Raw genomic sequence first — 57671 nt, forward strand, 5'->3', positions numbered from 1 at the left:
CATATACTATAGTAAAGGAAAAATAACATCTGTAGTAGTTGACAATAAAAATATAACTATAAGTGCTAGTACAAAAGGATATTTAATAGATATAAAAGGTTCTAAAGTTATATTAAATGATCTAAAATCAATCAAACCTTTACTTATGAAGTTTAGCACAAGTCAAGTTGATAAAAGCAAAAGTTTTAAGATATCAGAGAATTTAGTTGAGTTATTTGCTGAAAATGAAAAGACATTTGCTGTTGAGTATTTAAATGGAAATGTAATATCTATTATAATGGATAAACCAAGTGTAAAGATAGAAAAAACTGCAACTGGATATTTTTTAGAGATAAATTATAAAGAAATAGCAGTAGATAGCTTAACAGATGTTAAAAGGTTTTTATCTAAAATGAATATAATAAATGAAAATCAAAAAGAATCTAACAAAAATCAAGAAGAAGATCTATATAAACAATTAAAGCTAGATATATAAAATAAATTTTTGATATATACAAAAATCATATTTCATATATCTTTAATATGAATATAATATTTTTGGAAGTGGATATGACTAAAAATACACACGTATTCATGAGGAGAAGGGAAATTTTATAAAAATGTTTTCCTGGGAAATTTTTAATACTTAAATTTTATATAGTTTATAAACTATGTAAGAAAGGATATAATTATGGATGATTATAGAAAATCAATATCTAGAGAAAATATTATAATGCTTTTAATGGCAGGTGGAATTATAGTTTTTAATTTTATAGGGTTTATAATATCATACTTTGTATGGAAAGATTATAGTAAAGACTCAGACTTTATAGCTAGAAATGGTAGAAGACTTTTGAATTTTCACATATCATTTTTTATATATGAAATAATATCTGGATTATTAGTATTTTTGCTAGTTGGAATGGTATTATTACCACTAGTATCAATAGCCTATTTAGTACTTAATATAATAGCTATGATAAGATATGGATCATATAGAGATTATGATTTCCCATTTACACTTAACATTATAAAATAAAATAAAAAGAACTACATTTAATATATTATGTAGTTCTTTTTTTATGCACTAATTAAATTATATATAAAATAAAATTATTTGAAAATTATGAATAAAAGAAATGTTAATGTATTTACAAAATATGTCTAGTATATTAATGTTAATAGTGAGTTATATCAAAAAAAAGGGGGAAAAAGATGAAAAAAACATATATTTCACAAATAGGATTACTAATAGTTGCTATGATTTGGGGAAGTGGATTTGTAGGAACACAATTGGCGCTAGATGGGGGACTTACGCCACTGCAAATAATAACACTTAGATTTTTTATAGGAGCGCTTTTGATAAATTTAATCTTTTTTAAACAGATAAAAGAAAATGTGAGCAAAGATGCAATAAAGTATGGTTGTATATTAGGATTTTTTCTATTTACAGCCTTTGTTGTTCAAACTATAGGGTTAGTTTATACAACACCATCAAAAAATGCATTTATAACTGCTACTAATGTAATTATAGTTCCGTTTATAGGATTTTTAATGTATAAACAAAAACTTGATAAAATGGGTATAATAAGTAGTATATTAACAGTTATAGGAATAGGTATACTATCGCTTGAATCAGATTTTTCTATTAATTTTGGAGACTTTTTAACTTTAGTATGTGCTTTTGGATTTGCATTTCATATATTCTTTACAAGTAAATATGCTGTAAGGTATAATCCAATAGTACTTACAGCTATACAATTTAGTGTGGCATTTATACTTTCATTATTTACACAAATACTTATGGGAGAGGGAAGTATAAATGCTGGTATAGATGGATATCTAGGTGTATTATATCTAGGAGTATTTAGTACTACTGTTTGTTTTTTGGTGCAAACTATATGTCAAAAAAGTGTTGAAGGAAATAAGGCTGCTATAATACTTTCAACAGAAGCAGTATTTGGAACAATTTTCTCTGTAATTATATTAAAAGAACTAGTAACATTAAGAATGATTTTAGGAAGTTTTATAATATTTGTAGCCATCATAATGGCTGAAACTAAACTATCTTTTTTAAAGAAAAAAGACATATACATAGAAGAAGCATGTATAGAATCTAACGAAGATACAAGTAAATCTTAATATACATTATATAAAATTAATAATTTAATATAAAAATGGGAAAATAAGGTTGTAATTATGACTGTATAGATGGTAAACTTATATTTGTAAAAAATTTAAATTTATTGTTTAGGGGATGCTACACCGGGTATATATAAAATATGATCGATAAGATATTAAATATCTTATTTATAAATAATAAGAATTTATTATTTAGTTAATGTATTTTAGGGTATATAGTATAGTAGTTAAATAATGAATTTAAATTAAATTAATATATAAATTGGAGGAGTATAATCATGAAAAAATTTGTTTGTACAGTATGTGGATACATACATGAAGGAGAAACTGCACCAGAAAAATGTCCAGTATGTGGAGTTGGAGCTGATAAGTTCGAAGAAATGAAGGGTGAAATGGTTTGGGCTGACGAACACAGAATAGGTGTTGCTAAAGGTGTAGACGAAGAAATATTAGAAGGTTTAAGAGCTAACTTTACTGGAGAATGTACAGAAGTTGGAATGTACTTAGCAATGAGTCGTCAAGCTGATAGAGAAGGATACCCAGAAGTTGCAGAAGCTTACAAGAGAATAGCATTTGAAGAAGCAGAACATGCTGCAAAATTTGCTGAATTATTAGGGGAAGTTGTTGTAGCTGATACTAAAGCTAACTTAACTGCAAGAGTAGAAGCTGAATATGGAGCAACTGAAGGAAAATTAAAAATAGCTAAGAGAGCTAAAGAATTAGGATTAGATGCTATACATGATACAGTTCATGAAATGTGTAAAGATGAAGCTAGACATGGTAAAGCATTCTTAGGATTATTAGAAAGACATTTTGGAAAGCAAAACTAATTATAGTTTAAATAAAGGGGTCATCTCATATGAGATGGCCTTTTTTAATTTTTATAATAATATGTGATATACTAATTAAGTAGATAAATAAAACTATAATAAGAGTGAATATGGTGAAGAGATGATAAAAAGCAGTTATATAGATAATATAAATATATTTAAAAATTTAAAAGATGAAACAAAAGAAGAACTTAAGAAATATAGCAACACAATAAAATTAGAAAAAAATGAAGTTTTATTTGAGGAAAAAGAAAAAATAAATAATATATACTTTGTTATAGATGGAAAAGTATCTATATTTAAAATAAATGAAAATGGCGATAGAAAAGTAATATTTATATTAAATGAAGGCGAAATGATTAATGAAATAACTACAGATAAAAAAAGAGAATCATCAGTATTTTGTGAAGTCTTTGAGAACGCCACTATACTAAAATATAATATAGATGATTTTATAAAGGTTATGGAGAAAGATTTTTACTTAACTAAAAATATAATAAATTACATGGAAAGAAGAAATAGAAGATTATATAGACAACTAAAAAATTCAATTTCTATAAAAATGGATAAAAAGTTAGCAGCTAAATTATATAGAATAAGCAAAGAATTTGGAACAAATAAAGGAGTATGGACATTAATAGATGTAAATATAAGCATAACTTATTTATCAGATATGCTAGGATGTAAAAGAGAAACTTTATCAAGGGCAATGAAAACACTTCAAAATGAAGGATTAGTTAAATTAGAAAATAAAAAAATATTTGTTAAAGAAAAAGGATTATCAGAGTACTTTAAGAAATAGTAAAACATTAAAGTTTTGCTATTTCTTTTTATTTTTATAAAAACGTGATATTAATCACGGAAAATAATTATAATAAATGTTAAAATTTTATCAATAGAAAAGGGAAAAGGTGATTGTTGTGAAGATAAAATTAAGCAAAGAAAATTTTAATGAAAAATTGAAAACACTTAGTAATGAATATAAAATATTAGCACCAGTATCATTAGAATATATGGGAACTTTCTCAGATACAGACGTTGTAAGATATAAAGAAGTAAGTTCTTTAGATGAAATGGAACTAAATAGAAAATCAAACTTTTCTGCCAAGGAAATAGTATTTCCTATAACACAAATATTATTTTATTTTACAGAAAATGAATTTAAGGAAAGCGATATTGATGATAAAAAACTATTAATCTTTTTAAGAGCATGTGATATAAATGCAATGAAAAGACTAGATGAGATATATTTAAAAAATGGAATTGATGAAGATTATTATTACAAAAAATTAAGAGAGAAAGTAAAATTTGTTCTTGTTGGATGTAGAGAAAGTTTTAGAAATTGTTTCTGTGTAAGTATGGATTCAAATAAAACGGATAATTATTCTATGGGAATTAAAATAGACGATAATGAAGTTTTCCTAGAAATAAAAGATAAGGATTTAAAAATATTTAATGGAGAAAAATGTGAATTTGAAATAGATTTTGTAAAGGAAAACTTATTTAATATAGAAGTGCCACAAATAGATAAAATAAACTCTAAAGAAATATCTAAACATGAAATGTGGCAAGAGTATAACTCAAGATGTATAGCTTGTGGAAGATGCAACTTTGTATGTCCAACATGTTCTTGTTTTACTATGCAAGATGTTTTTTACAAAGAAAATGAAAAAGTAGGTGAAAGAAGAAGAATATGGGCAGGATGTCAAGTTGACGGCTTTACAAGTATGGCTGGAGGGCATGAATTTAGAAAAACTAAGGGTGAAAGAATGAGATTTAAAACAATGCATAAAATATATGATTTCAATAAGAGATTTGGCTACAACATGTGTGTAGGGTGTGGAAGATGTGATGATGCTTGCCCTCAATATATATCATTTTCAAAATGTATAGAAAAAGTAAATGAAATAAGTAAGGAGAGAAAGTAATATGAATTCGTATATTCCAGTAGGAGCTAAGATAATAGATATAGTTAAACATACAGATATAGAGTGGACTTTTAGAGTAGAATGTAGTACTAAAGATGTACTTCCAGGAAAATTTTATGAGATATCAATACCTAAATATGGAGAAAGTCCAATATCTGTAAGTGGATATGGTGATAATTATATAGATTTTACAATAAGAAGTGTAGGAAAAGTAACTAATGAAATATTTAATTATAAAATAGGAGATAAATTCTTCATAAGAGGACCATATGGAAATGGTTTTGATATAAGTATATATGAAAATAGAGAAATAATAGTAGTTGCAGGAGGAAGTGGAATTGCACCAGTTAGAGGAATTGTAGAATATTTTTATAATAATCCTCAAAAATTCAAAAGCTTTAAATTAATAGCTGGATTTAGATCACCACAAGATATATTATTTAAAGATGATTTAAAAAGATGGGGTGAAAAATTAGATGTAATAGTTACTGTGGATAAAGGTGAAAACGATTATAAAGGTAATGTTGGTTTAGTTACAAAATATATACCAGATTTAGAAATAAAAGATGTAAATAATACATCAGCAATAGTAGTAGGTCCTCCTATGATGATGCATTTTACAGTAGGCGAATTTTTAAAAAGAGATTTGGCAGAAAATAATATATGGGTTTCTTATGAAAGAAAAATGTGTTGTGGAGTAGGTAAGTGTGGTCATTGTAAAATGGATGATACTTATATTTGCATAGATGGGCCTGTATTTGATTATTCTTATGCTAAAAATCTTATAGATTAGGAGGGAATGTTATGATAAGAGATTTAAATACTAAAAAGACAATGAAAAATGCTTATAGAATAACTAAAAATAGATACGAAACAGCATTAAGAGTTAGAATTCCTGGAGGATGTGTTGACTCTGAAAGTTTAATGATAGTATCAAAGATAGCAAATGAGTATGGAAATGGTCAAATACATATGACTACTAGACAAGGGTTTGAAATACTTGGTATAAAAATGGAAGATATGGAAAAGGTCAATAAGCTTGTCCAACCAATTATAGAAAAAATGGAAATAAATCAAGAAGAAAAGGATAAAGGATATTCTGCTGCAGGAACTAGAAATATAGCATCATGTATAGGAAATAAAGTATGCCCAAAAGCGCAATACAATACAACTGAGTTTGCAAAGAAAATAGAAAAAGCAGTATTTCCAAATGATTTACATGTAAAAATAGCTTTGACAGGATGTCCAAATGACTGTATAAAAGCAAGAACTCATGATTTTGGAATAATAGGAATGACTTTACCGCACTACGAAAGAGATAGATGTGTATCTTGTGGGGCTTGTGTTAAAAAGTGTAAGCAGTTATCAACAGGTGCATTACATGCAGAAAACTATAGGGTAATAAGAGACCACAGTAAATGTATAGGATGTGGAGAATGTGTACTTAATTGTCCTACAAATGCATGGAGTAGAGATCCTAAGAAATATTATAGATTAGCTATAATGGGAAGAAGCGGTAAGAAGAATCCAAGGTTAGCAGAAGATTTTTTAATATGGGCAGATGAAGAAAATATAATTAAGATAATACTAAATACTTATAAGTATGTAGAAAAATATATAGATAAAAGTTTACCAAAAGAACATATTGGATATATTGTTGACAGAACAGGATTTATGGAGTTTAAAAAATGGGCACTTGAGGGTGTAGAATTTGATGATATTACTATTATAAAGGATAATGTATACTGGAGTGGAATAAAATATTAAATAAATATAATGACAAAACAAAGTCATTACAATATTGTTAATATAGTATAAAATATATCCAATATTTGTTAGAATATAATAAACTAACAATATAATTGGAGGGGAAGGCATATGATTTCAAGAGCTGAATTAAAAAATAGTGCTAAAATGCAATTAAAGGGTCATTGGGGATTAGCAATATTAACATGTTTAATATATACTATAATAGTAGAAGGAACAGGTGTTGAATCAGGGACAGCTACATCTTGGTTAAATGAAAATATAGTTATTACTTTGAACATAATAGGATTAATATTTGCAGGTCCAATACAATTAGGATTTAGTAGATTTATATTAAATTTAGCAATAGATAATGAAAAAGCTAAATTTACAGATTTATTCTCTGGATTTAATGTTTTTATAAAATCTTTTGTAATAAATTTAATAATAACTATAGCTTCAGTAATAGGAACATTTTTATTTGTAATACCAGGTATTATAGTGATGTTAATGTTCTCACAATCATATTATATATTAGCAGAAAATCCAGAGTTATCAATAATGGATTGTTTAAAGAAAAGTGCAAATATGATGAAAGGCTTTAAGTGGGAATTGTTTATATTAGAACTAAGTTTTCTAGGTTGGGCTATATTATGTGTATTTACTTTAGGAATAGGGTTCTTATGGTATACACCATATTATTATACTACATTAGGGAATTTTTATTTAAATTTAAAATCTATTTCTAACGAAGATATCTTGTAAAAATAATACAATATTTATATATAAATAAAAAAATGTATACTTGTCAGAACTGGCAAGTATACATTTTTTTATTAAAAATATTATTATATTAATCTAATATATATTAATAAAAACTATCACCATTTATCCTAAAAATAAATACTATATAATTAGAAAGGGGGATTAGTAAAATGAATTTAAAAAGAATTGACGAAAATAAAGATTTACAAAGTTTAAGAGATAAATGTAAAAGATTTTTAAATTACCACGTTGTATTAATGATGGAAGATGGACAAGTATTTGATGGAATTATTGAGAGTGTAGATGAAGATGGTGTTACTGTATTAGTTGGGGAAGATGTAATTGTAGATGAAGATAATAATCAACTAAGACGTGGCAGACAATTTGGAAGACCTAGAAGATTTAGACGTTTTAGACGTAGAAGATTCCCACTTAATCTTTTACTTGCCCTATCATTATTACAATTTCCTTTTTAAAAATTAATCTTTAACTTAAAATAGGAGCTATCTCCAAGTAGAAATTTGCTCCTATTACTTATTCTTAAAATAAATTTACAATATATATAAATATAATTTTTTAACCTTTTTGGTCACTACTAACTTGAGGAGCAGATGCAAATACTCTAGAAGCAAGTCTACTAAATGGTAAGCTTTGAATCCAAACATATCCAGGACCTGTAAGAGTTGCAAAAAATAACCCTTCACCGCCAAATAAGCTATTTTTTATACCACCTATAAATTCTATATCATATTTTATATCTTTTGTCATAGCTACTAAGCATCCAGTATCAACTTTTAATTTTTCACCAGGCATTAATTCTTTTTTTATAATAGTACCGCCAGCATGAATAAAGCAAAGACCATCTCCTTCTAATTTTTGAAGGATAAATCCCTCACCTCCAAAAAATCCAACACCAAGTTTTTTTCTAAAATCTATTCCAATACTTACTCCCTTAGCAGCGCATAAAAATGAATCTTTTTGACATATTAGCTTACCGTTCATTTCAGATAAGTCAATTGGTATTATTTTACCAGGATATGGTGATGCAAAAGATACTTTTTTTCTATTGTTAGAAGTATTAGTAAATGACGTCATAAAAAGACTTTCACCAGTTAAAACTCTTTTAGCAGCACCAAATAGCTTAGAACCACCTTTTTTACTGCCATCTCCAAATATAGTTTCCATAGAAATGTGTTCATCCATCATCATCATAGAACCAGCTTCAGCTACTACACTTTCACCTTTATCTAACTCAATTTCAACAAATTGCATGTCATGTCCATGTAGTTTATAATCTATTTCATGAGAATTCATAAAATATCCCTCCTTATGTATTTAATTATAATCTAATTATATATAAAGTATTATAAAAATTTAAAAGATATAGTTATTTTATAGAAAACTTTTTATACATTATATAAAAATAATAGCTAAAAATAGGCATAAATATGAGAATTTCAAGAAAGATTTTTTCATTGTGATATAATTATGTAAAGATATAGGATAACAATTTTATCAAGGGGGAAACAAATGGGGAATGTATCAATTAGGGAATGTAATGATTATGGATATGAAAGTGTAAAACATGCAATAAGTAAAAATTTAGAAGATTTAGGTGGGTTAGAAAAGTATATAAAACCAAATAGCAAAGTACTAATAAAGCCAAATTTGCTAATGAAAAAAAGTCCTAAAGAAGCAACAACTACTCATCCAATGGTAGTTAAAGTTGTGTGTGAAATGTTACTTAAGTTAAATTGTAAAATAATAATAGGAGATAGCCCAGGTGGTCCGTATACAGTACCTTCATTAAAAAGTATATATAAGTCAACTGGTATGAAAGATATAGCGGATGAACTAGGTGTAGAACTAAATTATGATATAAGTGAAATTAAGGTAGAAAATAAAAATGCTAAAGCTTTAAAATACATGAATATTATAACTCCAATAACTAAAGTAGATCATATAATAAATATATGTAAATTAAAAACTCATGGAATGGCAACATTTACAGGTGGAGTTAAAAATTTATATGGCTCTATAGCAGGACTTCAAAAAGCAGAAATACATTATAGATTTCCAAATGAAGAAAGATTTTGTGAAGATGTATTATTAGATATATGTTCTTATGTAAACCCAAGTTTGACTATTATGGATGGAATTGTAGGCATGGAAGGAGAAGGGCCTTCAGCTGGAACACCAAGAAAAATTGGCATAACATTAGCATCGCCTAGTCCTTATATGATAGATATAGTAGCATGTAAAGTTATAAATCTAGATATAAATAAAGTACCTACTATAAGAGGGAGTATAAAAAGAGAATATATAAAAAAAGACTTAAGTGATATATCTATAGTGGGTGATAACATAGAAAGATTTATAATAAAAGATTTTAAGATACCTAAAACTAGTAAAGATTTTAGGCTGTTATCATCAACTATGCCTAAATTTATACACGAGCCACTTACAAGGATGATAACTCCAAAGCCTTTTGTATCACATAAAGATTGTATAAAATGTAAAAAATGTATAGAAGTATGTCCGGCCAAGGTTATTACTTTAAATAATAAAATAGAAATAGACCTAAATAAATGTATAAGATGTTTTTGTTGCCATGAATTATGTCCTAAAAAAGCTATAGATATAAAGAGAAGTATAATATTTAAATTAATAAAGTAGATTATATAAATATTCGTATAATAATTATTATTTAATATCTAATTTAAAATTTTCTACTATAATATATGAGTTTTTTTAGAAAAAATATATTTAAAGGTGAACTATAAAAAAAAAATTTAGTATAAAATTCGTAAAACTATTTAAAATATACACAACTTAATGTATAATATAGTAAATTTAGTTATACATTAATCAGCTAAAGGGGAGATAAATATGATACTTATAAGAAATGGAAGACTAATAGACCCAAAAACAAAAAGAGATGAAGTAGTAGATATACTTATAAAAGATAATAAAATAGAAAAAATAGGGAATATAGATGAAAATGATGTTGATAGAATAATAGATGCTAAAGGATGTATAGTATCACCTGGGCTTATAGATGTACACGTTCATTTTAGAGATCCAGGATTTACTCATAAAGAAGATATATTAACAGGTTCAGCTTCAGCAGCTAAGGGAGGATTTACAACAGTTGTATGTATGGCAAATACTAATCCTATAGTTGATAATGAAGAAACTTTAGATTATATAAATGAAAAAGCTAAACTATCATCAATAAATGTATTACAAGCAAGTGCAATAACTAAAGGATTTAAAGGTAAAGAAATAGTTGATATGGATAAAATGATTAAAGCTGGTGCTGTAGGCTTTACTGATGATGGACTACCTATAATGGATAGTGATATTATACTTAAGGCTATGAACATGGCGAAGGAGAGAAACGTTCCTCTTAGTTTTCATGAAGAGGATCCATCGCTTATAACTTGTGCTGGTATAAATGATGGCAAAATATCTAAACAAATGGGAATATTGGGTGCGCCAAATGTTGCTGAAGATGTTATGGTTAGTCGTGATTGTATGTTAGCTTTAAAAAGTGGGGCAAAAGTTAATATACAACATATAAGTTCTAAAAATTCAGTAGAAATGGTAAGATTTATAAAAAAGTTAGGTGCTAATGTATACGCAGAAGCAACACCACATCATTTTACACTAACTGAAGATGATGTATTAACTTATGGTACTAATGCTAAAATGAATCCACCACTTAGAACATTAGAAGATAAGATGGCAATAATTGAAGGTTTAAAGGACGATACAATTGAAATAATAGCAACAGATCATGCACCTCATACATATGAAGAGAAAAATGTAGAATTTACGAAAGCACCAAGTGGTATAATAGGTCTTGAAACTGCACTTTCTCTTGGTATAACTAGCTTAGTTAAAAACAATCATTTAAATATGATGAAGTTAATAGAGAAAATGACTATAAATCCAGCTAGATTATACAATCTAGAAAGTGGGAGCATAGAAGAAGGGAAAGTTGCTGATATAGTTATATTTGATGAAAACGAAGAGTTTGTAGTAGATAAATTTGTATCAAAATGTGAAAATACTCCATTTAAAGGACATAAATTATTTGGTAAAGTAAAATATACTATATGTGGCGGTAAGGCCGTATTTGAAGAGAAAAAATAAAATTATAAAGGACTATATTAAAAATATAGTCCTTTATAATTTTATTAATATATTTAGTAAACCTTAAATTTTAATATAACTTTAAATAAATCTCCATCTATATCAAGCTTAAGACTACCACCTTGAAGATCCACTAAATTGCTACAAATAGATAATCCTAATCCACTTCCAGAAGTATTTCTAGAAACATCACCACGGACAAATCGCTCTAATAGTTCATCGGAAGAAATATTTAATCTATGATTAGATATATTTTTCATAGTAATAAATATATAGTCATCTTTAACATTAATATCTATATATACACGAGTATTAGCTAAAGAATATTTAGTAATATTAGTTATAAGATTTTCAAAAACCCTAAACATTCTTTTACCATCTATATTGGTAAATACAGGATAATCAGGCGTATCTATTATAAAATCTAGCTTAGAAGACTCTATTTTATCTTCTAGTTCAACGATACTTTGAATTAGAAGTTCCTTTATATCAGTTTTTTTTAGATTAATTTCTATATCACCACTACTTATTTTAGATGCTTCAAATATGTCCTCAACTAAATCTTTAAGTCTAGTAGCTTTTTTATCTAGGATATTTATATAATCTTTAGTAGTTTTAGAATCTAATTCGTTATTTTTAAGTATATCTATATAGCTAACTATAGAAGTAAGTGGTGTTTTTAAGTCATGACTTACATTAGTTATAAGCTCTGTTTTCATTTTTTCACTTTTTAGTTGCTCATTAAGAGACTTTTCAAGTCCTAAGCTTATATTATTTATACTGCTTGCAATAGATGATATTTCATCATTACCAATTACCTTTAATTTATGGCTTAAGTCACCATTTTCTATAGTTTTTATATTTTTAGATATATATTCAATATATTTTGTTTTTTTAGTTAATAATTTGTATATATAAGAGTAAGGTATAATACTAAATAGAGAAAATAGCATAGCATAAATCATTGCAAAAATAGAAAAATAGCTTATAACTGATAAAAATATAAACATAATTATAAACTGTATTATTATAGATATTACTAATATACTAGCTATTTTATTGTTTATCGTTTTTTTATTTTGTTTATCTAAAAAATCCTTAATCATAGAAAGTACTATTAATCTAGATAATAAATTATTAGATGATAATTTAAAACTTTTATAAGCTATATAAGTAGTTGTAAGGATTAAAAAATCACATACTATAAGTGAATTATCAAAAAAATCTGGTGCAGATGACCAAGTATGAAATCTTATAAAGAATATAAAACCTATTATAAATAAAAATACTTCAATAGAAACATTTGAAGTTAGATTTATAAAAGAGTCAAATATTTTTATATTAGATTTTTTAGTTATGTTATAAACTACAATACAACCTATAGATATAGCTAAAGAAACTATAGTAACTATCACTTCAATACTTAAAATACTCCGATTATCTAAATGTATTACATTTCCAAAGAATATATATCTTGCTATTGGAGAATATTCATATATGTTATGAAAGCTAAATGCTAAATTAAATAGTGATTCAAAACATATAGACATAGATAAAAATAAAATTAGTAAAGAAGCTACCTTTAATTTTGAGTCTTCTATATTAATAGATTTATTTAATGTCTTCAATTTTATATCCAATTCCCCACACCACCTTTAAATATTTTGGTTCTTTAGGATTTATCTCTATTTTTTCTCTTATCCTTCTAACATGAACAGCAACGGTTTTTTCACAGTTATAAGCTATATCATCCCAAGCATTTTCATATATTTCTGTAGATGAAAATACGATTCCCTTATTTAAAAGTAAAAATTCAAGTATCCTGTACTCAATAGGAGTTACTTTAATAACTTCTCCATCTAAGCTAACTACCTTAGTATCTTTATTTAAACTAAGACCACCACTTTTCAATACGTTAGAATCGTTAATATTCTTATTACTAGAGTTATTATTTAAGTTAATAAATCTTCTTAATTGAGATTTAATACGAGCAATGAGTTCTAGTGGATTAAATGGCTTTGTAACATAATCATCAGCCCCTATATTGAGACCTAAAATTTTATCAATATCTTGATTTTTAGCAGATAAAAGTATTATAGGAATATTATTATTTTCTCTTATTTTTAAAGTCGCTTTAAGACCATCAAGATTTGGCATCATCACATCCATAATAACTAAATCTACATTATTATCTATTAAAGTTTCAATAGCATCAATTCCATCATAAGCTTTTAATACATTAAAACCCTCAGGTTTTAAATAAAATTCTATCGCATCAACTATTTCTTTATCATCATCAACTATTAATATATTTTCATTCATTTTATCACTCCCTTAAAACAATTATATCATACAACTAAAAAACATATTTTAACAATAAATTATAGATTTATTAAGAATTTATAAACCAATGTATTAATTATTACAAAATTATTAAGAAATTTATACTATTAACACAAGCATAGTAAACATATAAATATCTATGATATACTATAATTAGAAAGCATAATGAGGGGGATGTTATGAAAAAAAGGGTTATATTAGGAGTAGTAGCAGGAGTATTAGCACTAACTAGCATAGGATTTGGGAAAAAGGAAAATATTGAGGTAAATGTACTTGGAACAACAGATTTACATGGGATAGTAAGTAAGGATTTAGAAAAATATGTAAATGAACAAAGAAAAAAGGATGAAAATTTGATATTAGTAGATAGTGGAGATTTTTTTGATATGCAAACTCCAGAAATGAACTCATGGTTTAAAAAAAATAGTGTAATAGTTGAAGAAAATGGGTTTCCTATTCTACGATTTAAAGATGGTGAAATAGAAGGAGTTGCTCCAATAGTAACTAATATGGGAAAATTAAAATATGATGCTGTGATTCTTGGAAATCATGAGTTTGTATCCAATAATAAAAGTCGTTTAGATACATTAATAAATGATTTTAAAGATAATAATATGGAAATATTATCTGCAAACACATATAAAAGTAATAATGAAAACTATACAAAGCCATACATAATAAAAAATATTAATACAAAATATGGAGACTTAAAAATAGGAATATTAGGACTAACCATAAAAGAAGTAGGAGAATCAAAAGAATGGGATGGAGAAAAATTGGTTCCTACTAAATCAAGAGAATTAAAAGATCAAGATGGATATGAGGGTAAATTATATATGAATGATTTAGTAGAAGATGCTAAAAAATGGGTACCTAAAATGAAAAAAGATGGGGCTGATATAATAATAAGTGTGGTTCATAGTGGGGAAGAACCTAAAAAGCCCAAAAATCCAGGAAATAAAATAAAAGAATTAGCAAGAGAAACTAGTGATATAGATGTTATATTTGCAGGGCATACTCATAAGACAATAGATGAAAATAAATACACTAACAAAGATGGTAAAGAAGTAATAGTAACTCAAGGTGGAAAACATTCAGAGGCAATAGCTCATTCTAAACTCCAATTAGAGAAAGTAAAAGATGGTTGGAAAGTAATAGAAAAAAGTAGTGAAGTTATATCTTTCAAATAAAAAATAATTTGGATTAATAAGGTTAAGTATTGATTATTTTAATAAACTTAATTTCATATAAAGTAAAAATATATTCAATTTATATAATAAGAAAAACTGTATTGTAATTAAAATATTAAAAGAAGTGAACTATTATAATAATTCACTTCTTTTAATATTTTTATATTTTCAATTTCTTATATTTGGTCTATAAAAAATCTTTTATACCAAACTAAGAAAGTATATATAGTATATATTTTACGAGCATTATTAGTTTTGCCATTAAAGTGGTCATCTAAAAGTTTCACTATTTCATTAGTATCAAAAAATTCATTAGCATAATCACTTGTAAAACTTTCCTTTATTGTATTATAATATCTTTCCTCTTTAAACCAATGTCTTATAGGTACAGGGAATCCTTTTTTCTCTCTTTTAGCCCAAGCATCAGGAAGCTTATTTTTAGCAGCTTCTCTTAAAGCAAGTTTTGTAGTACCATTATTAACTCTATATTTTGGAGGGATAGTTTCTCCTACTTTCATAACTTCAACATCTAAAAATGGAACTCTTAGTTCTAGAGAATGAGCCATACTCATTTTATCAGCTTTAAGTAATATATCTCCTGCTAACCATAATTTTAAGTCAAGATATTGTTTTTTAGTTAAGTCATCCATATGTGAAACTTTATCATATATAGGTTTAGTTATATCTTTTATAGAAGGAGCATTTTTATAGTTTGGCTTTAATATAGAATTAGCCTCTTTTTCTTCAAATATAAAAGCTTGTCCTATAAAGTAATCTTCAACTTTAGAACCACCTCTAATTATTGTTGTTCTACCTTTAAAATAAGGTAGTTTTTTTGCAGTCATTGCTAATGGTTTTCTTATGAAAGAAGGAAGTTTTTTATATTTTTTTAATCTATCATCATCATCATACCATTCATATCCTCCAAAAATTTCATCAGCACCTTCGCCAGATAATACAACAGTAACATGTTCTCTAGCAAGTTTTGATAAGAAGTATAGTGGTATGCATGATGGATTTGATTGAGGTTCATCCATATGATACAAAATAGTTGATAAGTTTTCAAAACATTCTTCTGAAGTTAGTAGCTTTTGTATATTTTTAATTTCTAACATGTCAGATAGATCTTTAGCTAGTCCAGACTCATTAAAATTGTCTTCTTCAAAACCAACAGAGAAAGTTTTAGCAGGCATTAAAGATGCAGTTATATAACTAGAATCAACACCACCAGATAAAAAACTACCAACAGGTACTTCACTGTTTTTATGAATATCAACAGATTCAGCTACAACATTTTCTATTCTTTTAATACTTTCATCAAGTGAAATTTCTTCATTTTTAAATTCTACATCAAAGTACTCTCTTATTTTCAATTCACCATTTTTATAAATCATATAATGTCCTGGCTTTAATTTATAAACTCCTTTAAAGAAAGTTTCATCAAGTACTGAGTATTGAAAAGTTAAATAAGGTTTTAGAGCCTCTTTATTGACTTCTTTTTTGAAATCCTTATAAGCTAAAAAACTTTTAATCTCTGAACCAAATAATAATTTATCATTATCGATTCTAGAGTAGTAAAAAGGTTTTATACCAAAAGGGTCCCTTGCAGCAAAAAGGGTTTTAGCTTTTTTATCCCATATAGAAAAAGCAAACATACCTCTTAGTTTTTTTACCATAAATTTTCCGAACTCTTCATATGCATGTATTAAAACTTCACTATCCGTTTGAGTTTTAAATATATGACCTTTTTCAATTAGTTCATCACGTAATTCTTTATAATTATAAATTTCACCATTAAATACTAATACTAAACTATTATCTTCATTATATAAAGGTTGTAACCCATTATCAACTCCGATTATACTAAGTCTTCTAAATCCAAGGGCTATATCTTCGTTAATAAAAGTTCCCATTTCATCAGGACCCCTGTGAACAATAGCTTCTAGCATATTATTTAATATATTTTCTTTATCTGAATTTTTATCAATAAATCCTACAAATCCGCACATAAACCTTACACCTCTAATTATTATCTATATTAAACTAATTTTTTATATCTTTTTAACATATATAAATTTTACAAAACTTATATAGCAATGGTGTGTCAATGATGTGTCAGTTTTGTGTCAAAATTTATCATTTAAGGTAAAAATAAGTTGTTAAAATATAGTAAGATATATATATACAAAAAATATAACCATAAATCCTATTCATGTTACAAAATTGTTTCATTCATGTAACATACATAATATATAAATAGTTTATAGTTAAATATATAATAGGTAGGTAGAATTATTTAAAAGAAAGAAGTGAAGTATCTATGGAAAAAATACTAATAGTTGAAGATGAAGAAAATATATCAGATTTACTGGCATATTCTTTGGGAAAAGAAGGATACAAAACAGAAGTAGCAGAAAATGGGAAAAAGGCTTTTGAGCTTATAGAAAGTTTTAATCCAGATTTAATAATGCTAGATTTAATGCTTCCAGATATAAGTGGATTAGATATATGTAAAAAAGTTACAACTACATATTCAACGCCTATTATAATGTTGACGGCAAAATCAGATACAATAGATAAAATACTAGGGATAGAATTAGGTGCTGATGATTATATAACAAAGCCCTTCAATGTAAGAGAGGTTATAGCAAGAGTAAAGTCTATATTTAGGAGAATAGATTTGCTATCAAAATCTATTAAAAGCGAAGAAGATAAAATAAAGCTACAAAATGGATTAGAAATAAATAAAAGTGAGATGAGAGTAAAAAATGATAAAGATGAAGCAATTCATTTAACTAGTAAAGAATATGAGTTACTACTTTATTTTATAAATAATAAAAATAAAGTATTGACGAGAAATCAGCTCTTAGAAAATATATGGGGGATAAACTTTGAATGTGAAACAAGAACAGTAGATACTCATGTTCAAAGGCTTAGAAAAAAATTAAAAGAATATAACTGTATTGAAACTGTAATAGGAACAGGATACAAACTAAATGATAAGAGTAGGTAAATATGAAAAAATCTATAACTAATAAAATAATGCTATTTTTCTTAGGAATAATATTTTTTGTAATATATTCCATAGTAACATATAGCAATTCAGTACTCAAAAATAACAATGAATTTATAATTGATAAAGAGATAAAAGAAAAATCTAAAAGCATTGACTTATACCTAAAAGAGTATTTTGAATTTAATAGACTAAACCTTAATAATATATCTTTTAGAGCGGCTTCTAGTAACATATCAAAGGATTTAAGCTACAGACTAGAAAGTATGGTATATATATATGATAGTGAAGGTAAGCTAGTATATCCAAGAACCAAAAATTCTCAAAAGTTAGAGAAAACGCAAGATTTAGATGAGGCTATAGATCAAAAGGTATCTTACACTATAAAGCATAGTAATTCTAAAACCAATGTATATTCATCATATCCAATACTACATGATGATAAGTTAATAGGAATTATAAGGTATAAAAGTGATTACACATATTTATATAATCAAAGTAAATCTTTTATAGAAAAGATAGCTTATTTTTCTATAGGCGTATTTTTTATAAGTATACTAATAGCATACATTATATCTAAAAAGATAACTAAGCCTATAATAACTTTAGCTAATAAAACTAAAGAGATAGCAAGTGGTAATTTTGATATAGATATAGATATTAATTCAGATGATGAACTAGGTCGTTTAAGCTTAGATTTTGAAACCATGGCAAAAAAAATAAAACATCAAATTAAGATAATAGAAAAAGATAGAGATGATTTAATTGAATTATCAAAAAAACAAAAGAGATTTTTTGATAATGTAACCCATGAACTTAAAACACCAATGACCACTATAATAGGATATAGTGAAGTTTTAAAGGATAATCAGTTTACAGATGAAAAATTTTTTAATAAAGGTATAGATAGAATTATATCAGAGGCTAATAGGTTAAATAGAATGATAGTTCAATTAATAGAAATATCTAGAAATTCTAAAAAAGATTTTGACTATGAACTTAAAAAAATAAATGTATCAAAAATCATAATAAGTATTTGTGAGGACATGATACACAAGTCTCAAAAATATAATATGAAAATAGATGTAGATGTTAAGGAAAATTTAAAAATAATTGGAAATGAAGATAAGATAAAGGAAATATTAATAAATCTATTAGATAATGCTATTAAATATGGAAAAATAAATACAACCATATATGTAAAAGCAGAGGTTAATGATGGATATATAAATATAAAAGTAGTTGATAGTGGTGAAGGAATTTGTGAGAGTGAACTAGAAAATATATTATCACCATTTTATAGAGTATCTAAAAGTGATACTAGAGAGATTGGTAGTACAGGTTTAGGTCTTGCTATTGTAAAATCTATAGTTGAAAGTTATAACGGCATTATTGAAATACAAAGCGAAGTAAACAAAGGAACCATGGTTTTAGTTAAATTGCCTACAATAAGTTAAGGAGGAGACATGAAAAATTTTAATATCTTTAAAAAAGAGAAAAGTAATTTAATAGTTTTGTTTTGTATTGTAGGTATACTTTCTATGATAATATACTTTGGTATAAATAAAGATAAGGAATACACTAAAAATGTAAATTTAAGTTCTAGTAAATATATATATAATGAGAATAAATTAAAAAAAAAGGATGAACCTATAAAGCTTAACTCAGTAATATCTTTAAGTAGAAATGTATTATCCATGAAGATTTTAGATAATAATATATTACTATTTGAATCAGAAAAGGGCAAAACTGATATAGTATCTATAGATATTAAAAGCAAAGAAAAAAAATTAATAAATAGCAGTAGTGCTGGAAAAGTTATGTACTATGGTTATAGAAGTATATCTCCAAATGGAGAAGTACTTCTATGCATACAAGATTATAAAAATAAACCAGTAACTAGTATATTAAACTTAAAAGAAAATAGTTCTAAGATATTAGAAAGTAGGCCTATTACAATATTAAGCTGGGTTTTAGATAGTAGTGGATTTATATATACTATAGATAATAGCTTAATTTATTATGATATAATCAATGGAACTAAAAGAGAGATATATAAATTTAAAGATGATGAGTTTATACATAAAGTCGAATTTTCTAGTGATGGAACAAAGTTATATATGTTTATGGAAAAGCTATTGAAAAATAATCATACAAAAAGTATTTTGCTAGAATATGATTTAAAAATGAATAAGTCAACTATTAAAATAAATAGCAATAATATTATAGATATGGAAGTATTCAATAATGGAAGTATATTAACTTTAGAACATAGAGATGGAATAAATAGAATATATATAAATACTAAAAATAAATCTGAAGAACTAGATATAAAAAATGTAGAATCAATTTATTTAAATAACAATAGAAGTAAACTTGTGATAATAACTACAAATAACAATTATGAGATGGAAATAGGAATATATGATGTTAAAAATAGAAGTGAAAATACTAAATTAAGTAAGGTAGGAAATATAAGTGGAATAACAAGGATAGGTTCTATAAGTATAAATAATGAAAATCAACTTGCTTATTTAGTTAGGGATAAACTACAAAATTTAAGATTATATATTTATGATATATAAATAAAACTAAAAATAAATTATATAAAATTTAAAAAATATTATAGAAATAAGCTACATAGTTAACTAAAATTATCTTATAAAGAAAGCTTAAGGGGAAGATAATATGAAATCCATAAAAATATGTATAGGAAGTGCTTGCCACTTAAAAGGATCATATGAAGTTATAGAGGCATTTAAAAAACTAATAAAGGAAAATAACTTAGAACAAGAGATAGAATTATGCGCATCTTTTTGTATAGGAAATTGTAAAGAAGCAGTATCAGTTATGAGATGGGACGGAGTAGTATTTTCTGTTGATAAAGAAAATGCAAAAGATATATTTGAGCGTGAGTTTAAGATATAAAATTAACTATCAGGGGGAATAGACTATGTGGTTTATGAGCTTTTCCAAAGCAAATTGTAAAAATTGCTATGCATGTATAAGAACTTGCTTTGTACATGCTATAAAAGTAAAAGAAGAACAAGCACATATTATAAAGGAGAGATGTATAATATGTGGTAAATGTTTTAAAGCTTGTCCACAAAATGCCAAGCTTATAAAATCAGAAGTATCTATGATAAAGCACTACAATAAAATGGGGAAAACTGTAGTTGCATCACTTGCACCAAGCTTTAGCGCAATATATGGCAAAAATAGCTTAAAAATTCCAACAGCACTAAAAAAGTTAGGATTTAATTATGTAAAAGAAGCTGTAGAGGTTACTGATTTAGTATTAGATGAATACATAAAATATGCAAATAAAGAAAATGATGATGTGTATATAACAAGCTTTTGCCCATCTATAAATAATCTAATCCAAAAACACTATCCTGAACTAACTAAAAATATAATACCTGTAACATCACCGTCAATACTACATGGAAGAATACTAAAAGAAAAATATCCAGATTCTAAAGTGGTTTTTATAGGTCCATGCTTATCTAAAAAAACTGACGCACACGATGAAAAATCTATAAATTCTGTTATAACTTTTGAAGAATTAGATAAGTGGTTTAAAGAGGAGAATATAGATTTAGAAAGTCTAGAGGATGGAGAATTTAAATATATAGAAGAAGAAAAAAGAATGTTGCCTATAATAGGAAGCATAACAGATAAAATAAAAAGTCAGAAACCAAAAAGAACTATAATACAAGTGGATGGAGTTAGAGAGTGTATAGAGGTTTTAGATGAAATAAAAAAAGGAAAATTTAAAAATACTTTATTTGAAATGACTGCTTGTAGACATGGTTGTATTGGTGGATCTGGTATGCCTGAGGACAATAATAGTGTTTATGAAAAAAAAGAAAATATAAAAGAATTTTCAAAATACTTAGATGAAAATAAGAGCTTAATAATTGAAAATGACACTTCAAAAAATAAAAACATAAATATATCAATTTATAAAGAATTCCCAGCAAAAGATTATAAATTAAAACAACCAAGTGAAAATGAACTTAAGGAAATATTAAAAGATATGGGAAAATACGATAAAAGTGATGAGCTAAACTGCGGTGGATGTGGATATCATTCTTGTAGGGAAAAAGCAATAGCAGTATATAATAATATGGCTGAAATAAATATGTGTTTACCATTTATGAGGGAAAAAGCAGAAAATCTAACTAGTACTATATTTGAGATGACACCAAATATGATAGCCGTAGTAAATAAAGAATTAGAAATAGCTAGATTAAATCCAGCGGCAGAACATTTTTTTAATATGTCTAGCAATAAAGCTAAGAATATTCCTATAGGAATGTTTCTAGAAGAAGAAAAATTTAAAAATGTAAAAACAAGTAAGAAAAATATATACAAAGAAAGGATAATACTAAAAGAAAGTAACTCAACTATAATTCAAAGTATAATATGGTTAGATAAAAATCAGGTATTGCTTTGGATAGGAGACGATATAACAGAGGATGAAAAACTAAAAAATAAAATAAAAAGTATGAAAATAGATGCTGTTAATATGGCTCAAGATGTTATAGACAAACAAATGATAGTAGCACAAGAAATAGCAAGTCTTCTTGGAGAAACAACGGCTCAAACTAAGGTTACACTAACAAATCTTAAACAGCTTATAAAAGAAGAGGAGAATTTATAATGGATTTTTTTATAGATTTTGCTAGTAGTAGCTTAAATAAATATGGTGAAGAATTATGTGGCGATAAAGTTGAGTTTTATAATGATGAAGAGATGTTTATCGCAGTGCTATCAGATGGACTTGGAAGTGGAGTTAAAGCAAATATATTAGCAACTTTAACATCTAAAATAGCTATAACTATGCTAAAAGAAGGAGTTAAAATAGAAGAGGTTGTAGATACAATAGTAAAAACCTTACCAGTATGCTCAGAGCGTAATTTGGCATATTCAACTTTTACAATAGTTAAAATAGCAAAAGATAATATTGCCTATATTGCAGAGTTTGACAATCCTAGTATATTTTTTTTAAGTGATAGAGAAATCAAAAAAATAGAATGGAGTACTATTGATATAGGTGGACGCAAGGTAAAAGAAAGTCAGTTTAAAGTTCATGAAAAAGATACTTTAGTATTTGTCAGCGATGGAGTCATACATGCTGGAGTTGGAACTATCCTAAATTTAGGGTGGCAGTGGGAAAATGTAGATGAATACTTAAAGAAAAATATAAATAAATCTATGTCGGCTAAACAAGTAACTGATTTATTATTAGGCGCTTGCGATCAACTATATATGCAAAAGCCAGGGGATGACACAACGGTAGCTACTATAAAGGCCATAAGGCGTAAAAATGCAGTATTATTTTCAGGTCCTCCAATAGATAATGCTATAGATAGTAAAATAGTAGATACTATAATGAAGACTCATGGCAAAAAGATAGTATGTGGTGGTACTACTGCAAATATAGTAGCAAGAGAACTAGGTGTAGAACTAAAAACTAGTTTTGATATTTTTGATAAAAATATACCACCTATAGGTTATATAAAGGGGATTGACTTGGTAACAGAAGGTGTATTAACTATTAAGGAAACACTAAAAAAGCTTAAAAGAATAAAATATGAAACTAATTTAAACTTTTTATATAAAGAAGATGGTGCATCAAAATTAGCTAGAATGCTTTATGAGGATTGTACACATATAACTTTAATAGTTGGAAGGGCAATAAATCCAGCACACCAAAATCCTGATTTTCCAAATGAGCTAAGTATAAAGCTATATCTTATGAATGAACTTAAAAAAGAGCTAATAGCTTTGGGGAAAATAGTAGATATAAAATTTTACTAAAGGCACAGTTATGTGCCTTTAATTTATTATACAAGTATTTTAACATTTCATAATATAAGCGCATATAACATAAGTATTAGCCATTAAAAATTTTATAAAAATTTACGTACTTGAAATTAAAGTTTTATAGTAGTATAATTACTCCTTGATTATAAGAAAAGTAATTATAATTTTAATTAAAAAAATGATTACTGATTAAGTATTCATATCGGTATAATAGTTTAAACAAATATGAAATGAGGGATGAATTTGGAAACAAATATTACTAAAAGATTAATGATTAATAAGTTAATTTTACTTATTATCATAATAGCATTTGTAAATATGTTCTCTTTTTTATTTGGAACGGAAAATACCCTAACAGGGGTAACAGTAATAACAGGTGCATTAATGTTTAAGGATATAGATTTAGGATACAATGTCAAAGAATCTGTATTTATAACTATAGGATTATTTACTTTTATAGGAATAGTTACATATTTAACTAGTCAAGTTGGAATATTACTTGGGATATTAATAAACCTTATATCAGTATTTATGGTAATCTATATAACATCAGAAAATTTACAAACAAAAGTATTTTTACCATTTATTTTACTTTATGTATTCTTAGATGGAACACCTATTGATGAAACACAAGCTATTATGAGGGTAGTAGCATCTTTTATAGGTGGAGTTATAATGGCTTTAACACTTTATATAAGTCATTATAAAAAACAAATATCAAAAAAATCTATAAAAGAAGATTTATGTAAAGAAAATATAGATTTTTCTAGTGAAAGGTTTAGATTTGCAGTAAAAATGGCAATAGGTATAAGTATAGCAATACTTATAGGGAGGGTTTTAAATACTCAAAAGGCTATGTGGATTACTATAGCAGTAATGTCACTAACTCAACCACAACATGAAGATTCAAAACAGCGTATGAAAGAAAGACTTATAAGTACAATATTAGGAGCTATAGCTTTTGTTATATTATTTAAAGTATTGGTGCCAGAAAAATACTTTACTTTTGTAACCCTTAGCTTAGGATATATATATACATTCATATACGAATATAAAATAAAGATGTTTTTCGTAGCTATAAATGCTTTAGTGGCATCTATGTTTATATTTAATACGCCAACATCTATAGCATTAAGAATTGGATTTTTAACTATAGGAATATGTGTTGTATATATTATAAGTAAAGGTGAAGAGGTTATATCTAAAATAAAAGACAAAGAGCAATCAGCTATATTTGAATAATATAATAAAAATAATATCAATACTATATACAGAAAAGTTTAATCTGAATATAGTATTTTTGATTGGAATGAAATTATAAATTCTCTATTTTATGAAAGATTTGAGTAACAAATACAATTGAATTGAGAAAGAAGGTATATAAATTACAATAATTTATATACCTTCTTTATATTTAAAATCTTTTAGTTCTATAAAATCTGTATAAAAAATCTTTTTCTAAGGTTTTACTTAGAGTTGCACTTTCTTGAAAATTAATAAACCTTATTTCTAAAGAAGACCTATTAGTAGGAATAACTTTATGAATTAATTTTAGATTAACTATGTAACTTTTATGTGATTTGAAAAAATTTGGAGGTATTCTTTTTTCTAAATCATCAAAGTTCTCATAAAATTTTATAATATCGTGGTCTTTAGTATATAAGTTTATAGCTCTAGAATTCTTTTCAAACATAACTATATCATCAAAATTTAGCATATGTATTTGCTTTCTTATTTTATATACAAATAAGGTATCATCTATAAAATTTGTTTTAGCTAACTTATGAGAATTTATATGGTCAATAGCTATATTTACAGAATCAATTATTTTATCCCTAGTAAATGGCTTGACTATAAAATCAACAGGATGAACTTTAAAGCTTTCTAAGCTATAATCTGAAAAGCCAGTAACAAAAATTATATGAATATCTTTGTCAATAGAAGTTATTTCTTTAGCAGTTTCAATTCCATTTTTATAAGGCATATCAATATCAATTATAAGTAAATCTATTTTTTCAGATTTAATAAACTCTATAGCCTCAATTCCATTTTTAACTTTTTTTATATAATCTACATATCCAGATTCTTTTAATATATTTTCTATATCATCTCTTATAGCTTTATCATCATCACATATTAAAACTTTTATCATATAAATCTCCTAGTTAATTATATTTGGGTATTAGTATAGTAAATTCTGTTAAAAAATCATCACTATTTGCAAATATATAATACCCATATTTATCTAATATATTTTTTACTAAATAAAGACCATAACCTCTATCTGTACCATCTTTAGTAGAGTAGCCTTCTAAAAATATTGCATCAGTGTTATATATTTTAGGGCCGTTGTTTTTTATAGATATAACATATTGAAATTCATCTTCATAGACAAATAGTTTGATGTATTTATTATCTTTAGATATTGTAGATAATGAATCAATTGCATTATCTATTATATTAAGAAGTACAGAGCTCATTTCATTAGGCTCTATAATTAGATTGTCTATAAAATCTTGTATATAAACATCAAAAGTTATATTTTTCATAAGACATTCTTCATATTTTAATGAAGCTATAGCATCAAGGTAAGATACTTTACCATATCTTGAAGTTTTACTTCTAAAGTTATTAGATATATTTGTTATATATTCTTTAGCATCATTAGTAAGCCCAGTATTTAATAAAGAATATACTACTTGAAGATGCTTTAGATAATCATGTTTTTGACTTCGAAGTTTTGCAATAATATTATCTTTATGCTCTATTTTATTATTTGAAGCATTTAGATTTTTTTCTTTAATAATATTATCATCTACTAACTTGATAAATTTATTTCCAATATATATACAAATAATTATTAAAACAAAAGATAATGAAGTTTTAATAATGCCCCTTAAAAAATAATCATTTATAACCTCAAACAATATGTGTTTATATAAAATATTAAATAATAAAAATGTTATAAATGATACAAAAAATGATAACAAAGACTTTTTATTTAAAGAAAGTTTCCTATAAAATTCATATCTATTAAATAAAAGGCTAGTACCTATAAACAAAAGAAGTATGTATACAGGTAAGATATAAATATTATTCATAATTCCCCCTAAGTTTTCGATTCTTTAATTAAATTATAACATTTATAAAAAAATATGTAAAAAGTGGAAATTTGCAAACAAAGGTTTTAAACTTGAATATAGATATATGAATTTGTACACAAAACCATTAAAAACTTGAAAAAATGCAGTTTGATACATTTTTTTAAAGAAGCTATAATCAAATTAATCAAAAGGAAGGAAGTGGTGAATATGAAAAATGATTTGGAGATAGTTTTTAAATATATAAAAAGCTACAAATCAAGGTCATTGGCTATAGTACTTAGTGTAGTACTTGCTAGTGCATTAATAGTAGGCGTTGGGACATTATCAAGAAGCGCACAACAAGCAGACTTGGATAGATTAAAAAGAGAAACTGGAAAGTATCATGCATATTTTAAAGATATAAACAAAGACCAACTTAAAACTGTTAAAAATGGAAGAGACATAAAAGATTTAGGCATAACATCTTATTATGCATCCAGTGATGTTGGTGAAAAACTACCTATAAATATACTTTATTCAGATAAAAATTATTTAAATAGTGATACTGAACTTTTAAAAGGAAGATTTCCAAAGGGAAATAATGAAGTAGTAGTAGAAGAGTGGATTTTAAATAGTATGGGGCTTGAGCCCAAACTAAATCAAGAAATAACTTTTAAATTATACAATAAAGAAAAACCTGAAACTTTTAAGGTAGTTGGAATACTTAAAGATAGGTATAAAGATAAAAGTGTTGGAAGATGTGAAATGTTTTTAGGTTTAGATGAAAATAAACTTAATAACTTTACAGCTCATGTAGAATTTAATGAAAATAGTGATATAAGTAAAAACATATCAAATATAATAAAAGAAGCTAAAATAGATAAAGAAAAACAAGCTGGGATAAACTCTATGCTTGTAGATTCTGCAAGAAATAATGGAAGATTAGATTCAGAAAGCAAAAATACATCTATAGTACTTAGTTTATTTGCAGGACTTGTAATATATAGTATATACACTACATCAATATATCAAAGAATAAGAGAGTATGGAGTATTAAGAGCAATAGGAGCTACTAATTTAAAAGTATTTTTACTTATGTTATATGAGCTTTTAATATTAAGTGTAGTATCAATTCCTATAGGCATAATACTTGGAATTGGTGGAGCACAATTATTTAATAAATTTGCAGGGAATATAGAGTTTGAAGGACCAGTAAAGGAAACACCATTTGTTATACCAACACAAGTTATTTTACTATCTATAGTATGCATACTTTTAGTAATGTTTGTTATAAGTATACTAACTTATATAAAAATAAGAAGAATATCACCAATTGAAGCTATAAGAAGAAATTTTAATAAAGATAAAATCAAAAGAAGTAATTTTATAATATCAAGACTAAGTAAGAATATATCACCTACTAAAAATATATCTTTAAAAAATATATTTAGAAATAAAAAAGCATTTATAATGATTATGTTTTCTATGAGTATAGGTGGGATAATGATTATAAAAACTGATTATAGCTTAACGGGAAGCAAGGAAAGAAATGAAAATAATTACAAAAAATTATATTGGCAAGGAGATTTTATGCTAAGTGTCAATGGAAGTATTGATGAAGAAAATGGTTTAAAAGATGAAGATGTAAAAGACATAAAAAATATAAATGGTATTGATAAAGTTCAAACTGCTAAAATATTAAATAGTAGAATGCCAATTAAAAAAGACGATATTTTAAATATGAAATTTTATGAAAGCCAATCTAAGGGTGGTTATGTTGGAAAAGTACTAAATGGACTTTTAATAGAAGATAAAGAAAACAATGGATACCTATTAAAACAAAAATTAAAAGGCTATAATGATGAAATGCTAGATGAATTAAATAATCACATAGTAAGTGGTGAGATAAATAAAGAAAAAATGAAAAAAGAAAATTTAGCAGTAGTATATATTCCACATGCTTATGAACCTTATAAAGATTACAAGGATTATTATGATGTAGGAGATAGTACTTATGGAAAACCAATAGTTGATATAAAAGTAGGGGATACTGTAAAAGTAAAATATCCAAAAGGTAAAATAGATACACAAAAATATTGGCAAGGTAAAGATAACTATGAATATGATGAATATGAATTTAAAGTAGGAGCAATAGTTGATTATCCTTATGCAGATGATAGTATGTATAGTGGAGAAAATGGAGTAGACGTTATAATTAGTGATAATCAATTTAAAAATATAACTAATTTAGATAATTATGATTTAGTATATGCAACAATAAAAGATGGAGCAGACCATGAATCTATAAATAAACAATTAGGTAAAATAGGTAGTAAAGTGCCAGGAACTACTACTATAGACATGATTAAAGATAAAGAAGATGATGCTAAGATGAATGAGAAATTCTTAATATATAACTATGGTATAGTTGCTGTTCTATTTGTAATAAGTATGTTTAATATAATAAACAACGTAAGTTATAACCTAACATCAAGAACTAGCGAATTTGGAATGTTAAGAGCAGTTGGAATAAGTGATAAAGATTTTAAAAACATGATAGTATACGAAGGAATACTTTATGGTTTATTCTCAAGTGCTATAGTAATAGTGTTAGGTATACTACTTCAAATCAGAATGTATAAAAGACTTGGATTTGAAATTATAGGCATAGAGTTTGCTATTGACTATAAACTTTATCTACTTATAATAGCAGTTAATATAGTAATAGGATTACTTGCTACATATTTACCAGCAAGAAAAATAAAAGAAACTAATATAGTAGATGCTATAAATATTATAGAATAGAGGGATTTATTATGGTTATACTTGAAACTATTAATTTAGGTAAAATATATGGAAAAAAAGAAACAACTGTACATGCATTAAATGATGCTAATTTAAAGATAAACAAAGGGGAATTTGTTGCAATAGTAGGACCTAGTGGAAGCGGAAAAAGTACATTCCTACATTTAGTAGGAGGACTGGAAAGACCAAGTAGTGGAACTATAAAAGTAGATGGGAAAGATATATGTTGCTTAAGTGATAAGGAACTAGCAAAATATAGAAGACAAAAAGTTGGATTTGTATTTCAACAATACAATTTAATACCTGTACTTAACGTAGCTGAAAATATAGAATTGCCAGTAAAATTAGATAATAGAAAAGTTGATAAAGAATATATAAATGACTTAATGGATTTACTAGGAATTAGTGATAGAAAAACACATCTTCCTAATCAGTTATCAGGTGGACAACAACAGAGAGTAGCAATAGCTCGTGCACTATCATCAAAACCTAGTATAATACTTGCAGATGAACCAACAGGAAACTTAGATACTAAAACTACTGAGGAGGTTATGGAACTTCTTAAGACATCTATAAAAAAATATAATCAAACTCTTATAATGATAACTCATAATGAAAATATAGCTAAAAAAGCAGATAGAATAATATCTATAGTAGATGGTAATCTAAGTTTATCTGATAAAGAGTGTATATAATAAAAAATAACATAAGCCTAATATTAGGCTTATGTTATTTTTTTGACTTAAAACACTATTACATTACAAATTTGTAAGTATAATGTAATCTAAATCGATGGTACGTATTAACAAAAAATAATAAAATAATATCACAAATCAATACAGGAGGACATAAATGAAATTATTTAGTAATTTTACATTAAAAATTATGGCTATTATATTTATGGCTATGGATCATATTTATACTTATATGAATGGAGCATTAAACAATCAAGTACCTATATGGTTTGGATATTTAGGAAAGTTAGCTGCACCGATATTTTTCTATTTAATAGTTGAAGGTTTTTATCATACAAGAAGTAAAAGCAAATATATACAAAGACTTTTCTCAATGGCTGTATTAATGATAGGGGTAGATATAGTGTTTAAGATACCAAATAATATATTTTTATCATTAGGATTTGCAGTTTGTATGTTAAGCATGATAGAATATGCAAAATCAAGTACGGATAAATTTAGTATTCTAAATTGGAAAATTTTATTAGCTATTTTATTTGGAATAGCAGGATTTTTTACAGAAGCATCTTTATATGGAGTAGGTATGGTATTAATATTCTACTTATTAAGAGAAAAAAAGGTTTGTATGGTCTTAGCTTACATTGTGTTTAGTTTACTTGGACTAGTAACTATGATTGGACCTGATTTTATAGATGCTGCATTTTTATGGGATTACCAATGGATGATGGTATTTGCAATAATTCCAATACTTATGTACAATGGAAAATTAGGAATATCTAATAAGTTTATAAAATGGATGTTTTATTGGTTCTATCCAGTTCACTTAATTGTAATAGTATCATTAGCAAAGATAATAAGCATGTAATAATAAAAAAGGGAGTGTCTTTTAAAGACGCTCCTTTTTTATTATTTAAACATCGTTATTATTTAGTTAGTATGAAATATACGTTAAATTAAAGTATTTATTTATATATAGCTTTAATAGGATCTAATCTAGATGCTTTAAAAGCTGGTACTATACCAAAAATAACTCCTGTTACAATAGTAGCAATAAAGGCATAGAATAAGCTATTTATATTAACTATAGCTTTAAATGGTAGGTAACTAGATGCATAGTTTACAACTATAAATCCTATTATTATACCAAGTATACCACCTAAAACTGTTATAAATACAGATTCTGTTAAAAACTGTAACATTATATCTCGAGGTTTAGCTCCTATAGCACGTCTTATACCGATTTCTCTTTGACGTTCCATTACTGATATATACATAATATTCATAACCCCAACACCACCAACAAACATAGAAATAGCAGTGATTACAGTTATAAACATATTTATATTATTTACCATAGATTCAAGTGCTTTAGTTTGTTCACTAGGATCATGAACTTGATAAGTTCCTTCTATATCCGGATGAAGTTCATGAAGTTTTTGTGTTACTCTAGAAGCTGTTTCAAATAAATCATATCCATTAGATACAACTAAATCTAATTGGTATATATCAGTTGGATACATATTTTGATTCATTAGCACATCTAAAGCTTTTTTTGGCATATATGAAGTTAGATAATCCATATCTCCATAATACATAGATTCAAAAGAATTAGATTTTTCCTTTTCTTTTTTAACAACGGAACTTTCGTCTATAACGCCTATTACTTCATATATATTTCCATTTATACTTATACCTTTACCTAAAGCATCTTCAGGAGTTCCAAATAGATCAGTTGCATTTTGTAGAGTTATTATAATAACTTTTCTATTTTCGTCTTCATAAGAAAAACTTCTTCCATATAGAGGATTTAAAGTAGTATCATCTTTTAATGGTGAAACATCAACATATGTAGCTTTTTTATCAAAATAAGCTTCAGAATAAAACATAGAATTCATAGCAAAATCATCTTTAGCAGGTCCAATTTTTTCAACACCTTCTAAAAATGATAACTCTTCTAAATCTTTAAGTTTAAATGGAGATAAAAAGCTTGTCATACCTGCCATATTAGAGTTAGTAGGTTCAAAGTATATTTGAGTTTTGTTAGGATTAACTTTGCTAACTGATTTTAGAACTTCTTTTTTAACACCATTACCAATAGAACTTACAAGTATTACAGAGGTAATACCTATTATTATCCAAACTAGAGTTATAAAGACTCTAAGTTTATGTCCTTTTAAATTAGTTAATGCATTTTTCATCATATTCATAGGTTATACCTCCGATGATAATACACCATCTTTAAGTCTTATGACTTTAGTGGCATATTTTATTAAATCACTATCATGAGTAACCATTATTATAGTTTTACCTTCTTCATTTAACTTTTTTAAAACGTTCATTATATCATTACTAGTTTCACTATCAAGTGCTCCTGTTGGTTCATCTGCAAATATTAATGATGGATTGTTAACAAGTGCACGAGCAATAGCTACTCTTTGTTGCTGTCCACCAGACAATTGAAGAGGTCTAGATTTTGCTTTATCACCAAGACCAACTGAATCTAATTTTTCTAGTATTATCTCTTGTCTTTGAGCCTTATTTAAGTGATTGCTATAAAGTAATGGAAGTTCTACATTTTGATAAATATCTAAACTCTCTATTAGATTAAACTGTTGGAATATAAATCCAATATTTTTATTTCTAAAGTCAGATTTTTGATTTTCACTAAGATTAGTAACATCTTTATCAAAAAAGAAATACTTACCCTCATCAAATTTATCTAAAAGACCTAGGGAATTAAGTAAGGTAGTTTTACCACTACCTGACTTACCCATTATCATTACAAATTCTCCTTCTTCTATTTCAAGATTTAGAGATTTTAGAACATGAAGTCTATCTTTTCCAACTTTATAATATTTTTCTATATTTTCTAGTCTAATTACATTACTCAAATTAATTCTCAGCTCCTTCAGTAGTAGTTTCAGTAGAATCATCTACATTTGAAGGTGTATTATTAGCACCTGCATTATCTGTGTTTACTGGGTCGCCTTCTTTCATTTCAGGTGATATATATCTAATAACTATATCATTTGGTTCAAGACCAGAACTGATTACACTAAATTCTTCATTTTTGTCATGTATTTCGACTATTTGTTTTTTTAGTATTCCATCCAAATCTTTAAATACATAAGCTGTACCGTCTTCTTTATTTTCTAATATTGCAGTTGTTGGTACCTTAACTAATGAATTATTAACTTTTACAGAACCTTGAACATGGAATCCATTAACTAAACCTTCTTGATTTTCAAAAGATACATTAACATCATAGTAAGACATATTTCCTTGATTGCCCATATTCATTTCATTAGTATTAGTAGTTGGTCTATCTGATATAAAGCTAATTCTACCACTTAAATTTTTGTTATTTGAAAATACTAATACATCTACAGGATCATCCATTTGAAGTTTGACTAAATCTTGTTCACTTACTTGACCTTGCATATAAAATGTTGAACTTATAAGTGTCATAAATGATGAAGTTTGACCTTGCATATTATTATTTTCAGATTCATTATTATTTAGATAAACTTTACCAGCAAAAGGTGCATAAGTATTTACATAAGCTTTTTTATCTAGTGCTGATATTTGTGCATTTATTTTGTTTATTTCTGTTTTTATAGTAGGGTCATTTTCTGTATTTGCTTTTTTAAGTTCATTAACTTGAGCTTTAAGACCATCTATTTCATCTAGTATATTTTGATTTTTAGTTGTAAATAATAAATCCCCTTGTTTTACAATCTTACCATTTGTAACATTTAACTTACTTATTTCACCCTCAGTAGAAGGATTAAAGTCTTTTGTTTGAGTAGGTACTATAACCCCATTTATAAATACCTTTTCACTATCTGCTATAGTGTAAGTTTCTATTTGAGCATTTAACTCATTTACTTCATTATTTATTTTATTATTCCTATAAATAAAATAACCGCTTCCAAGTGCTATTATTACTACTGCACTTACCCCAATCATAACTTTTTTGTTTTTAAATTTCTCTAAAAAAGACATATTTTCCTCCTCATGTAAAAAAATCCATTCATTAGTAGATTATAATTGAAAATGGCTATATAAGTCAAAGTAAAATGGAAAATATACAAATTTGTAATTAAATGGGAAATGTTTTCTTAATAAAAAATAAAAAAATTAAAAAATATGATAATAAATTAAAAATTTGGGTATATAAATTTATATTAGATATGTCGAAAAATGGCAAATCTAATATATAAAAACCATAGTTTAAAGTTTAAAGCACTATATGACAACCTTATAAATATTAGAGGGTTGTCATATAAGATGATTAAATTTTTTTAGACAATAAAATAAAGTAGCAGAGGGGAAAAATCATGAAACATTTATTTACAGAAAAAGTTGTACCAGTAGAATTAGACAATCCAGCTATACAAATTGATTACGATAAGTGCATAAAGTGCGGATTATGTAAACGTACTTGTGATAATGATATAGCTGTTGCTGGAAGATTTAACCTAGAGGAAACAGGTGATGTAGCTATATGTATACATTGTGGACAATGTGCAGTAGCATGTCCAGTAGGAGCTATAACTCAAGTAGAAGACTATCAAAAAGTTAAAGAAGCTATAAATGATCCTGAAAAAATAGTAATATTTAATACAGCTCCAGCAGTTAGAGTTGCACTTGGAGAAGAGTTTGGATATGAAGTAGGTTCATATGTTGAAGATAAAATGGTAGCTGCACTTAGAAAATTAGGTGGAGAGTATGTATTTGATGTAACTTTTGGTGCGGATATGACAATAATGGAAGAAGCAAATGAGTTAGTTGACAGAATCATCAATAAAAGTGAGAACTTACCTCAATTTACAAGTTGTTGTCCATCTTGGGTTAAGTATGTAGAAACTTTCTACCCAGAGTTTATACCAAATCTATCTACAACTAAAAGTCCAATAGGTATACAAGGAGCTGCTATAAAAACATACTTTGCTAAAGAAGCAAATATAGATCCAGCTAAAATAGTAAATGTAACAATAACACCATGTACATCTAAAAAATATGAAATAAGTAGACCTGAAATGAATTCTTCTAGCAAATACAATAATATAGAAGGATTAAGAGACAATGATTACATATTAACTACTAAAGAGCTAGCTAAGTGGATAAGAGAAGAAGATATAGATTTTGAAGCTTTAGAAGGTTCTAACTTTGATGACCTAATGGGACAAGGTAGTGGAGCTGGTATTATATTTGGTAATAGTGGTGGAGTTATGGAAGCTGCAGTAAGAACAGCTTATCATGTATTAACAGGAGAGAGACCAACTAAAGAATTATTAGATTTTAAGCCAGTTAGAGGTCTTGAAGGAGTTAAAGAAGCTACACTTCAAATAGAAGATAAAGTTATAAAAGTTGCTGCTGTTCAAACTACAAATAATGCGGAAGCTTTAATGGAAAAAATAAAAAGTGGTGAAGTAGATTATCAATTTGTAGAGGTAATGACATGTAAAGGTGGATGTATAGGTGGGGCTGGACAACCTAAACAGCCTAAAAAGAAAGTAACTAATGAAATAAGATTAAAGCGTATAGAAGGATTATACAATAAAGATGCTCATATAAATGTAAAATGTAGCTATGAAAACCCAGAAGTTATAAAAGCTTATGATGAATTCTTTGAAAAACCATTATCTCATGTATCTCATGAACTTTTACATACAGAATTTGATTCTAAATATTATATGTTAGGTCGTGGAGATGTTAAAGTTGATAATGCTAAAAGTGAAGAAAAAAGCATTGGATAAAAAGTTATTTATATGAATAATTTAGTACAAAGGAATATTTAATATAATATGTCTCAGAATACATGAGTTTTATAGTTAATTCATAAAACTTATGCATTTTGAGACTCTGATAAATTGATTAAAAAATTTTTTGAAAATTAATTAAAATAATAAAATTTTAATTTGAATATATTAAATGAAATTTTAATAGTGCTTAAAACTTATTTTAAGTAGTATTGAGATTTTATTTTAACTCAATTAAAGAGGTGATATTAATGAATGTTATAGATATAATAAATAAACTATATAGTGAAAATGACGCAAGCAAAGAAGAATTACTTTATCTACTTGATAATATAAATGAAGAAGAAAAAAATCTTCTAATAGAAAAAGCTCATGAAACGAGAATGAGAACTTATTCAAATAAAGTTTATTTAAGAGGGCTTATAGAACTTACAAGCTTTTGTAAGAAGGATTGTTTGTATTGTGGGCTTAGAAGGAGTAATAAAAGTGCCGAGAGATATAGACTAAATATTGATGAAGTTTTAGAATGCGTTAGAAAAGGAGATAAGCTAGGATATAAAACTTTTGTACTTCAGGGTGGTGAAGATGCATATTATACTGATGATGTTATGGTAGAAATTATAACTGCTATAAAAAATGAATTTCCAAATAATGCTTTAACTTTATCTTTAGGTGAGAGAAGTTATGAATCTTATGAAAAAATGTTTAAAGCAGGTGCGGATAGATATTTATTAAGACATGAAAGTGCATCTAAGAAGCTATATGAATCTATTCATCCAGGAGAACCCTATGAAGTTAGATTTAATTGCTTAAAAAATCTAAAGGAAATAGGATATCAAGCAGGAGCAGGATTTATGGTAGGAATACCAAATCAAACTAATGAAGATTTAGCTAATGATTTAAGGTTTGTAAAGGAGTTTGAACCTGCAATGTGTGGAATAGGACCTTTTATTCCTCATAAAGATACTCCACTTAAGGACTATCCTCATGGGAGCTTAGAAAAAACTGTAATATGTTTAGCTATAGTTAGATTATTACTTCCAAAAGTATTACTTCCTGCAACAACTGCCTTATCAAGTATTGATAAAAATGGAAGAAATGCAGGCCTTAAAGCTGGTGGAAATGTTATAATGCCAAATTTATCACCTATGAGTGTTAGAAAAAAATATTCTCTATACAATAATAAAGCATACATATTAGATGAAGATGCAGAATATAGAAGATTAACTGAAGAAAAAATAAAAGAAGCTGGATTTGAAGTTGAAATAACTAGAGGAGATAATCCTGATTTTAGAGGCTAATATGAAAATAGTATAAGTTTTAAAAGCACAAATTAATAAATGTTACTTAAATTTAACTAAAGGAGATGTTTTAAATGTTTATAGATCATGAATATATATACAAAATATTAGAGGAAACTAAAAATCCTTCAAATGAAGAGATAAAAGAAGTATTAAATAAAGCTAAAAAAAGAGAAGGATTATCTTATAAAGATATAGCAATACTTCTTCAAGCTGAAGATGAGAAAGATTTAGAAGAGATATATTCATTAGCAGGGCAAATTAAAAAAGACATCTATGGAAAAAGAATAGTAGTATTTGCACCACTTTATGTAAGTGATTACTGTGTAAATAACTGTGTGTACTGTGGTTATCAAAGAGATAATAAGTTTAATAGAAGAAGACTTACAATGGATGAAGTAGCAGAAGAAGTAAGAATACTTGAACAAATGGGACATAAAAGGTTAGCATTAGAACTTGGAGAGGACCCTGTTAATGCACCTATAGATTATGTATTAGAATGTTTAGATACAATATATAAAACTCAAAATGCAAATGGAGAAATAAGAAGAGTTAATGTAAATATAGCAGCGACTACTGTAGAAAATTATAAAGCTCTTCACGAGAAAGGAATAGGAACGTATATATTATTCCAAGAAACTTATCATAAGCCAACATATGATTTAATGCATCCTAAGTCTATAAAAGGAGATTATAATTATCATTTAACAGCTTTTGATAGAGCTATGCAGGCAGGAATAGATGATGTAGGAGCTGGAGTATTATTTGGACTAGCAGACCCTAGATTTGAAGTTTTAGGACTTATGATGCATAATGCTCACTTAGAAGAAAAATATGGTGTAGGATTCCATACTATATCAGTACCAAGACTTCAAGAAGCTAAGGGGGTTACGTTAGAAAATTATCCACATTTACTTAGTGATAAAATGTTTAAAAAGATAGTAGCAATACTTAGAATTGCAGTACCATTTACAGGACTTATACTTTCAACAAGAGAAACTCCAGCTATGAGAAAAGAACTATTAAAATATGGAGTAAGTCAAATATCTGCAGGTTCTTCAACTGGTGTTGGTGGATATAAGGAAAGAGAAGAAGGAAAAGAAACTAAACAGTTTAAGACAAATGATGAGAGAAGTCCTATAGAAATACTAAAAGAATTATTAAATGATGGATATATACCAAGTTACTGTACAGCATGTTATAGAAAAGGTAGAACTGGAGATAGATTTATGCAACTTGCCAAGTCTGGTAATATAAAATATGTATGTGAACCTAATGCACTTATGACACTTCATGAGTTTACATTAGACTATGGAGATAAAGAGTTATATGATAAAGCACAAGAAATAATAAACACTGAAGTCGAAAGTATAGAAAGAGAAGATATTAAATCTTATACAAAGGAAAGTTTAGGGAAAATGAAGTCTGGAGAAAGAGATTTCTATCTTTAGGAGGTAATTATGAACAATACTCCAAATGCAAATAGAAAACATATTGGGATATATGGTAATACTAATAGTGGTAAATCCTCTTTAATGAATAAAATATTAGGCCAAGAAATATCACTAGTATCTAGTGTAGAAGGAACAACAACAGACCCTGTTCAAAAGGCTATGGAGTTAATTCCTTTTGGTCCAGTATTATTAATAGATACAGCAGGTCTTGAAGATAAAAGTGAATTAGGCAAAATGAGGATTAAAAAAAGCTATGACTATTTAAAAAGATTAGACTTTGCTATGTATGTAGTAGACGGTAAAAATCCCGATATAAGTACATATAAGACTTGGAAGAGGGAAGCTAATAAATATAATATACCTCATATAGTAGTTGTAAATAAATTAGATAAGCTAAAAAACAATGAGATAGATAATATAAATAAAGAATTCAAAAATCCAATATATGTATCAGCTAAAGAAAATACTAATATAGATTCTTTAAAAGAAACTATTATAAAAAAATTAGAAACTGAAGAAGAAGATAGGCCAATAGTAGGAGACTTACTAGATTATGGTTCTAAAGTTGTATTAGTAGTACCAATAGATTCAGAAGCTCCTAAAGGTAGGATAATACTTCCACAAGTCCAAGTGATAAGAGATTGTTTAGATCATGGCATAAAGACTTATGTGGTAAGAGACACTGAACTAGTTGACGCAATAAAAGATTTAAAAGATATAGATTTAGTTATAACTGACTCACAAGCATTTAAAGAAGTAGATGCTATGATACCAAAGGATATGAAGCTTACAAGTTTTTCAATACTATTTGCTAGACAAAAAGGAGAGCTTAAAGATTTTATAAATGGAGCTAGAAAACTTAAAGACTTAAAACCAGGTCAAAAAGTATTAATGTGTGAAAGTTGTACCCACAATATAAGTCATGAGGATATTGGTAGAGTTAAAATACCTAAAATTCTAGAAAAAATAGCAGGTGGTAAGCTAGATTTTGATTTTAAGGTAGGTTATGACTTTGCTAATGACATAGAAAATTATGATTTAGTAATACACTGTGGGGCTTGTATGGTTAATAGAAAAAGTGTAATAAACAAAATAAATCTATGCAAAGAAAAAAATATACCTATAACTAACTATGGCTTAGTTATAGCTTACTTTACTGGGATACTAGATAGAAGTATTGAGATATTTAAATAAAATAAGGAGGAACGATTCGTTCCTCCTTATTTTATAAATTATACAAAGTACTAATCATTTTTTATAAATACCAATAAATTAAAAAATTATTTTTATTTAACAGATACATCTACTTTATCATCAATATAGTCTTTAATAAATTTATAAGGAACTATTTTATTAAATTGAGGGTAGGAGGAGATGAATCTAACATATACAGGAGCTTCATATAAGCTAGGATTAGCTTCTAGAAGACCTTTATCTCCATTAGCTACAGCACTTATAGACATAGGAAGAAGCTCTAAAAACTTTTCAGATCGATATTTAGCCACATCATAAGGATAATCACCAACAAATACTGCAAAAGTTATTTGATACCTATCACCATATATAAAATACCATTGACTATATATTAAGTTCGTACTAGTAGTATATAAATCTAGATTATAAAAGTATGGTGAAATAGATAAATTAACTTCTCTTGGATTATCTAGGTGAAGTATATTATACCTTCTAAATCTAATAGGTGACGTAGCTGTATATGGTGGTTCTATAACTACATTAACCTTAGACAAATTTAAATTTCTCAATATTATCACATCCTAATTTAGTTGTACTATATTATATTTTTTAAGACAACTTTTGTGATATATATAACCAATCATGATTTATATTAATAAAAAATCTTATAAATTTTTATAAAATGTAACATACGTTACAGAAAAAATAACCAATAAGGAGTATTCTAAAGATAAGAAAACACAACAGTGATGGAGGAATAATTATGGAAAATAAAATGTTCTGTTTCCAATGTCAAGAAACAGCAGGATGTACAGGATGTACAAAATTTGGGGTATGTGGAAAATCACCAGATCTAGCAAGAATGCAAGATTTATTAATATATGTAACTAAAGGATTATCAGAGGTTACAACTAGACTTAGAAATGAAGGAAAAAAAGTAGCAGATGAAGTTAATAATTTAGTAACTATAAACTTATTTACAACAATAACTAATGCTAACTTTGATGATTTAGTATTCTATGAAAGAGTTGCAAAAACTTTATCAACTAAAGAAGAATTATTAGCTACATTAGAAAATAAAGAAAACTTATCAGAAGCAGCTTTATGGAATGCATCAACTAAAGAAGAAATGGATGAAAAATCAAGTAAAGTAGGAGTATTAGCTACTGAAAATGAAGATATAAGAAGTTTAAGAGAGCTTATAATATATGGATTAAAAGGAATGTCTGCATATATGAAACATGCTAATGCACTAGGTTATGATAGTGAAGAAGTAAATGCATTTATGCAAAGTACATTAGCTAAGACTTTAGATAACACTTTAACAGCAGATGATTTAGTTGCATTAACACTAGAAACAGGTAAGGTTGGGGTAGATGCAATGGCTTTACTTGATAGTGCAAATACTGGAACTTATGGACATCCAGAAATAACTAAAGTTAATATAGGTGTTAGAAATAATCCAGGTATATTAATATCAGGACATGATTTAAAAGACTTAGAATTATTACTTAAGCAAACAGAAGGAACAGGAGTAGATGTATATACTCACTCAGAAATGTTACCAGCTCATTATTACCCAGCATTTAAAAAGTATTCACACTTTGTAGGTAACTATGGAAATGCTTGGTGGAAGCAAAAAGAAGAATTTGAAAGCTTCAATGGTCCAATATTAATGACTACAAACTGTATAGTTCCTCCAAAGGATAGTTACAAAGATAGAGTATACACTACTGGAGCAGCAGGATTTGCTGGATGTACTCATATAAAAGGAAATTCAGAAGATGATAAAGACTTCTCACAAATAATAGAACATGCTAAAAAATGTAAAGCACCAGTTGAAATAGAAACTGGAGAAATAGTAGGTGGATTTGCTCATAATCAAGTATTTGCACTTGCAGATAAAATAGTAGATGCTATAAAAACTGGAGCTATAAAGAGATTCTTTGTAATGGGTGGATGTGACGGAAGAGCTAAGTCAAGAAACTACTACACAGAATTTGCAAAAGCTATACCACAAGATACTGTTATATTAACAGCAGGATGTGCTAAATATAAATACAATAAGTTACCATTAGGTGATATAAATGGAATACCAAGAGTATTAGATGCAGGACAATGTAATGATTCTTACTCATTAGCACTTATTGCATTAAAACTTAAAGAAGTATTTGAACTTGAAGATATAAATGATTTACCAATATCATTTAATATAGCTTGGTATGAACAAAAAGCTGTAATAGTATTATTATCATTATTATATCTTGGAGTTAAAAATATACATTTAGGACCAACATTACCAGCATTCTTATCACCAAATGTAGCTAAAGTTTTAGTTGAAAACTTTGGTATAGGTGGAATAACTAATGTTGAAGATGATTTAAAAATGTTCTTAGGAGAAAAATAGGTTATAAAAGTAATATTAATTATATAAGTTACTACTTATATAATTAATATTACTTAATACAAAAAGTTTCCTATAAAAAAGGAGATGGATAAAATGAAACTAATTGCTACAAACTTAAATAATATAGAAACAAATAGAGAAATATTAGTTCAAAACGAAAAATTCAAAAATATACTTTTTAAATTTGAGGAAGGTAAAGGTTTACCAAACCATACTCATAATGGATATGCTACTGTTCAAGTTATAAGTGGAAGTGTTGATATTGAATTTAAGACAGGAGAAAAATTCGTTTTAAATCCAGGAGACTTTTTACCATTTGATGCAAGGGTAGAACATAATGTAATAGCAAAAGAGCTTAGTTCAATTCTTGTTACAATAATATTTTAAAAGCTAGAATATATAATAGGAGATATAAAATGAAAGCATTTGTAGATAGAGATACATGTATAGGATGTGAAGGTTGTGTAGGTATATGTCCAGATGTATTTAGCATGGATGATGAAGGAAAATCTGTACCAGTAACAACTGATATCCCTGAAAATGAAATAGAATCAGCTAATGATGCAATGGAAAATTGCCCTGTAGGTGCAATAACCATTGAATAAATATTATATTTAATTTATTATACATATATGGTAATACTAAAAAATCCAATAGACAAACTATTGGATTTTTTAATTTTGTATTATATTATATAAAAAAGATATAGGACAAGTATATAATACACTTAATATCCTATATCTATGATACTATATTTAACTTTAATCTCTTTTTTAGTTATGTAAATTTTACTATTTACAAATAAAATTATAATTGTAAATAAAAAAATATACATACTACCTAAAGTTTACCTAATTGTTCTTGAAATTTTGAAGAAACTCCATTTTCATTTTTGCAATTAAAATCACTTAATGTTGAAATCCATAAATCAATTACTGACTCAATTTTACTATTTACAATAGATGAAGGATCTATATCATTGAAACTTAAAATATTAGTTAATAGATATTTTTTTAGTTCATCTCTTTTTAAATAATCATCTACATTTTTGCACTTATCGCAATAATTAGAATATGTATTATAAATTTGACCTAAGTAACATTCTTTATCAGTAAGGTTATTTAACTCTTTTATTGTTTTTAGAGCATTTAAAAGATTTTCTACCTTATTATGAAGAGGAAAATCTAATTCAAGTTCTTCAACCTCATTGAAAAAATTATAAGAGAATGTTATTTCTGTTAGATCTTTTAATAGATTGTCGTTAAAATCCACTTCATTTTCTTTAGCTTTTTGTACAAGCTCTTTTAATCTAATAGAAGTATACTCTATAGTAAAATTACATAATTGTTTTTCTAATGTTTTATTTTTATCTTGCATTTTTATTACTCCTTTTGATATTTAGTATATTTAATATGATACTCTTAAAAAATAGAAAAAACAGTAACTTATGTTACGGATTGGGTGGTATATAATGCAATATAATAAATACATAAATTGATAGTATTAATTTTAAAATTAATGAACAGATTACTAAATAAAGTTAAATAAAACTTAAAAACAATATCTTAATTAATAAAGGAGACAAAATATGAGTAGATTTTTAGCACCAATACACACTTGGTTATTTAATAAAGTAAAATTAAGTCAAGATTTAGAAGAACATATAGTAAGATTACACGCAGATAGATATCAAAAAGATGCATTAAAAATACAAGAAGAAGCAGTTACTTTATATGGAAAATATTTAGTAAATAAGCCATTAGAAGAATTAATAGATGTAGATAATATACATGGGTGGTTACAAGAAAGAATAAAAGAAGTTGAAAGTAGAACTGCATATATAGTGACTAAATATAAAGAGATATATGGAGAAGATAGTGTAGAACTTACAAAAAATGCATATACTCAACAAGCTATAGAATGTGCAAAAAATGAATCTAATAAAATAGATACACCAGAAAATGTATATGTTTCTTTAAATAATTATATATTAGCTGGTATGCCTTGTGATAGAGCAAGCTCTGTAATAGAAAAAAATGAAGAATATATAAAATATCAAGAAAATAAAGATATACACAAATCTAATTATGAACTAGGTAAAGGAGATTTAGAATATCTATATAATCTTAGAGAATTATGGATAAAATCATTTGTTGAAAATCTAGGTATTAGATATGCTTATGAAAGTAAAGTTAGTGGAAGTATTAGTGATAATAAAATTATAAAGCTATAAATTAAAAAGTAGTTGAAGAATTTTTTGATTTTTCAGCTACTTTTTACATGTAGGGAAATGTTATTATATAAAAAATTACAAATAGCATAAAATATTAACAAAATAATATTATATAAAAAATAGGTGATAAACTATGATAAAAAGAATATTTTGTGCAACTTTAATTTTATTTTTTATTATTAGCACGGTAGTTTACGGTAATGGGCAATTAAAAACAAACAAAAATAATAAAGAAATGTTAGAAAATTTATTAGATGAAGACAATATTTTATGGAGAATTGACAGTGATAATGATGGAATAACAGATGCGCTTGAAGAAATAATAGGGAGTAATAAATATAAAAAAGATAGTGATGAAGATGGATTAAATGATAAGATTGAAATTGAACTAAATCTTAATCCAAATAAAAAAGATAGTGATAATAATGGGGTAGAAGATAAAGATGAAGATTTTGATAATGATGGTAAAAGTAATGAATATGAATTAAAATATAAAACTAATCCAAAATTAAATGATAAATTTATAACTCCGCGATTTAGAAATAAAAATGTAAAAGTAAATGGTGAGATGTTACTTGAAAGCTGTAAGTTAAGTTATGAAGGTATAGAAAAAATGAAAGTAGGAAAAACAGTAAAAGAAGTATTTGGAAAAAATTATGATCTTTTAAGTGATTTTACTATAATAAGAACTACAGGACATACTAAAGGTTTTTCTGCTATAGCTTTAAAAAATGGAGATGCTTTGATAATAGCTTATCAAGCTAGTAAAGATTATAAGGATTGGTTAGGTAATTTCTTAACGCAATTTATGCCTCATCCTCAAAGAAATGCTTGTATAGAATTTCTTACTCCACTTATAAATAAAGAAGATAAAATATATATAACAGGTCATTCACTAGGAGGCCTTTTAACTCAATACGCTATATATGAACTTTACAACAATGGTTATAAAAATATAAAAGGAATAACTTTTAATGCTGCTAATAATATGAACCCTAACCATATAAAAGGTGAATATGGACCCTTAATACTCAAAAAAAGCTTAGTAGGATATTATATATCAGCTTATGTAGATATACTCTCAGAAACAGATGAAAAAATTAAAGATAAAAAAGAATTAATTGAGTTTTTTGATAAATCAATAGAATCAGATGGATTTATAGATATTAATGATAAAAAATGGAGAAGTAGTGATTTTTTTATAAATTATGATAAATTTATAGAAAACTATATAGTCAAAGGAGACCCTTTATATACAATAATAAATGGAGGATATTTAGGTAAATATAATAAAAAAGATTATGGATATAAAAATAAAGAAATTATAAAAAATGAAAAAGATTTCTCCAATGCTCATAGAATTGAAAATTTTGAAAATGATATTGACTTAAAAAAATCAATAGAAATAAATTAAAATATAAAAGCACCTATGTAGCTAAAAACTTACTTAGGTGCTTTTATATTTTAATACAATCATACTACTTTATAATATGAAAAAGCCTGCTGCTATTATAAAGTACACAGAAAGTAATTGGACCCCTTCTAGCCAATTGCTTTCTCCATCGCTAGCAACTCTATTAACAATAAGAACTGCAAAAATAAGAGACACTAATTCAAAAGGGTTAAATACTATGCTCATAGGAGTAAATAGTAAGCTTAAAAATATTAAAACTGGAGCAACAAATAATATTATTTGTAAACTTGAGCCAATTGCAATTTCAACTGATACATCCATTTTATCTTTCATAGCCATAACAATAGCTGTAGAATGTTCTGCTGCATTTCCTATAATAGGTATAAGAATTATACCAACAAAGAATTCACTAAGTCCAAGAGTTTTAGTTAAAGAATCTATACCACTAACTAAAAATTCACTTTCAATAGCTATAAATATAGTAGCTAGAGCAAGCACTATAATAGATTTTTTTAATGTCCATTTAGCGCTACCTTCATCATCACTATGGTTTATAGAATATATATCTTTATGAGTAAAGAATGAGAAAACTAAACTTAATATATATATAGTAAACATAATTATTGCAACTACCACGCTAAGACCTTCATATTTAGTATTTAAAAGGGAAGGATCAATAGTATGTGTAAAAACAGCAGGAATACAAAGTCCTATAACTGCAAATAAAAGCATACTAGATGATACTTCTACAACCTTTTTATTAAAGGTTTGATTTTTATGCTTTATACCACCAAATAGCATGCTAGCTCCTAAAACTAATAATATATTTCCTATAACTGAGCCAGCAATAGAAGATTTTACAACATCAAATAAGCCAGCTTTTAAAGCAAAGAATGAAATTATAAGTTCTGTTGCATTTCCAAAGGTCGCATTTAAAAAACCTCCTATTTTAGGACCTGTATAAAAAGAAATTTCTTCAGTTGCTTCACCCATAAGACCAGCAAGTGGTATTATCGATAAAGCAGCCAAAATAAACATAAGAGTAGGTGGGAAATGCATAAATTCACCTACAAAGCTTATAGGTATGAAAATTAATAAGTATTTTAAAATATTCATATATACCTCCATATATATTTGAAAATGATTAGAATTATAACTATTATACCATTTATTACCTAAATATACATAAATAAAAAGTTATAAAGTTAGGATATACATTTATCACTTAAAATACTCAAATAATTTTTAAATTAAGATAAATAAAAGGCATCTTTATATAGCCAAGTGTTATAACTAGGTTGCATAAAGATGCCTTCAAGATAAGTACATAAAATAGTACTATGCAGTAAATTCTTCTTCAGAAAGTTCTACTAATCTTTTTGTAAGTATATTTCTTTTTATACCGTATTCATTTTCTCTCTCAAATTGTATTTCAAATCCAAGTTTTAAAACTGTATTTAAGCTAAAAATATTTTCTGTAGCTATAGCAGTTATTATAAAGTCTTTACCTCTAAGTAAAGATTCTTCTATTCTAGTTTCCATAAGTGTTCTGTGAAGAGCATTTCCTCGATAAACAGGGTCTACCATCACATATCCAGATACATAGCTAGAATTAATATCTAAATCATCTAGCCCTAGCTCGTAAAGATAATCTAAATAATCTCCACTAGGAGCTTCACAAAGAGCTGAAGCAACTAAAGTTTCTTCAACATAACAACCAATTATAAATCCACCTTTATCTAAAACATCCATCAAATAAAGCTCATCACGAGACTTTAACCAATTTTTATTATCTAGAGCATCACTCACCCTATTGTATAAATTAGTAACATCATTAAAGTTAGTTGCTGTTATATAACATACATCAGCATATAAGTTTTCACATAGTTCTCCATTAAATTTAGATAACTTTACTCTTTTTATCATAATAGACACCATTTGTTCACACAAGTTCGCTAGGCTTATGCAGTTTCTTAAAAAACTTCTCATACTTTCATATGAGAGCAGACTATTTCTTCACCCTCGACATTACTCGTTAGGGGCAACCTACTTCCACTATCAATCGCTTATAGTGTACGAGATAAATCTCTAGTCGTTGAAGGTTTCCCTATTCGGGACTTCCCTGCAAGAACATCCATTGTTTTGGTACTTAGGGTTTAACCATATACCATCCTAAGACTTCTTTCTACTTTCGTTCCTTCACGCTTAAAGCTATTCGCTTTTACGTTGTGGCACTTAGGCTTTAGGAATTACCTGCAATTCAGGTTGTACCATATGCAGATTTCTCTACATACGAGGCTAAGCTTACCTCTTTTCTTATTTTAAAAATACAAATATTATTAGATGGATTTCAATTTAATATTCATTGATAATTTATTATAACATAATACTTAAAAAAGTATATTAAAAATTATATTTTTTTATAAAAAAATTTAAATATTAAATGAAATTTCAAAAATACCATAATAATTCAAATTTCAAAATTGAAATTAAAGTTGAATCAATTTGAAATCATTGCTATATATAGGAATATAAAATATTTAAGAGGAGAAAATAATAAAGACAACAAATTAAGGAGAAAAATATGACTACTAAAATAAACAAAATAACTATTGTACTTATACTAGTTATAATATCACTTTTTAATTTAGGTATGAAAAAAAATGAAATTATAAAAGATCCTAAAATATTTAAAAATATATATATAGAAGATATTAATGTAGAAGACTTAACTACAAGGCAAGCAGAAGATAAAATAAATAAATATTATCATCCTAAAAATATAAATATAAGATACAATCAAAAAACATGGGTAATAAATAAAGATATAATAAAATTAAATTATAATGTAGATAAAGCAGTAAAATTAGCAAAAGATTATACAAGAACTGAGGATAATTTATTAAACTTAAGAAGAATATTTGATTTAGCTATAAAAAAACAACATAAAATAAAGCTAAAAGCATCATATGATGAAGCTAAGCTTAGTGAAATAATAGAATCTATAAAAGAAGAAATAGATAAAAGTGAGATAGATGCTACTGTAAGTATAAGTGAAAGTTCACAAATAAAAACAACTGAGTCAAAAGATGGGTTAGAAGTAGATGTTTCTAAGTTAAAAGAAAAAATATATGAAATGATAAAAGAAAAAGAAATAAAAGATATATATCTTCCTGTTAAAGTAATAAAGCCCAAAATTAATACATCAGATGTAAAAAGTATTAATGCTATATTAGGCCAATATAGTACTAGCTTTAATGATAAAAGTTCAAGAGGAAACAATATATATATAGCAGGAAAGAGTACAAGTGATATAGTTATAATGCCAAATGAAACTTTTTCATATAATTCAGCTACAGGACCTAGAACTTGGTCTAATGGATATAAAAGTGCAAAAGTTATAGTAGGAGGTAAATATGTAAACGGAGAAGGTGGAGGAGTTTGTCAAGTTTCAACTACAATATATAATGCAGCTCTTATATCTAATATGGAAATAGTAGAAGTACACAATCATACTTATCCATCTAGATATGCACCTAGAGGAAAAGATGCAGCAGTATCCTACGGTTATATAGATTTTAAGTTTAAAAATCCATATAGTCATCCAGTTTATATAAAAAATATAATAAAAAATGGAGCTATAACAACTAAAATATATGGATGTGATAAAGATAGAGAGAAGTTATATATAAGGACTGATGAAAAACATGAAGAAGAAAAAATATATGTAAATACTTATAGAGTATATTTAGATAATAACAATCAAAAAGAACGAGAAGAATTAGTAGCTAAAAGCATATATAAAATAAAAAACCAGTAATTATTTTTTACTGGTTTTTTGCATGAAATTAAAATATTTTTTCATCTTAAAATTTAATTAAGTATACAAAAAAATATACGGTTAATTTATTTAAAATTAAAAAAATAAAAAAATTTTCTAAATATTGTAATTTTACTTATAAAATGCAAAAAAAAATGTATAATATAGTAAGAAAACTAATTATAGTACTAATGTTGCGTTTTTTTTATAATATTTAGAAATATAACTATATTTCTAAATATTATAAAAAATAAAATTTGGATGATATATATTGTTTATATAATAAAAAGCAAGGGTATATAAAAAATACAAGTATATAAAAAATGCAATAATTAAAATTAACTAAAAATTAAGATAAATTAAAAATTTTGGAGGTATTGTTGTTATGAGAAAATTTGTATGCACAGTTTGTGGTTATGTTTATGAAGGTGAAAACTTGCCTATATCTTGTCCAGTATGTAATGTAGGAAGTGAAAAGTTTGAAGAAATGAATAGTAAATTAATATGGGCTGATGAACATAGAATAGGTATAGCTAAGGGGATAGATGAAGAAATACTAGAGGGGCTTAGAGCTAATTTTGTTGGAGAATGTACTGAAGTTGGAATGTATATAGCAATGAGCCGCCAAGCAGATAGAGAGGGATATCCAGAAATTGCAGAAGCTTATTTAAGAATAGCTTATGAAGAAGCTGAACATGCAGCAAAATTTGCTGAACTTTTAGGAGAAGTTGTTGTTGCAGATACTAAGTCTAACCTAGAAGCAAGGGTTGAGGCTGAATATGGTGCGACAGATGGAAAATTAAAACTTGCAAAAAAAGCAAAGCAATTAGGCTTAGATGCAATACATGATACAGTTCATGAAATGTGTAAGGACGAAGCAAGACATGGTAAAGCATTTTTAGGATTATTAAAAAGACATTTTAGCAATAAATAGTAAGTAAGGCTATCTTTAAAAGATAGCCTTTTTTACGCTCAAGGAAATTATGATACTTAAAAAACTGTGGATAACTATTGAGGTTTAAGTGTTTGCAGAGCGTAAAAAAGACATTTTGAGCAACGGACTAAGTCGTTGGCGACATGAGCGAAGCGAATTTTTTATATATAAAAAATTGTATAATTTATAAAAGTGATATAAATAGGCATAATTAAAATGAAATAAAATTTTAATGAAAAATTTAAACAGAAGTTATTTAAAAAAATTTTAAGTCATATTATAAATAATGGAATATAGATTAAAAACTTTTAAGTATCACAAAACTTGTCACAAATAGTTTATAAGAAATAGTAGAACAATAACTATAAATATATATTAAAATTTAGAATCTATATTAATATAAAGAAAATTATAAAAGGAGAGTCTAAATGCATTCACAAACTGAACTAGGAGTAAAACATGTCAATTCTTTATTATTTAAGTATTCAGTACCAGCAATTATAGGAATGCTTGTTAATGCCTTATATAATGTAATAGATAGAATGTTTATAGGAAAAATTCCTGGAGTTGGACCACTTGCTATAACAGGCCTTGGAATAACTATGCCAATAGCTACCATAATACTTGCATTTGGAATGTTAATAGGTATTGGGACAACTACTAACATATCTATCAAACTTGGCCAAAAGAAAAATTATGAAGCAGAAGTACTGCTAGGAAATGCAGTAACATTATCCTTAATAATAGGTATTATATTAACTATAATAGGTATTATATTTAGTGAAGATATTCTTATACTATTTGGTGCTAGTGAAAATACTTTAATATATGCAAAAACTTATATAGATATAATACTTGTAGGAAGTGTAGTTAACTTACTTTCTTTTTCTCTGTATCATTCTATAAGAGCAGACGGAAATCCTAGGATATCATCAGGAATTATGATTTTAGGGTGTATATTAAATGCAAGTTTAGATTATTTATTTATATTTATTTTTAATTTAGGAATACAAGGAGCGGCTCTAGCTACTATAATAGCGCAATGTGTAACAGCGATACTTACCATTTTGTATTATCTATCTAAAAAATCTAATTTAAAAATTAGGAAAAATAATTTAATATTAAGAAAAGATTTAGTAATTAGCACATTTGCTATAGGTATGTCGCCATTTTTTATGCAGTTAGCTGCAAGCTTAGTTCAAGTTATATCTAATAATGCACTAAGAACTTATGGCGGAGACTTAGCTATTGGTGCAATGACAACAATTTCTTCTATAGCTATGATATTTTTAATGCCTATATTTGGACTTAACCAAGGTGCACAACCTATAATTGGATACAACTATGGAGCTAAAAAATATAATAGAGTCAAAAAAGCATATTTAATGTCTTTAAGCGTAGCAACAATTATATTGTTTATAGGTACATTTTTTATACAAATGTATCCAAAATTTTTTATTGGATTATTCAATAAAGATGAAGAGCTTATGAAAATATCCATACAAGGAATTAGAATCTATTTGTTTATGATGCCAATCGTTGGTATATCAATAACTGGAAGTAACTTTATACAGTCTATAGGTAAGGCTAAAATTGCTATGCTCTTAAGTTTACTTAGACAAGTAATACTTTTAATACCATTTATATTAATACTCCCACAATTTTTAGGACTTAATGGAGTATGGTTATCTCAAGCTTTAGCAGATTTAATATCTACTATACTTACTATAATAGTCTTATACAAAGAATTAAGAAGTTATAAGATATTAAATGATGAAGGAGAAGATATATTAAAAGCTGAGTTAGAAGAATATGCATTAGAAAAAGAAAGTGATAAAGATGAAAAGTAGCTAATATTAGCTACTTTTTTTAATAGAAAGAAAATTATAATTTTTTCATTAGATATATAATTTGAAATATTTAATCTTTTATTGAAATATATGACAAATAGATTAATCTACACAAAAAATCGACTAAAAGTGCTAAAATATTATGATGAAAGTAATATTTATAAAAAGGTGGTGTAAGATGAAAATACTTATTGTAGGAAGGGTTGATTCTCTAATAAAATCAATAGCTCATAGATTTTATAAAGAGGGAAGCAAAGTGTTTATTTTAAGTGATGATGAATTAAGAGAACCATATTATAAAAATTATAAACTAGATTCATTAAATTATAAATATGATTATATATTTAAAAATACACACTTTGATAAAGTTATATATATAAATCATAATATTGAAAGTAGTATATTATTAAATATTTTAGAGTTATCTAAAACTTATGAAACTTCTCAAATTATAATGGTAAATTTAAAGAATAAAAGTAAAGAACATATACTTTGTGAGAATATTTTTAGAGAATTTAAAAGATTATATGATATAAATATGTCTATTTTATACATAGATAGAGTATATGGTGAAGTAAATTTAAAAGAAAAAGAAGATATAGTATTAAACATAATTAAAGATGTAGTAGATAATAAAAATAAGAATTATGATAATAGATTAAAAAATGGATATATTCACTATTTAGATGTGGCAGAGGCTGTATATTTATTATCTAAATATAATAAAAATAAAGAGTATTATATTTGTGGGTATGAATTAGCTAGCGATAAAGACATATATAATTTAGTATTAAGTACTATAAAAAATAAAGATAGCTATACATTAGAAAAAATAAATACTAAAGGATTTAAGGAATTTAAAGAAGATACTAACTTTTATATAAAATTTAGTTTAGGTAAAGAGATAATAACTATATACAATAAGTATATAAACGAATCTAATAGTACTGAAAAAATAAAAGCAATTAAAAAAGATAAAAAACAAAATGAATTTATAAAAGTAACTAAGCCCTATGTAGAAAACATAGGTATGTTTTTGATTGTATGCTTTATATCTTCATTTTTATCTAAGAATAATTCAATATTTACTATAATAGACTTAAAAATTATATATATAATTGTAATAGGTATGATGCATGGAATGAAGCAATCTGTAATAGCATCTATATTATCTTGTTTATTATTAATATTAAACCAATTATCACAGGGAATATCTATTATATCAATATTTGTACTTAGTCAATCCTTAGTTCAAATGTTAATGTATGTATTGCTAGGAATATATATAGGATATGCTAGTGACTTTAAAAACAATCAAATAAAAGAATTAAAAAGAATAAATGAAGAAAAAGATAGTAAATATGAATTTTTAGAAGATATATACAACTCAACATACGAAGAAAAAAGAGAGCTAGAAGAAAAAGTTATAAGCTCTAAGGATAGTTTTGGTAAGATATATTCTTATGTAAAAGAGCTAGATAGCTTAAAGCCTCAATATATACTAAGATCATCTATAGATATTATGGAAGAGTTTTTAGAAAATAATAATATATCTATATATACTTTAAATAATGATTACTTAAGGCTTAATGTAAAGTCTAATAATAAGGGTTTTAACCCACTAAAAAGTATCAAAATAAATGATTTATACGAAGCTAAAGATAAACTATTAAATAAAGAAATATATATAAATAAAAACTTAAATCCAAAGTTACCTTCTATGGTAGCACCAATAGTAAAAGACAATAAAATAATAAGTATTATAATGGTAGATAAAATTAAGTTTTCGAAGATGAATTTATACTATCAAAATCTATTTAAAGTTATAGTAAGTTTAATTGAGACATCTATAATAAAAGCTTATAATTACGAAGAAGCAACTATAAAGCAAAGATATATAGACGAAACTATCTTTTTAAGAAAAGAGTATCTAAAAAGTGCCTTAAAAGTATGTGAAATATCTAAGAAAGAGAAGAAATCAGACTATACACTTTTAAAAGTTAATATGTTAAATGATATTAACTATTTATCTAAAGAAATATCTAAGTGCATAAGAAGTACTGATTTAGCTGGAGTATGTAATAATCATGTATACATAATACTTAATAATACTAATAAAGAAGAAAGTAGTGTAGTAGTAAGCAGATTGATAGGTAAAAATCTAACAGTAAAAATAGTAGATGGAGTAGATGAAGATGATTAAAATATATGTCATTAATTTTTTAATAGGTCTATTTATACTACTACTTATGAAAATTTTTAGAGTAAAAAATGCTTACACCAATTTCTTACTAATTATAGCTATTCCTTTTTTAGGTATTATATATATATTGTTTATTTATTTATTTAAATTTTTTATTAAAAGTGACAATGGACAGTATTTGATAGATAAAGAAAATGAGTATGATAGAAATATAAGTTTGCTTATTAGAGAAGCAGAGCTTAAAAATAAAAAAGATTTAATACCAATAGAAGATGCACTAAATTTAAATGACCATAGTATAAAAAGAAATCTAGTTATAGAAATGCTAAAAGAAGATTCATATAAATACTTAGAATTTTTATTAAAAGCGCTTAAAGATGAAGATAGTGAGACGTCACACTATGCAGCAACGGCTATAACGCAGCTTAAAAGTAAGCTTACTGTTGCTATACAAGATATGGAAGTTGAGTATTATAAAAACTCTAAGAATAAAGAGGTGAGCAAAGAGTATATAAAAGCGCTCAAAGAATGTATAGATAGTAATTTAATAGACAAAAAAGAAAGAACGAGGTTAACTTATAGCTATAAATTAGCATTAGAAAACTATATAAGAGACATAGAAGATGATGAAAATTACTTAAATGAGCTTATAAAAATATATATAGATATTAAAAACTATGATAAAGCTATAATATATTCTTATAAGTATATGAAAAAATTTGTACAAAGTTATAAACCATATATGTTTTTATTAGAAGTTTACTATACACTTAACGATAAAAAAAATTTTGAAAAAGTTATAAAGTCATTAAGAGAATCTGATATTAAATTAGACAAAGAAGGATTAGACATACTAAGATTTTGGATAGAAGGTGATAATAGTGTTTAGAAAAAGATTTATAATAACTTTTACATCTATAATTTTAGTTTTAGGTTTTTTAATATCTCTTATGAAAAATAACTATATATTTGATAAAATTCAAAATACAAAAACCACAAGCTTAGATAAAAAAGTATACACATCAAAAAAATATGAAAGTGCTAGTAAGAAATACACTGAAAAGTTTTTACTACTAAGTGATGAGAGTGAAGAATCTAAAAAGGTTGAAGGAAATTTTAATGAGATTATAAAATCTATGGATAAGTCTATAGTAAATGAAAATATTAAAAATTTTAATGGTGATATAAATGGATATAAAGCAGTTATAATAAATTCTGAAAGATTACAAGAGTTTAGTTACTTAGATGAACTTATAAATTATGCTAAATCAGGAGGAAACTTAATATTTGCACAAAGGCCATTGATTAGTGATAATATAAAAAGATATTCAAGTGAATTAGGAATAGAAAGTATTAATGAGCTAATAGAAGCAGAGAATATGTATGTTAAATCTAATATACTTATAAAAGGTAAGGGCCTTAAAAGAACTGAAGATACAGAAAATAGCTCTTTAGATGTTAAGTTAAAAAAAGGTGTTAAGGTTCATATAAGTGCTGATAATAATATACCTCTACTTTGGGAGGAAGAGTTAGGTAGTGGTAAAGTAATATTTTCAAATGGACAGTTTTTAGGTGAAAAGTCTAATCGAGGTATATTAACTGGTATACTTTATAGAACTGGAGATGAGTTTATATATCCTATTATAAACTCTAAGGTTTTAGATATAGATGATTTCCCAGCTCCAATGCCTAATGGAAATTCAGATATAATTTATAAATATTATCATGTTAATGATGAAAAATTCTTTGTTAATATATGGTGGCCAGATATTGTTAGAATGTGTGAAAATTATAATGCAGTTCCAACAGGTTTTTTAATATACAATTACGAAGATGTAACAAATAATATAGAAAAGTTTAATGGAGATGTATATTCTAAAAATTTAGTAACTTTAGGTAGAAACTTACTAAAGGTTGGCGGAGAAATAGGTATACATGGATTTAATCATCAGCCACTTACTACTAATAAATACTTAGTAGGTAAAGAACTTGGATATAAGCCATGGAAAAGCTACGATGAAATGTTAAAAGCGCAGAGAGCGTTAAATAAATTTATACATGAGATATACCCAAACTATATAATAAGGGGATATGTACCACCATCTAATATTATAACAGAAGAAGGTATAAAAGCCTTAAAAAAAGGTATACCAAGTATTAATGTTATAGCATCTTTATATGTAGTAAGTAACGATGAACTAGCTTATGAACAAGAGTTTTCAAAAGGAAAAGATGGAATATACAATTTTCCTAGATATAGTTCAGGTTATGATTTTGAAGAATTTGAAAAGTGGATGATATACAATGGCATAACTATAAATGGAGTATTTTCTCACTTTATACATCCAGATGACATATTAGATCCAGAAAGAAATCATGGTATGAGCTGGGAAGAACTTAAAAAGGACTTTGAAAAAATTATGGAGATAGTTTATAAAGACTTTAGATGGTTAGAGGCTGATACTATATCTCAAGGTGTAGAATCCTTAGACACTTATCTAAAAACTAAAAGTGTATTTTCTTATGAAAAAAATAATATAAAAGGATATTCAAAAGATACTTCAAAGAATGATTATTATATACTTAG

At 26.1% G+C, this 57671-nt stretch carries 51 protein-coding genes (2 of these 51 running past the window's edge); 38 read left to right on the forward strand and 13 right to left on the reverse strand.

Annotated features, from left to right (window positions below):
* The 10 genes from FRIFI_RS05535 to FRIFI_RS05580 all read left to right on the forward strand — a co-directional run.
* A protein-coding gene (locus FRIFI_RS05535) for a hypothetical protein (RefSeq protein WP_166505253.1) crosses the window boundary here: on the forward strand, positions 1-475 show its 3' portion. Its footprint begins 56 nt before the window's first position; 475 of the gene's 531 nt are visible here — the last part of the coding sequence; its start codon lies beyond the left edge, outside the window; the stop codon is at positions 473-475.
* Positions 476-670: 195 nt separating this feature from the next.
* Entirely contained in the window at positions 671-1018 is a 348-nt protein-coding gene (locus FRIFI_RS05540; protein ID WP_166505254.1) for a DUF4870 domain-containing protein, read from the forward strand.
* A 176-nt stretch (positions 1019-1194) separates the two neighbouring features.
* Positions 1195-2121, forward strand: coding sequence for a DMT family transporter (locus FRIFI_RS05545; protein ID WP_092926270.1), 927 nt, complete (start codon positions 1195-1197; stop codon positions 2119-2121).
* Positions 2122-2399: 278 nt separating this feature from the next.
* Complete coding sequence (locus tag FRIFI_RS05550) at positions 2400-2951, forward strand: NADH peroxidase (RefSeq protein WP_092926268.1); 552 nt, start codon at positions 2400-2402, stop codon at positions 2949-2951.
* A gap of 121 nt (positions 2952-3072) precedes the next feature.
* Positions 3073-3753, forward strand: a complete 681-nt coding sequence (locus tag FRIFI_RS05555; protein ID WP_166505255.1) for a Crp/Fnr family transcriptional regulator — start codon at positions 3073-3075, stop codon at positions 3751-3753.
* A gap of 118 nt (positions 3754-3871) precedes the next feature.
* The gene (gene asrA / locus FRIFI_RS05560) at positions 3872-4879 is read left to right on the forward strand and encodes an anaerobic sulfite reductase subunit AsrA (protein ID WP_166505256.1); all 1008 of its coding nucleotides are present in this window, start codon (positions 3872-3874) and stop codon (positions 4877-4879) included.
* Position 4880: 1 nt separating this feature from the next.
* Entirely contained in the window at positions 4881-5672 is a 792-nt protein-coding gene (gene asrB / locus FRIFI_RS05565; protein ID WP_166505257.1) for an anaerobic sulfite reductase subunit AsrB, read from the forward strand.
* Between the two features lie 11 nt (positions 5673-5683).
* Complete coding sequence (gene asrC / locus FRIFI_RS05570; protein ID WP_166505258.1) at positions 5684-6646, forward strand: sulfite reductase subunit C; 963 nt, start codon at positions 5684-5686, stop codon at positions 6644-6646.
* Between the two features lie 111 nt (positions 6647-6757).
* Complete coding sequence (locus tag FRIFI_RS05575) at positions 6758-7390, forward strand: DUF975 family protein (RefSeq protein ID WP_207733513.1); 633 nt, start codon at positions 6758-6760, stop codon at positions 7388-7390.
* Positions 7391-7560: 170 nt separating this feature from the next.
* Positions 7561-7866 carry a hypothetical protein gene (locus FRIFI_RS05580; protein ID WP_166505259.1) on the forward strand — a complete coding sequence of 102 codons (306 nt, stop codon included), beginning with the start codon at positions 7561-7563 and terminating at the stop codon, positions 7864-7866.
* 100 nt (positions 7867-7966) lie between these two features.
* Here the strand turns inward: FRIFI_RS05580 and FRIFI_RS05585 are convergent, their stop codons facing one another.
* A complete protein-coding gene (locus FRIFI_RS05585; protein WP_092926256.1) occupies positions 7967-8704 on the reverse strand; it encodes a TIGR00266 family protein in 738 nt (245 codons plus the stop codon).
* Positions 8705-8920: 216 nt separating this feature from the next.
* Here FRIFI_RS05585 and FRIFI_RS05590 point away from each other — a divergent pair, with 216 nt between their 5' ends.
* Together FRIFI_RS05590 and FRIFI_RS05595 are read left to right on the forward strand one after the other, a co-directional pair.
* Positions 8921-10066 carry a DUF362 domain-containing protein gene (locus FRIFI_RS05590; protein ID WP_166505260.1) on the forward strand — a complete coding sequence of 382 codons (1146 nt, stop codon included), beginning with the start codon at positions 8921-8923 and terminating at the stop codon, positions 10064-10066.
* Between the two features lie 213 nt (positions 10067-10279).
* Positions 10280-11548 carry a dihydroorotase gene (locus FRIFI_RS05595; RefSeq protein ID WP_166505261.1) on the forward strand — a complete coding sequence of 423 codons (1269 nt, stop codon included), beginning with the start codon at positions 10280-10282 and terminating at the stop codon, positions 11546-11548.
* 53 nt (positions 11549-11601) lie between these two features.
* Here FRIFI_RS05595 and FRIFI_RS05600 read toward each other — a convergent pair whose 3' ends face one another.
* Positions 11602-13188 carry a HAMP domain-containing sensor histidine kinase gene (locus tag FRIFI_RS05600; RefSeq protein WP_242977283.1) on the reverse strand — a complete coding sequence of 529 codons (1587 nt, stop codon included), beginning with the start codon at positions 13186-13188 and terminating at the stop codon, positions 11602-11604.
* Positions 13160-13870 carry a response regulator transcription factor gene (locus tag FRIFI_RS05605; protein ID WP_092926250.1) on the reverse strand — a complete coding sequence of 237 codons (711 nt, stop codon included), beginning with the start codon at positions 13868-13870 and terminating at the stop codon, positions 13160-13162. The genes FRIFI_RS05600 and FRIFI_RS05605 overlap by 29 nt, the downstream gene beginning before the upstream one ends.
* Before the next feature lie 200 nt (positions 13871-14070).
* Between FRIFI_RS05605 and FRIFI_RS05610 the strand changes: the two genes are divergently transcribed.
* Positions 14071-15081 carry a metallophosphoesterase gene (locus FRIFI_RS05610; protein ID WP_166505262.1) on the forward strand — a complete coding sequence of 337 codons (1011 nt, stop codon included), beginning with the start codon at positions 14071-14073 and terminating at the stop codon, positions 15079-15081.
* Between the two features lie 176 nt (positions 15082-15257).
* On the opposite strand, the gene asnB is transcribed toward FRIFI_RS05610, so the two are convergent.
* Complete coding sequence (gene asnB, locus FRIFI_RS05615; RefSeq protein WP_166505263.1) at positions 15258-17090, reverse strand: asparagine synthase (glutamine-hydrolyzing); 1833 nt, start codon at positions 17088-17090, stop codon at positions 15258-15260.
* A 311-nt stretch (positions 17091-17401) separates the two neighbouring features.
* Between asnB and FRIFI_RS05620 the strand changes: the two genes are divergently transcribed.
* From FRIFI_RS05620 to FRIFI_RS05650, 7 genes are all read left to right on the forward strand, one after another.
* Positions 17402-18094, forward strand: coding sequence for a response regulator transcription factor (locus FRIFI_RS05620; protein WP_092926244.1), 693 nt, complete (start codon positions 17402-17404; stop codon positions 18092-18094).
* A 2-nt stretch (positions 18095-18096) separates the two neighbouring features.
* Positions 18097-19551 carry a HAMP domain-containing sensor histidine kinase gene (locus tag FRIFI_RS05625; protein ID WP_166505264.1) on the forward strand — a complete coding sequence of 485 codons (1455 nt, stop codon included), beginning with the start codon at positions 18097-18099 and terminating at the stop codon, positions 19549-19551.
* A 9-nt stretch (positions 19552-19560) separates the two neighbouring features.
* Complete coding sequence (locus tag FRIFI_RS05630) at positions 19561-20679, forward strand: hypothetical protein (protein WP_092926240.1); 1119 nt, start codon at positions 19561-19563, stop codon at positions 20677-20679.
* Between the two features lie 103 nt (positions 20680-20782).
* Positions 20783-21022: a (2Fe-2S) ferredoxin domain-containing protein gene (locus FRIFI_RS05635; RefSeq protein WP_166505265.1), complete on the forward strand. Its 240-nt coding sequence runs from the start codon at positions 20783-20785 to the stop codon at positions 21020-21022.
* A gap of 25 nt (positions 21023-21047) precedes the next feature.
* Positions 21048-22760: a [Fe-Fe] hydrogenase large subunit C-terminal domain-containing protein gene (locus FRIFI_RS05640; protein ID WP_166505266.1), complete on the forward strand. Its 1713-nt coding sequence runs from the start codon at positions 21048-21050 to the stop codon at positions 22758-22760.
* Positions 22760-23920: a SpoIIE family protein phosphatase gene (locus FRIFI_RS05645; RefSeq protein ID WP_092926234.1), complete on the forward strand. Its 1161-nt coding sequence runs from the start codon at positions 22760-22762 to the stop codon at positions 23918-23920. The genes FRIFI_RS05640 and FRIFI_RS05645 overlap by 1 nt, the downstream gene beginning before the upstream one ends.
* A 249-nt stretch (positions 23921-24169) precedes the next feature.
* Positions 24170-25168: an FUSC family protein gene (locus FRIFI_RS05650; RefSeq protein WP_166505267.1), complete on the forward strand. Its 999-nt coding sequence runs from the start codon at positions 24170-24172 to the stop codon at positions 25166-25168.
* A 172-nt stretch (positions 25169-25340) separates the two neighbouring features.
* Here FRIFI_RS05650 and FRIFI_RS05655 read toward each other — a convergent pair whose 3' ends face one another.
* Both FRIFI_RS05655 and FRIFI_RS05660 read right to left on the reverse strand, forming a co-directional pair.
* Positions 25341-26078, reverse strand: coding sequence for a LytR/AlgR family response regulator transcription factor (locus FRIFI_RS05655; protein ID WP_092926230.1), 738 nt, complete (start codon positions 26076-26078; stop codon positions 25341-25343).
* A gap of 13 nt (positions 26079-26091) precedes the next feature.
* Complete coding sequence (locus FRIFI_RS05660) at positions 26092-27027, reverse strand: sensor histidine kinase (RefSeq protein WP_092926228.1); 936 nt, start codon at positions 27025-27027, stop codon at positions 26092-26094.
* 210 nt (positions 27028-27237) lie between these two features.
* Between FRIFI_RS05660 and FRIFI_RS05665 the strand changes: the two genes are divergently transcribed.
* From FRIFI_RS05665 to FRIFI_RS05675, 3 genes are all read left to right on the forward strand, one after another.
* Positions 27238-29814 (forward strand): ABC transporter permease, encoded by a 2577-nt coding sequence (locus tag FRIFI_RS05665; RefSeq protein ID WP_166505268.1) that lies wholly within the window; start codon positions 27238-27240, stop codon positions 29812-29814.
* 11 nt (positions 29815-29825) lie between these two features.
* On the forward strand, positions 29826-30509 hold the full coding sequence (locus FRIFI_RS05670) for an ABC transporter ATP-binding protein (protein WP_166505269.1): 684 nt from the start codon (positions 29826-29828) through the stop codon (positions 30507-30509).
* 157 nt (positions 30510-30666) lie between these two features.
* Positions 30667-31374, forward strand: a complete 708-nt coding sequence (locus tag FRIFI_RS05675; protein WP_166505270.1) for a TraX family protein — start codon at positions 30667-30669, stop codon at positions 31372-31374.
* A gap of 97 nt (positions 31375-31471) precedes the next feature.
* On the opposite strand, the gene FRIFI_RS05680 is transcribed toward FRIFI_RS05675, so the two are convergent.
* Genes FRIFI_RS05680 through FRIFI_RS05690 form a run of 3 tightly spaced genes read right to left on the reverse strand, consistent with a single transcriptional unit; the run spans position 31472 to position 34514 of the window.
* The gene (locus FRIFI_RS05680) at positions 31472-32716 is read right to left on the reverse strand and encodes an ABC transporter permease (protein WP_166505271.1); all 1245 of its coding nucleotides are present in this window, start codon (positions 32714-32716) and stop codon (positions 31472-31474) included.
* A 3-nt stretch (positions 32717-32719) separates the two neighbouring features.
* Positions 32720-33400, reverse strand: a complete 681-nt coding sequence (locus FRIFI_RS05685; RefSeq protein WP_330405593.1) for an ABC transporter ATP-binding protein — start codon at positions 33398-33400, stop codon at positions 32720-32722.
* Position 33401: 1 nt separating this feature from the next.
* Positions 33402-34514: an efflux RND transporter periplasmic adaptor subunit gene (locus FRIFI_RS05690; RefSeq protein WP_166505273.1), complete on the reverse strand. Its 1113-nt coding sequence runs from the start codon at positions 34512-34514 to the stop codon at positions 33402-33404.
* Positions 34515-34849: 335 nt separating this feature from the next.
* Between FRIFI_RS05690 and FRIFI_RS05695 the strand changes: the two genes are divergently transcribed.
* From FRIFI_RS05695 to hydF, 4 genes are all read left to right on the forward strand, one after another.
* The gene (locus tag FRIFI_RS05695; RefSeq protein ID WP_092926214.1) at positions 34850-36271 is read left to right on the forward strand and encodes a [FeFe] hydrogenase, group A; all 1422 of its coding nucleotides are present in this window, start codon (positions 34850-34852) and stop codon (positions 36269-36271) included.
* Between the two features lie 254 nt (positions 36272-36525).
* Positions 36526-37575 (forward strand): [FeFe] hydrogenase H-cluster radical SAM maturase HydE, encoded by a 1050-nt coding sequence (hydE, locus tag FRIFI_RS05700; protein WP_092926212.1) that lies wholly within the window; start codon positions 36526-36528, stop codon positions 37573-37575.
* Between the two features lie 74 nt (positions 37576-37649).
* A complete protein-coding gene (gene hydG / locus FRIFI_RS05705; protein WP_092926210.1) occupies positions 37650-39026 on the forward strand; it encodes a [FeFe] hydrogenase H-cluster radical SAM maturase HydG in 1377 nt (458 codons plus the stop codon).
* Positions 39027-39035: 9 nt separating this feature from the next.
* Entirely contained in the window at positions 39036-40223 is a 1188-nt protein-coding gene (gene hydF, locus FRIFI_RS05710; RefSeq protein ID WP_166505274.1) for a [FeFe] hydrogenase H-cluster maturation GTPase HydF, read from the forward strand.
* A gap of 92 nt (positions 40224-40315) precedes the next feature.
* On the opposite strand, the gene FRIFI_RS05715 is transcribed toward hydF, so the two are convergent.
* Positions 40316-40792: a staygreen family protein gene (locus tag FRIFI_RS05715; RefSeq protein WP_166505275.1), complete on the reverse strand. Its 477-nt coding sequence runs from the start codon at positions 40790-40792 to the stop codon at positions 40316-40318.
* Between the two features lie 194 nt (positions 40793-40986).
* On the opposite strand from FRIFI_RS05715, the gene hcp reads away from it, so the two are divergent.
* The 3 genes from hcp (at position 40987) to FRIFI_RS05730 (ending at position 43235) form a co-directional block, all read left to right on the forward strand.
* Positions 40987-42630 (forward strand): hydroxylamine reductase, encoded by a 1644-nt coding sequence (gene hcp, locus FRIFI_RS05720; RefSeq protein WP_092926204.1) that lies wholly within the window; start codon positions 40987-40989, stop codon positions 42628-42630.
* 93 nt (positions 42631-42723) lie between these two features.
* Positions 42724-43017 carry a cupin domain-containing protein gene (locus FRIFI_RS05725; protein ID WP_166505276.1) on the forward strand — a complete coding sequence of 98 codons (294 nt, stop codon included), beginning with the start codon at positions 42724-42726 and terminating at the stop codon, positions 43015-43017.
* A 29-nt stretch (positions 43018-43046) separates the two neighbouring features.
* On the forward strand, positions 43047-43235 hold the full coding sequence (locus tag FRIFI_RS05730) for a ferredoxin (protein WP_092926200.1): 189 nt from the start codon (positions 43047-43049) through the stop codon (positions 43233-43235).
* A gap of 235 nt (positions 43236-43470) precedes the next feature.
* On the opposite strand, the gene FRIFI_RS05735 is transcribed toward FRIFI_RS05730, so the two are convergent.
* Positions 43471-44007: a hypothetical protein gene (locus FRIFI_RS05735; protein WP_166505277.1), complete on the reverse strand. Its 537-nt coding sequence runs from the start codon at positions 44005-44007 to the stop codon at positions 43471-43473.
* A gap of 211 nt (positions 44008-44218) precedes the next feature.
* Here FRIFI_RS05735 and FRIFI_RS05740 point away from each other — a divergent pair, with 211 nt between their 5' ends.
* Positions 44219-44863 carry a hypothetical protein gene (locus tag FRIFI_RS05740; RefSeq protein WP_092926196.1) on the forward strand — a complete coding sequence of 215 codons (645 nt, stop codon included), beginning with the start codon at positions 44219-44221 and terminating at the stop codon, positions 44861-44863.
* A 133-nt stretch (positions 44864-44996) separates the two neighbouring features.
* On the forward strand, positions 44997-46277 hold the full coding sequence (locus FRIFI_RS05745; protein ID WP_166505278.1) for a Tle-like phospholipase domain-containing protein: 1281 nt from the start codon (positions 44997-44999) through the stop codon (positions 46275-46277).
* 69 nt (positions 46278-46346) lie between these two features.
* On the opposite strand, the gene cax is transcribed toward FRIFI_RS05745, so the two are convergent.
* The gene (gene cax, locus FRIFI_RS05750; RefSeq protein ID WP_092926192.1) at positions 46347-47393 is read right to left on the reverse strand and encodes a calcium/proton exchanger; all 1047 of its coding nucleotides are present in this window, start codon (positions 47391-47393) and stop codon (positions 46347-46349) included.
* Positions 47394-47615: 222 nt separating this feature from the next.
* Positions 47616-48203 (reverse strand): GNAT family protein, encoded by a 588-nt coding sequence (locus FRIFI_RS05755; RefSeq protein ID WP_092926190.1) that lies wholly within the window; start codon positions 48201-48203, stop codon positions 47616-47618.
* 658 nt (positions 48204-48861) lie between these two features.
* On the opposite strand from FRIFI_RS05755, the gene FRIFI_RS05760 reads away from it, so the two are divergent.
* The 6 genes from FRIFI_RS05760 to FRIFI_RS05785 form a co-directional block, all read left to right on the forward strand.
* Positions 48862-50097: a VanW family protein gene (locus FRIFI_RS05760; RefSeq protein WP_092926188.1), complete on the forward strand. Its 1236-nt coding sequence runs from the start codon at positions 48862-48864 to the stop codon at positions 50095-50097.
* Between the two features lie 385 nt (positions 50098-50482).
* Positions 50483-51031, forward strand: coding sequence for a ferritin family protein (locus FRIFI_RS05765; protein ID WP_092926186.1), 549 nt, complete (start codon positions 50483-50485; stop codon positions 51029-51031).
* Between the two features lie 428 nt (positions 51032-51459).
* Positions 51460-52881, forward strand: a complete 1422-nt coding sequence (locus FRIFI_RS05770; protein ID WP_166505279.1) for an MATE family efflux transporter — start codon at positions 51460-51462, stop codon at positions 52879-52881.
* 178 nt (positions 52882-53059) lie between these two features.
* Positions 53060-55084, forward strand: coding sequence for an NAD(P)-dependent oxidoreductase (locus FRIFI_RS05775; protein WP_166505280.1), 2025 nt, complete (start codon positions 53060-53062; stop codon positions 55082-55084).
* Positions 55085-55262: 178 nt separating this feature from the next.
* A complete protein-coding gene (locus FRIFI_RS05780; RefSeq protein ID WP_166505281.1) occupies positions 55263-55973 on the forward strand; it encodes a hypothetical protein in 711 nt (236 codons plus the stop codon).
* Positions 55966-57671, forward strand: partial view of a DUF2194 domain-containing protein gene (locus FRIFI_RS05785; RefSeq protein WP_166505282.1) — the 5' portion only. The gene runs 115 nt beyond the window's last position; only the first 1706 of its 1821 coding nucleotides appear in the window; it begins with the start codon at positions 55966-55968; its stop codon lies off the right edge, out of view. Before FRIFI_RS05780 ends, FRIFI_RS05785 begins: the two co-directional genes overlap by 8 nt.

The sequence above is a fragment of the Romboutsia hominis genome (assembly GCF_900002575.1).
Lineage (GTDB): Bacteria > Bacillota > Clostridia > Peptostreptococcales > Peptostreptococcaceae > Romboutsia_C > Romboutsia_C hominis.

Bases quoted from the DNA above. Each gene is read 5' to 3' on its own strand.
- FRIFI_RS05540 (WP_166505254.1), top strand. From the start codon at position 671: ATGGATGATTATAGAAAATCAATATCTAGAGAAAATATTATAATGCTT.
- FRIFI_RS05545 (WP_092926270.1), top strand. From the start codon at position 1,195: ATGAAAAAAACATATATTTCACAAATAGGATTACTAATAGTTGCTATG.
- FRIFI_RS05550 (WP_092926268.1), top strand. From the start codon at position 2,400: ATGAAAAAATTTGTTTGTACAGTATGTGGATACATACATGAAGGAGAA.
- FRIFI_RS05555 (WP_166505255.1), top strand. From the start codon at position 3,073: ATGATAAAAAGCAGTTATATAGATAATATAAATATATTTAAAAATTTA.
- asrB (WP_166505257.1), top strand. From the start codon at position 4,881: ATGAATTCGTATATTCCAGTAGGAGCTAAGATAATAGATATAGTTAAA.
- asrC (WP_166505258.1), top strand. From the start codon at position 5,684: ATGATAAGAGATTTAAATACTAAAAAGACAATGAAAAATGCTTATAGA.
- FRIFI_RS05575 (WP_207733513.1), top strand. From the start codon at position 6,758: ATGATTTCAAGAGCTGAATTAAAAAATAGTGCTAAAATGCAATTAAAG.
- FRIFI_RS05580 (WP_166505259.1), top strand. From the start codon at position 7,561: ATGAATTTAAAAAGAATTGACGAAAATAAAGATTTACAAAGTTTAAGA.
- FRIFI_RS05585 (WP_092926256.1), bottom strand. From the start codon at position 8,704: ATGAATTCTCATGAAATAGATTATAAACTACATGGACATGACATGCAA.
- FRIFI_RS05590 (WP_166505260.1), top strand. From the start codon at position 8,921: ATGGGGAATGTATCAATTAGGGAATGTAATGATTATGGATATGAAAGT.
- FRIFI_RS05595 (WP_166505261.1), top strand. From the start codon at position 10,280: ATGATACTTATAAGAAATGGAAGACTAATAGACCCAAAAACAAAAAGA.
- FRIFI_RS05605 (WP_092926250.1), bottom strand. From the start codon at position 13,870: ATGAATGAAAATATATTAATAGTTGATGATGATAAAGAAATAGTTGAT.
- FRIFI_RS05610 (WP_166505262.1), top strand. From the start codon at position 14,071: ATGAAAAAAAGGGTTATATTAGGAGTAGTAGCAGGAGTATTAGCACTA.
- asnB (WP_166505263.1), bottom strand. From the start codon at position 17,090: ATGTGCGGATTTGTAGGATTTATTGATAAAAATTCAGATAAAGAAAAT.
- FRIFI_RS05620 (WP_092926244.1), top strand. From the start codon at position 17,402: ATGGAAAAAATACTAATAGTTGAAGATGAAGAAAATATATCAGATTTA.
- FRIFI_RS05625 (WP_166505264.1), top strand. From the start codon at position 18,097: ATGAAAAAATCTATAACTAATAAAATAATGCTATTTTTCTTAGGAATA.
- FRIFI_RS05630 (WP_092926240.1), top strand. From the start codon at position 19,561: ATGAAAAATTTTAATATCTTTAAAAAAGAGAAAAGTAATTTAATAGTT.
- FRIFI_RS05635 (WP_166505265.1), top strand. From the start codon at position 20,783: ATGAAATCCATAAAAATATGTATAGGAAGTGCTTGCCACTTAAAAGGA.
- FRIFI_RS05640 (WP_166505266.1), top strand. From the start codon at position 21,048: ATGTGGTTTATGAGCTTTTCCAAAGCAAATTGTAAAAATTGCTATGCA.
- FRIFI_RS05645 (WP_092926234.1), top strand. From the start codon at position 22,760: ATGGATTTTTTTATAGATTTTGCTAGTAGTAGCTTAAATAAATATGGT.
- FRIFI_RS05655 (WP_092926230.1), bottom strand. From the start codon at position 26,078: ATGATAAAAGTTTTAATATGTGATGATGATAAAGCTATAAGAGATGAT.
- FRIFI_RS05660 (WP_092926228.1), bottom strand. From the start codon at position 27,027: ATGAATAATATTTATATCTTACCTGTATACATACTTCTTTTGTTTATA.
- FRIFI_RS05665 (WP_166505268.1), top strand. From the start codon at position 27,238: ATGAAAAATGATTTGGAGATAGTTTTTAAATATATAAAAAGCTACAAA.
- FRIFI_RS05670 (WP_166505269.1), top strand. From the start codon at position 29,826: ATGGTTATACTTGAAACTATTAATTTAGGTAAAATATATGGAAAAAAA.
- FRIFI_RS05675 (WP_166505270.1), top strand. From the start codon at position 30,667: ATGAAATTATTTAGTAATTTTACATTAAAAATTATGGCTATTATATTT.
- FRIFI_RS05680 (WP_166505271.1), bottom strand. From the start codon at position 32,716: ATGAATATGATGAAAAATGCATTAACTAATTTAAAAGGACATAAACTT.
- FRIFI_RS05690 (WP_166505273.1), bottom strand. From the start codon at position 34,514: ATGTCTTTTTTAGAGAAATTTAAAAACAAAAAAGTTATGATTGGGGTA.
- FRIFI_RS05695 (WP_092926214.1), top strand. From the start codon at position 34,850: ATGAAACATTTATTTACAGAAAAAGTTGTACCAGTAGAATTAGACAAT.
- hydE (WP_092926212.1), top strand. From the start codon at position 36,526: ATGAATGTTATAGATATAATAAATAAACTATATAGTGAAAATGACGCA.
- hydG (WP_092926210.1), top strand. From the start codon at position 37,650: ATGTTTATAGATCATGAATATATATACAAAATATTAGAGGAAACTAAA.
- hydF (WP_166505274.1), top strand. From the start codon at position 39,036: ATGAACAATACTCCAAATGCAAATAGAAAACATATTGGGATATATGGT.
- hcp (WP_092926204.1), top strand. From the start codon at position 40,987: ATGGAAAATAAAATGTTCTGTTTCCAATGTCAAGAAACAGCAGGATGT.
- FRIFI_RS05725 (WP_166505276.1), top strand. From the start codon at position 42,724: ATGAAACTAATTGCTACAAACTTAAATAATATAGAAACAAATAGAGAA.
- FRIFI_RS05730 (WP_092926200.1), top strand. From the start codon at position 43,047: ATGAAAGCATTTGTAGATAGAGATACATGTATAGGATGTGAAGGTTGT.
- FRIFI_RS05735 (WP_166505277.1), bottom strand. From the start codon at position 44,007: ATGCAAGATAAAAATAAAACATTAGAAAAACAATTATGTAATTTTACT.
- FRIFI_RS05740 (WP_092926196.1), top strand. From the start codon at position 44,219: ATGAGTAGATTTTTAGCACCAATACACACTTGGTTATTTAATAAAGTA.
- FRIFI_RS05745 (WP_166505278.1), top strand. From the start codon at position 44,997: ATGATAAAAAGAATATTTTGTGCAACTTTAATTTTATTTTTTATTATT.
- cax (WP_092926192.1), bottom strand. From the start codon at position 47,393: ATGAATATTTTAAAATACTTATTAATTTTCATACCTATAAGCTTTGTA.
- FRIFI_RS05755 (WP_092926190.1), bottom strand. From the start codon at position 48,203: ATGATAAAAAGAGTAAAGTTATCTAAATTTAATGGAGAACTATGTGAA.
- FRIFI_RS05760 (WP_092926188.1), top strand. From the start codon at position 48,862: ATGACTACTAAAATAAACAAAATAACTATTGTACTTATACTAGTTATA.
- FRIFI_RS05765 (WP_092926186.1), top strand. From the start codon at position 50,483: ATGAGAAAATTTGTATGCACAGTTTGTGGTTATGTTTATGAAGGTGAA.
- FRIFI_RS05770 (WP_166505279.1), top strand. From the start codon at position 51,460: ATGCATTCACAAACTGAACTAGGAGTAAAACATGTCAATTCTTTATTA.
- FRIFI_RS05775 (WP_166505280.1), top strand. From the start codon at position 53,060: ATGAAAATACTTATTGTAGGAAGGGTTGATTCTCTAATAAAATCAATA.